This is a genomic window from Ensifer sp. Root127 (assembly GCF_001425225.1).
Taxonomy (GTDB): domain Bacteria; phylum Pseudomonadota; class Alphaproteobacteria; order Rhizobiales; family Rhizobiaceae; genus Ensifer; species Ensifer canadensis.
The window spans coordinates 283,689-333,004 of sequence record NZ_LMDX01000034.1 but is presented as its reverse complement, the minus strand read 5'-3'; the positions used below and the strand labels follow the sequence as shown (position 1 = coordinate 333,004).

Here is a 49,316-nt window from a genome sequence, read left to right as displayed (position 1 = left end):
CGCTATACCGCGCCATCGCCGCATGAGCGCGGCATACATCGATACCTTGCGCTAAGGCGCAGGGCAGATAACCGATGACCCCGCGCCCAAAAGACCAAATCGGGCGGATGGGCGGAAATCCATCGAGTTTTTCAACGAAATCGGCCGACTGCGGACGTAATGATTGCAAAGCGCCAGAAAGAAAGCCAGTCCGGCAAAGACGACGACAGGCAGATACTGCGGCCGCTTCGCGAATAGGTTGGTGCCATCAGCCGGCTGCGGGCGGGAACTCTCTCCCCACATAAGCCGTATCCCGCATGCCGGACACAGAGAGTGCTTGGCCGTTTCTGGTCACTTCGGCCAAGTCCGACGAGTGGTGCAGCGCTTCCTCAACAAGCCCATGGCAGCAAGTGGTCGGACTGCACCACAATCGTCACTCGATGGCTCACGCCACCTGAGCAGCCGTCGCTTGCCCTTGCGCGACAGAGACAGCCTCCGTTACCGCCAGTTCCGCCATCGCCAGCGCTGCCTCGCGGGTTTTGGCGGCGGCGATGAAGCGGCCGTTGTGGCAGAAGGTGGCGCCCGCAACGCCGCAGGCGGCCTCGAGGTCGGCGTTGGTGAGGCCGGCCCAGGCGGCCGGCAGGTCGGCGCGCAGCTCGAAGCCCTCGTCGGCGCGGCGGATGCCGGTCAGGCACCAGTCCTTGTCGCGCGGGTGGACGACAAACAGCAGGTGATCGGCGCCTGCCTTGACGATGGCGGGACGGAACGGCATGCCCATCGGCAGCTCCAGCACACGGGCCTCGCCGGTATCGACGATCGCCTGGTGCACGACGGCTTCCGCACGCAGTTTTGCGGCGCTACGGCCGATGCTGGCCTCGACGAAACTGCGGGCGATGGCGAGGGCTGAATGGAAGGCGCGATCATCGGCGCCGGGATCGGTCTCGTCGAAAACCGGTTTCAGGGTTTCGAGCAGCGCCGGCAGCGTCAGTCCGGCGAGCGGCCCGGCAACGGAGGGGCTGAGCGCGCCATTGTCCACCAGATCGATTGGCAGCACGAAGCTCTTGTCGAAGGAGGCGTGCACCGCCTCGACATGCGCTTCCGGGACACCGGAGGCGGCGAGATAATCGCGGCCATAATGCTTCCAGATCAGGCCGAACGAGCTGTAGGGCTGGCCATCATCGCGCAGCGGTGCGCCGCGCTGGTGATGGTCGAAGATCCTGGTTTCAGCGTCATAGGCGCCGCCGACGTCGTAGATGATGCGGTCGGTGCCGGGTGTGATCCACTCCGGCGCCCGGCTGCGCACGATCTTCGCCTCAGGGAACAGCCGGGTCAGGATGACGCTCGACATGAGCTCATCGGCATGGAAGCCACCGGAATGGGTGACGAGGAATTCTGGGCTCATGCCGGGATACGCCTTGTGGTTTTCTGAAGAAAGTTCGCCCGAGGGGCGTTTGCGATGGCACCAGATAGCCTTTGCCAGACGCCATCTCAACCCTCTGATCGCTTATTCCGGGGTTCGCGCCCTCATCCGGCACGGCCTTGCGTTTCAGACGGAGGTGCTTTCGGTTCCGGCCCGGAACACCAAGCGGCGGCCCGATCCGGAGGATTTCGCCGCACGCGGATAGGCCGCCGTCAACCCACAACGGATCTGCCGCCGGGGCGCAGCCCCGCGCCGTTGCCCCGCTATGCGGGACGATGGATGGGAACCACGCGGCGCGGACAGAAGACCTGTGCCTCTTATCGCTCGCCGGCCACTTTCCGTTTCACCCCCTGCCCGAGATCGAGCGACCAGGTCTGGCCCACCAGGTCCTTGCCGAAGGAATGGTGCGGCGCCTCCTCGGTGAGCGTGAAGCCGGCGCGCTCGTAGATGCGCCGGGCCGAGGTCAGCACGCTGTTGGTCCACAGCACCAGCGTGTGATAGCCGACAGTGCGGGCGCGCTCGATGCAGGCGGCAACCAGCGCCGCCCCGACGCCGCGTCCGCGCGCATCCGGCTCGACATAGAGCAGCCGCAGCTTGGCCACATCAGGCTTGTCGCCGGCCACGAGGAAGATCGAGCCGACGACGCGGCCGTCGATTTCGGCGATCCAGGCGGCCTCGCGGGCCGGGTCGAAGGATTTTACGAAATCCGCGAGGATGCCCGCAGCCAGCGCCTCATACTCCTGGTTCCAGCCATATTCCTGAACATACAGCACGGTCTGGCGATGGATGATCCAGCCGAGATCGCCCGGCTTCAGATCGCGCAGCATTAAGTCCCCGCCTGCCTTGTCCTCAAGGATCTCGCTGATGGTGCTGGTGGCCGCGATCAACCGCTTGCGCTCGGTCGATGGCAATGTATCCAGCAGCTTGCCGATCGCCTCGCGGGTGTTCTGCTCCAGGGCGGTGAACGCCTTGCGCCCGGCAGGGGTGAGCGAAATCGGCTGGCGGCGGCCACCCTCCGGATGGTCCGACTTCTCGACCAGCCCGCGATCGGAGAACCGCTTTAGCGTGCGGCTGAGCTGGGCACGGTCGACTTGAAGCGTCCGCATCAGCTCGGCCGCCGTCGTCTCTTGCCGATGGGCAAGCTCGTAGAGGATACGCGCTTCGGTGAGCGTGAACGGGCTCTGGTCGAGATGGGCGTTCAACAGGCCCAGACGGTTGGTGTAGAGACGGTTGAAGGCGCGCAGCGCCGCCACATCAGGGTGATCGTTGGTGAGTGCCATGGGAAATGATCCAGCATGAGTTGACTCAATCAACAACGGTTTGTTGATTGAGTCAACATAAAATGGCAATCGGTCGAGGCGTATTAGTTCCTGGCCCCGAGCGCCAGCCGGCAGGCAAGGCCAGCAAAGACGGTGGCGAGCAGATATTGCGGCAGCTTCTTGAAGCGGGTGGGCGACGTGAACCGGCTGCGGATCCGGCCGCCAAGCAGGATCACCGCGCCATTGACGAGAAAGCCGATGCCGTTCAGCACCGTCGCCAGCACCAGCGTCTGCACGATCATCGCGCCGTTTTCGGGCCGAATGAACTGCGGAAACAGCGCCAGCACGAACAGCGCCATCTTCGGGTTGAGCAGGTTGGTGAGCAACCCCTCGCCAAAAATCCGCCGGAGTGACAGCCGCTTCAGCGACGCGGACGGCGAAAAGTCGATCGCCTGCGAGCGCAGGGTCTTGAAGGCGAGATAGAGCAGATAGGCGCAGCCGACCCAGCGCACGATCTCATAGGCGATCGGCACGGTGGCGATCAGCTGCGACAGTCCGAGGGCGGCGGCAAGCGCATGGCAATAGGTGCCGAGCGCGATTCCGGCATAGGTGAGGAACCCCGCCCCCTGCCCCTGGCTGACGCTGCGTGAAGCGATCAGCGGCATATCGGGACCGGGCGTGGCGGTTAGCACCAGCGACGCGGCGGCAAAAAGTGCAAGTGTGGAAAAATCCGGCATGACATCTTCCTTTGAGGTGGCCGGAATTTCGGTTTAGCCGGATTCGTGGGAATGGCAAGGCCGGCGTGAAAGCCGCCTTACGGCCTGTGGGGATGCGGGGTCGGCAAAAGCGGGTGCATCATGCGGTTGCGAGCTCAAGTGCCAGCATTGTGGAATATCGGGCGCAAGGCTGATGATCGCCGTTCGCCCATCACTTGGACGCTTGCTTGCCGCGCGAAGAACCAATGCGGATTTCGGCATTCGACAACAAGACAGATCCAAGTTGTATTCGACATGATTTGACCGTAGGAGACGTTGTCATATTGTAATCAGGGGTTGAAACTTAATGACCATTTCATTCAAGCGATTGCTCGCAGCCACGCTGATCGGCTTTACCCTCATGCCGGGTCTGGCCCACGCGGAATCCTTGGCCCAGCTCGAAAAGCAGGGCTATAAGGTCAGCAAACTCACCAAGAACAAGGCCGGCCTGCATGGCTGGGTCGCATCGAACGGCGACAAGCGCTTCTTCTGCCGCATGAATGTCAGCATAGCCGTTGTCAGCAAGAAAGAGCTGGTCAGCATCACCTCGGCCGGTAACCTGGTCAAGCTGAACCGCGCCACCTTCGAAGCGACATTGGGTGGGCCTGATCCGTCCCTGCCCCTCTGGAGCGACCTTCAGGCCGGCCGCGTCAAGGCGCCTCACGTCAAGGGCTGCACGCCCCTTCGCTGACCGACACGGGGCAGGCCTGCTCCCTGCTCTGGGCGCGGGTCTGCTGCAGGATTGCCCGGCAGTACCCTCCGCAGACAGTGACGACGCAAAGCCAGCCACCGGCGATGTTCCTTTCACCGCAAAAGTCATGCCCGCACCAGTTTTTTTGAGCGGGCACACCCGTCGCCTCAGGCACTATATCATAAGGTTTCCAAACGATTTTTCATTGCGGCAGACGCTTGCCTGCCAAAGGGCCCAGCGGCTCTGTCCACTCAAAAATGCCGGGACCAGCTTGCCTTGGCGATCGCCCTGACTATATTAGCGAGGCCTGAACGCCTCTCATTATTCGAGTCGCACGATATTTTCGGGCCCCCTTCACCCGACGAAACTCCTTGTCGGTGGACGAACGAAGGAGACACTTCATGTCCTTTAAGAAAAATCTGAATAAGGCTTCCGACGCCACTGTTTCGCGTGTCAGCATCGGAGCCGCTGTAAAGCGTTCGCGTGAATCCCACGGCTACACCGTCGATGATATGTCGGTAACCACAGGCCTGACGGAAACGGAAATCTCCAAGGTCGAACTTGGTGCCGATACCGATCCCGTCAAGCTGCAGCGCATCGCTGCCGCCCTGCAAGTCTCGCCTACCACCTTCACCGCCACACACTAACGGCGGTGCCGGGCACATAGTGTCCGGGCCGGGCACATGCCCACCCCGAAATGCGACCTACGATAGACCATTCTCTTGCAGCAAGGCTCAACCGCCGCTGCTTCAAGCCGAGAGTCTGGACTGAAATCTGGCCCAGCGGCCATTGGCTCAAAAAGGGAAAGCCGGGGTTTTCGCCCCGGCTTCCTTCGTTTTTGGAAAGCTCTTCCGCAAAGACGTTCATTGCCGCAACGGACCCACCGTCATGCTCACCGCAATGTTTTGCCTCCCGTGACGTCGATCAGTGCTCTCCTCACCGTCCCGGTGAACGGACAAGGCGATTGGATCCCTGGGAGAAAAACGTGGAAACCGGATAAGGCAATGCGAGTGGCGGCATCTCGTCCGGCCCGAAATATCGAAGCGATCTTGTCTCGCTGTCTGTCCACTCCCCGCAGTCGTCAACGATCCGGCACCCGAACAGTGTGACGATGTATTCGACGTGATCGCCATTCGGATAGGTGTAGCGAAATTCCCGCCCACCGAAGACGCCGAGAATGGTTGCAGGCACAACCGTAAGGCCGGTCTCCTCCACCACCTCGCGAATGACGGCCTCCTGCGGCGTTTCGCCGGGCTCGATAGCGCCGGCAGGCAGGCTCCACCCCTCGCCCGAAGATTTCTCCTGCAGCAGCAGATTGCCCGCGTGGTCATGGATGACGGCGGCGACGGAGGGAAGCAGGAGCAAGCGGTTTCCGATCAAACCGCGCAGTTCCGCCAGATACGATCTCATCGGGCTCATCGGGGCGCTTTCCATGAGGTAGCGGGCCAATGTCGAACACCGGGACGAATTAGGCAAGTGCCTCCATGAGGCGTGGTCGCGCCCGACGTCGATCCTGGCATCCGTTTCCTCGACAGCACGCCGCGCAATGGTCGAGCCCGCCTGCGGCGGCGCGGCGACGATCGCTTGCTGCAGCAACGAAAAAAGCCGGAGCATGCGCCCCGGCCTTTCCTATGCATTTGATCGCTAAAACTTAGTTCTTCGCCTTGTCGACCAGCTTGTTCTTGCCGATCCACGGCATCATGCCGCGCAGCTTGGCGCCGACTTCTTCGATCTGGTGGTTGTCGTTGACCCGGCGGATGCCCTTGAAGCGGGCCGCACCCGACTTGTATTCCTGCATCCATTCCGAGGTGAACTTGCCGGTCTGGATGTCGGTGAGAACGCGCTTCATCTCGGCCTTGGTTTCTGCCGTGATGATCCGCGGGCCGGTGACGTATTCGCCCCACTCTGCCGTGTTCGAGATCGAGTAGTTCATGTTGGCGATGCCGCCTTCATAGATCAGGTCGACGATCAGCTTGACTTCGTGCAGGCACTCGAAATAGGCCATTTCCGGCGCGTAGCCGCCTTCGACCAGCGTTTCGAAGCCGGCGCGGATGAGCTCGACGAGACCGCCGCACAGAACTGCCTGTTCGCCGAAGAGGTCGGTTTCGCACTCTTCCTTGAAGTTGGTTTCGATGATGCCCGAACGGCCGCCGCCGACGCCGCAGGCGTAGGAGAGCGCGAGGTCAAGGGCGTTGCCCGAAGCGTCCTGGTGAACGGCAACGAGGCAGGGAACGCCGCCGCCCTTCTGGTATTCGCCGCGAACCGTGTGGCCCGGGCCCTTCGGTGCGATCATGACGACGTCGAGCGTCGCCTTCGGCTCGATCAGGCCGAAGTGAACGTTGAGGCCGTGTGCGAATGCGATGGCAGCACCGTCACGGATGTTGCCGGCGATGTCAGCCGTGTAGATTTCGGCCTGCAGTTCGTCCGGCGTTGCCATCATGATCAGGTCGGCCCACTTGGCAGCTTCGGCGACCGAAAGAACCTGGAGGCCATCGGCCTCGACCTTGGCAGCCGTTGGCGAACCCGGCTTCAGCGCGACGCGGATTTCCTTGGCGCCGGAATCCTTCAGGTTCAGCGCGTGGGCGCGGCCCTGGCTGCCGTAGCCGACGATGGCGACCTTCTTGGACTTGATGAGGTTGATGTCGGCATCACGATCGTAATAGACGCGCATTTGAATGGTCCTTCCCGTTGCTATCAGTTGTATTTCCGCTGCACGATGCCTGAACCGGGATCGATCCAGGCGCCATGCAGCAATTCCGTTTCTGCAGCGGCCTTTGCGCGTCTTCAACACGCGGCGCTGCAATTCAGTTCTGCAGCGGCCTTTGCGTGTCTTCGACACGCGCCGCTGCAATTTCAGTTCCGCAGCGACCTTTGCGTGTCTTCGACACGCGGCGCTGCAGGCGGAGATCTCCCCCGCCGTTAAACCTTCCGGCCGTAGAGCGTGAGAAAGGCGCTGACCGCCTGCTCCGCCTTGCGGCCGAAACTCTTTTTCATCTCGCCGGCCTCTTCGCCGAGCAGCATCTTCAGGTGCCAGTCGGAAACGACCAGCCCGTAAAGCGCGCCATAGGCTTCGTCGGCATCGTCAAACGCGAGCAGCCCCGCCTTGCGGCCGGCCTCCAGCAGAGCGGCAGCACGCCGCCCGATCTGCCGGCGTCCGCGCTCCTGCAGCATGTGGCCGAGCTTGGAGCCTTCGCGGCTCGCCTGGCCGATCGCCAGCCGGTTCAGCGCCAGCGACACGTCGCCGGCAAGAACCTCGAGCAGATCCTTGGCGAAGACAACCAGATGCCGGCTCAGGCTTTCGGCGTCGAGCGCGCTCGCGGCGACATCCAGCGTGCGCACCTTGCTCGCCTGGAAACCGATCATCGCCGATAACAGCCCGTCGCGATCGCCGAACCACTTGTAGAGGCTTTCCTTCGAACAGTTGGCAGCCCGCGCGACACCGGCGGTCGTCAGCGCCTTCTCGCCGCCGTCAACAAGCAGACGCAACGCCTCTTCGAGGACGACACCCTGACGCTCGGTCAGGCCGCTCCCGGCATTCGCCTCTTTTGTCGCAGCAACGCTTTGCACCTGGCTCCACCCATTTGAGTACCGTACGGTACGGTTCGCAGTGTTCTAATCAAGCGCGACGGAAGCGTCAAGGCGATTTTGTCGAGTGGGCGAAATTTCGACAGCGGCAGCGGATGTGGATCCTCATGGGCTGAGGATGCAAAACTGGAAGAGCTCGACGCCCCGCGGGATAGAAGGATGTCGTCGTGATCTTGTGCTTAACCAACGCTCCGAGTTTCAGGGACACCCGCTATTTCCGGCACGACAGCGACGCAATCTCTGCATGCCGCTGCGCGCTTGCCGGCGTTGGTGCGATGGCAACCATGCGCCACCAGCAGACATTCAGGTCCTCGCTTATCTTCGACTGGCTCGGGCCGTTGAACGAACCCGCTGCGCGGGAGGGCGTCTGCGGTTGAGGTAGAGGGCACAGGCTGAAGGTTGCGCCTGGATTGAACGTCGTCCGGCAAGGGCGGAGCATGACGAGCTTCTTCAACAAGGGAGCCTGACCATGCAGTACCCCCATCTCGACACGCCCGTCAGCCCGCTGCGCCAGCGGTTGATCGACGACATGAACATGCGACGTTTCTCACGCGAAACGCAGCGCAACTATCTCCGCGACATCGGTCGCCTGGCAACCTTCCTCGGGCGTTCACCAGACACGGCGACCGCCGACGACCTGCGCCGGTTCCAAATCGAGCAGCAGGAGGATGGCGTTCCCGTTCCGACGATGAACAGCATCGTGTCGGCGCTACGGTTCTTCTTCACCCAGACCGTCGACCGCCCGGACCTGGCGCGCAGGCTCGTCCGGCTGGCGCATCCTCGGAACCTGCCTGTGGTGCTGAGCCGCGACGAGGTTGCCCGGTTACTCAATGCCACCACCTGCCTCAAGCACCAGGCAGCATTGTCGGTCGCCTATGGCGCCGGCCTACGTGTTGCGGAGGTCTCCATGCTGAAGGTCGCCGACGTCGACAGCGAGCGGATGCTGCTGCGCGTCGAACGTGGCAAAGGCGGGCGCTATCGCAATGCCATGCTTTCGGAGGGCCTGCTCACCCTGCTGCGCCAGTGGTGGAAGGTGGGGCGGCAGCAGGGTGTGATGCATCGCGACGGCTGGTTATTCCCTGGCCAACACGCAATGAAGCCGATCAGCACGCGGCAGCTCTATCGCATCGTCGTTGAGGCGGCCCAGGCCGCCGACATCGCCAAGCGGGTCGGGCCGCATACGCTGCGCCACAGCTTCGCCACCCACCTGCTGGAGGACGGCACGGACATTCGGATCATCCAGGTCCTGCTCGGGCACGCAAAACTCAACAACACCGCCCTCTACGCCAAGGTGGCGACCAGGACGGTCCGCACAGTTACGAGTCCGCTCGACAAACTCGGCCTGTTCAAGCCGGAAGAAGCCTTCCCCGACGGTTGAGCCTTGCGTGCCTCGATCGAGGTCGCCGACATCTTCCGTGTTGCCGGGGCAGCGTACCGGCGCGCGCATGCAGGACATCTGAGCCTGCCGCAACTGAAGGTGATGTCGGCGATCGAGAACTGCCGCACTGCGGCCCTCGGCGGTCACGTCGAGGCCTGCGAGGACTGCGGCCAGTGGCGGATCGCCTACAACTCCTGCCGCAATCGGCATTGCCCAAAGTGCCAGGGCGCAGCGGCACGGACATGGCTTGCCGAACGCGAGGCTGATCTGCTTCCAGTCGGCTACTTCCACGTCGTGTTCACCCTGCCGGCCGAGGTCGCCGACATAGCGTTCCAGAACAAGGCGCTTGTCTATGACCTGCTGTTCAAGGCGGCGTCGGAGGCGATGCTGACCATCGCGGCCGATCGCAAGCACCTCGGCGCGCGCATCGGCATCACCGCCGTGCTCCACACCTGGGGATCGGCGATGACGCACCATCCGCATGTGCACATGATCGTTCCGGGCGGCGGCATCACGCCAGACGGAAGCCGATGGATATTATCGCGCCCGGCCTTCCTGCTTCCGGTACGCGTACTCAGCAAACTGTTTCGACGACTGTTCCTCACCCGGCTGGTCGCTCTGCACGACGCCGGGCGGCTCAGATTTTTTGGCGCACTTGCTCATCTCGCCGAGCGGCAGGCATTCTTGCGGCATCTATCTCCGGTCCGAAAGAAACGCTGGGTGGTCTATGCGAAGGCGCCGTTCGCGGGTCCTGAGGCCGTCCTTGCCTATCTGTCGCGCTATACCCACCGGGTGGCAATCTCGAACCGCCGCCTGATCACCTTCGACGAAACTGGCGTCACCTTCCGCTACAAGGACTACCGCCGCGGCTGCGCGGACCGGCAGCAGATCATGACGCTCGCGGTCGATGAGTTCATCCGCCGCTTCCTGCTCCATGTCTTGCCGCGTGGCTTCCATCGTATCCGGCACTACGGCCTGCTCGCCGGCTCAGCCCGCAAGACCAGCCTCGCGCTCGCACGCGAACTCCTGCACGTCGCCGCACCAGCCGACAACGGCACACCAGGCGAACCGGATGACTTCCGCCCGCCATGCCCCTGCTGCGGCGGACGAATGATCGTCATCGAGGTGTTTGAACGCTGGAGGCAGCCGCGCGGGCCGCCGGATGCGCCGGCGACGAACCGGGAGACAGCTTCATGACCCGGCATGGCATGGTCAAGACTTCAGTCGCAGGCGCCCCGCCTCCGGCAACCGACCCGCACGCGTCCGTGGTGATCATCGCCGCCGACAGGGTCGCGGCGAGCCTCGGCCAGGCCCGGAAAGCAACGCGGGCGCGCAAAGAAGCGACCTGCCCGCCATCTATCATCCCACTCCCTGACTGCGATCCTGGTACCGCGCACATGAGCCGCAGACTGAAATCTCCATAGCCTTCGACTGGGGTCCGCGGGTTCCTTCCTCGGGGACTTTCGTACGCCTCGCGGCGCCCGAAACTCTTCACGGAAGTGGACGCACTGCTTCCAGCGGTAATCGATGGCAGACATTCCCGCGCAGAAGCGAAGTCCTTGGCTGATCCCTGGAGACCATTGCCTTCGCCCAGTCGGAACGTCGCCAAGGGGCGAGACGTGACACTGGTGGTGGCGGCGCAAAACAGCGGCTGACAATCTGTCGGCCTCTGATCCCGGCCCTGACCGTCAGGAACTTCTTGACCATGCCGAAGGCGGTCACGAATGCCCCGCGATATGGTCGACAAGGCGAGGCGCTTCCTCGGCGATCGCCAGGATGATGCCTGACTTGCGTGTGGAGGCGAAGTCCAGCCCTGCGAAATAGAGGCCCGGCAGGGCGGCCACGCCATCCTCATGAACAGGCTGTCCCGCGCTGTCGAGCACACCGGGAAGCCTCATCCAGCTGAAATCGCCCTTGAACCCGGTGCACCACACCACGCTCGCTATGCCGGAGCGGGAGAGATCGAGCGAACCGATCGGCGGGTTCTGTCGACGCAGCGCGACCGTCTCCGCCGGGTCGGGCTCGGCAGGGGGCGCATCGATCCCGGCGCGGCTGATATAGTCGTCGACATGGCGTTTGACAGTGTCGGAGGCTTCATCCGCAAAGCGGACATTCGCTTCGAGATCGTCGGCAAACGAGAGGTTGCCGCCATCCTCGATGCCGGTGAGACGCCCAAGAAGCGCGACACCTTGGGCGCTCAGCGCCTGAAGGCTTATCGTATGCACCGAGCCGAGCACACCGCGCGGCGGGATGCGTCCCGCAAGTCGAATGACCTCCTCTCGCCGCACGTCGAGAAACCCGCTTTCGAGCAGCCAGACCATGATGTCGCGACCCCGGTAGCGCCGCGGGAGCCGCCCGACACGACTGGTCGCAAGGAAGACCTTTCGGCCCGCTTCCGCCAATTCCTCGGCGATCTGAGCACCCGATTGGCCGCTTCCGACCACCAGTACCGATCCATCTGGCAAATCAGCAGTGCTGCGGTAGCCGGAAGCGTCGATCTGATGGAGAGCCGGCGACAACGCGGGCGCCCAGACCGGGCGCACCGGGCAATTCAAGCAGCCGCTTGCGACGATAACGTTGTGCGCCCAAAGCGTGCCGTGTGAAGTGGTGAGCCGATAGGCGCCATTCTCGTGCGCGAGTTCGCTTACCGCGGTATCCGGTTCGATCGGCAGCGTGTTGCGCCGGGCGAAATCCTCAAGCAGAGCGACGAACTGCTCGCCCGTCATGGCACCATCCGGATCCGGACCGTCATAGCAGTCGCCCGGCATGACGGTCTGCACATTGGGAGTATTCATCCGAAAGCAGTCCCATCGCTGTGTGCGCCAGGTCTCTCCGATGCGGCCCCGCTCCAAGACACTGTGGCGCAGGCCCCGTCGTGCCAGCCAATAGCTGACACCCAGGCCGGCCCAGCCGGCCCCGATGACGACAGCATCGAGAACATCGCCGTCATCAGTCATCTGCTGCGGTGATCCCATAATCGCCCCCGGCAATCCCGCCATCCCCGCGCAGCATTAAGCCCTGTCGACGGCAACGAGTCCAGCACCGCCGATTTCCGCGCGGCTGGCCGTTCGCATTCCGGTTCGCGGCCCTCTCGCCAGACCGCAAGGCGATCCCGCCTGATGCGAAGCAGATCGCTTCGTCGCTGGTGCGGTGACTGTGAAAGAGCTCCCGTCGATCTCCGGTGCGTGACAGGACTCCCCTTACGCGAACCGGGCCGCTGTTCTCGCGCGCGCCCTTGCCGCGACTTCCTCGCGATCGCGAGGGGGTTGAGAAGTCTCCAGCGAATCCAGCAGCTCGCGGGCGCATGCCGCGACTGAATTGACCGCGCGCTCGAACGCAGCCTCATTGCGTTTCGATGGTTTGTTCGTGCCGCTCACCTTGCGCACGAACTGTAGCGCGGCGTCACGAATCTCCTCGTTCGTCGCAGGCGGATCAAAATTGAACAAGGGTTTGATATTCCGGCACATGACTTGCTCCCGGGCGTGTCACTGACAGGAGGGTGGCGAAGCATACGAAAATAGTCGCGTGAGCGCCAATTGCAACGGACGGGCCAAGCCGGGCCGCGTGGGAACGCTGCGCACTGCATGCCCGGAAAACGAGCGTGATCTTGGCTGACGGTTGCAATCGCGCCATGAGCCGGATCAGTTGAAAAGGGTTGAAACGCTTTGCTCCCTGGCGGTGCGAGCGAGGGCTTCGCCGATCAGCGGCGCAATTGTGACGCGTCGGATATTGGCGGTCTGGCGGTGAGCTTCGGTTTCCTGAATGGAATCGGTCACGACCAATTCCTTGAGGTTGCTGGCGCCAATGCGTTCACAGGCGCCTTCGGAAAGCACACCATGGGTGATGTAGGCAGAAACCTCCTTGGCACCAGCCTCCAGCAGGGCTTCCGCCGCATTGATCAGCGTGCCGCCGCTATCTGCGATGTCGTCGATCAGAAGACAACTTTGCCCGGACACATCGCCAATGATGCCCATCACTTCCGAGACACCGGCGCGGGGTCGCCGTTTATCGACAATGGCAAGATCGGCACCAATGCGCTTGGCGATGGCGCGAGCCCGCGCCACGCCGCCCACGTCGGGCGAAACGATCGTCAAGTTCTTGGTGTCGTAGTGCTTTTCAATATCGCGGGTCATCACCGGCGCTGAATAAAGATTATCGGTCGGTATATCGAAAAAGCCCTGAATCTGGTCGGTATGGAGATCGACGGTGATGACGCGGTTAACACCTGCACCGGCAATCATATTGGCGACCAGCTTGGCCGAGATCGGAGTGCGGCCGGTGGCGCGGCGATCCTGGCGAGCATAGCCGAAATACGGGATCACGGCCGTGATCCGGCGGGCAGACGAGCGGCGCAGTGCATCGGTCAGGATCAGCAACTCCATCAGATTGCCGTCGGCGGGGGCGCTCGTTGACTGGAGAATGTACACGTCCTCGCCGCGCACATTCTCATGGATTTGAACGTAGATTTCCTGGTCGGCGAAACGCTTGACCGTACAGTCTATGAGGGGAAGTTCCAGGTGGCTGGCAATAGCCTGGGCCAGGGCGCGGTTCGAGTTACCGGTCACCAGCTTCATCAGCGCGATCCTGTTTCAAGGGGCCTTCGAGAGGAAAAGACCTTCCAGTTTCGCGGGGCACCTTCAGAGCCTTCCCCCAGACTCGCAACACGGCACCTCGCATTGCTTGCGCAATAGGGCGAAAACGTCGGGAGAAATCAAGATTTATCTGCCGCAGAGGCCTGTGCTTCGAGACTGATTTTTGCGGCAGCCCAATGACCGGTTTGGGCTCCACAAGCGGTCGTCAGCATCTCGGTCGATTACCTATCTGCTCAAGCTCAAGGACGTTTCCCTCCGGATCGCGCGCATAAGCAATAAGAAATGGCTTATCCGGCGTCCCAAAGTCCGTGATTTCGCCGATCTGCGCCCCGCCGGCTTGGATGATTTCCGCGAGCACCACGCTGATATCTTCCATCTGGAATGACAGGTGCCCGAAACCGGGCTCATTCACCCTTGGCTGGTCTCGATCATGAGTGACCTTGTGCTCATGTATCTCCAAGAATGGGCGTTCGAGTTCGGGGAATGTCAGCCAGATCGTACATATCTCAGAGTTCGAAATACCATTGCCGCGCGACACTTTTTCCCCGGACACCATCTTGGGTTCACGAAGGGATTCGCATTTCATGACATTCATGTAGAACGCTGCGAGCGCTTCCGCATTTCGGGCTACCAAGTTGATGTGGGCAAGTTTCATGACGGTCGATATCCTCGGCTATGAGGCAACCATATTCATTGGTCGGGAACAACGAAAGAAGTCTCCTTCAGGCCGTCAACGGTCATTGGAGGCATTTGCCAGGCAGGACCGCATTCATGCGCCTGGGGCTCGGCGTTTGTACCCCTGATCCGCCTGCCGGCATCTTCTACAACGAGTGTGGCGAGCTTGTCGCCAGATCCTCGCAACCTGAGCGCAGAGGACAGCCGCGTCCCCTCTTCCCGCCTGAGGCCAGCGCAAATCTCGCAAGGCTTTTGAAGCGCGCCCGCGCCTCAGGCGCCGGTGCGCCGGTGGGCTGGAATGACGCCGCCAAGGATGCCGCGCACCAGGATGCGTACCGCCTGCGCCCGGCCAGCATCATCCGCTGAACGCTCCAGAAGCTGAACCAGCGATAGCCCCTCCAAACCGGCGAGCAAGGCTTGCGCGTGGACGCGCGCCCCGCCCTCGCTCACGCCATCGCCACCCAACCGCTGCAAAACTGCCGCGAGCGCCTCGGTCCCCCGCGCCAGCCGGGCGGAGAAGATCGCTGCAATCCGCTCGCTGCGGTGGCTGGCGCCGACGATCTCGAGCCAGGCCGCCGCCTCGCCGGCGTTCCAATCCCGCATCTGACGGTCTCGGGGCTGAAGGGGTAACACCAGGGGCATCCTGGTTGCGGGGAGCACTCCGCCTCCCCGCAGCCAAAACATTACAATAATATAATGATCTCAATGCTTCCCGCTCCGGCCGTTTGTGCCTATTTGCTGCTAGGATGAATCGCGCCTGGAACGATGGCGCTGGCAAGGCCAGGTATGGGGCCGGGTATGGGCATGAACAAGACAGGCAAGACGGCACGCACCGAGACCACCGCACGCGAGGAAGCGACGCCCAACGTCACCTTCATTCCCGGTGCCACCCCCATCCGGCGCAAGCGACGCACGCGCACCTGGCTGTGGATCCCCGTCGTCCTCGCCGTCCTCGGCGCCGGCTATTATGGCTGGACGCGCTATGCGACCAATCCGACCGGGGCTGCCATGGTCACCCAGGCCGTTATGCGCGGCGACATCGAAAACAGCGTCACCGCCGTCGGCACACTTGATGCGGTCAAATCGGTCGATGCCGGCGCCCAGGTCTCCGGCCAGTTGAAGGCCCTGCATTTCGATATCGGCGACAAGGTCGAGCAGAACCAGCTCGTTGCCGAAATCGACCCCGCCACCATCGAAAACCGGATCGAGATCGACCAGGCCGAGCTTGCCAATCTCCAGGCGCAGCTCGTGTCGAAGAAGGCCCAGCTCGTGTTGAAACAGGCCAATATCGATCGCCAGCGCAATCTGGTCGCCGCCAACAGCATCGCCCAGTCGACGCTCGACCAGGCAATCGCCGATCTTGCCGCCGCCGAGGCCGACGTCAACGCCATCGAAGCGCAGATCCGCAAGCAGCAGGCGACCCTTGCCGGCGACAAGGTCGATCTCGGCTACACCAAGATCTTCGCGCCGATGGGCGGCACCATCGTCGCCAACCCGGCCAAGGAAGGCCAGACGCTGAACGCCAACCAGACGACGCCGACCATCGTCACCATTGCCGATCTCTCGACCATGACCGTCAAGGCGCAGGTGTCTGAGGCCGATGTCGGCAAGCTCAAGGTCGGCATGGACGCCTATTTCACCCTGCTCGGCCAGCCGGGAAAACGCTTCGAAGGCAAGCTGCGCCAGATCCAGCCGATGCCGGACACGGCAAACAACGTCGTGCTTTATTACGCCCTGTTCGACGTTCCCAATCCTGATGGCGAGTTGATGATGTCGATGAGCGCCCAGGTGTTCTTCGTTCAGTCATCAGCCAAGGACGTGCTGATCGTGCCGAGTGCTGCGCTGCGCATGACCGGCGAGAAGGATGGCGGCCAAGCGGCCGGCAAGCGTGGCGGCAATGCGAACGCCGCCGGTGGCAAGGCAGGCGCTGCCGGCGGCAGCGCCGAGCTCACCGTGGTCACACCCTCGGGCGCGCCCGAAACCCGCGCCGTCGACGTCGGCATCCGCAACCGCGTCAACGCCGAGATCACGAGCGGCCTCAATGAAGGCGACACCGTCGTCGTCGCCACCGGCACCGATACCCCGGCGGCGAGCACCCGTGGCAGCCAGCGCGGCATGCGCATGCCGCCGATGTTCTGAGACCGGCCATGACCCCGCTCCTCTCGCTCCGGCACGTCAGCAAGACCTATTTCAACGGCGATCTCGCCGTCGAGGTGCTGCATGGCGTCTCGCTCGACATCGAGGCCGGCGAGTTCGTCGCGATCATCGGCCAGTCCGGCTCGGGCAAGTCGACGCTGATGAACATTCTCGGCTGCCTCGACCAGCCGACCGAGGGCGACTATCTCATCGACGGCGAGCGGGTGTCGGGCTTCGACACCGACGAACTGGCGGCGCTCAGGCGGCGCACCTTCGGCTTCGTCTTCCAGAGCTACAATCTCATCCCCACCGCAAGCGCACAGGAAAACGTCGAGGTGCCGGCCGTCTATGCCGGCATGTCGGCACGAGACCGTCACGATCGCGCAGGCGCCCTGCTGCATCAGCTGAAGCTCGGCGAGCGGCTCGACCACCGCCCAAACCAGCTTTCCGGCGGCCAGCAGCAGCGGGTATCGATCGCCCGCGCGCTGATGAACGGCGGCCGCGTGGTGCTGGCGGACGAACCGACCGGCGCGCTCGACAGCCAGAGCGGCTCCGACGTCATGGCGCTCTTGCGCGACATGAACGACAATGGCCATACGGTCATCGTCATCACCCACTCACGCGAGGTCGCCGAACAGGCCGACCGGCTGATCGAGATCCATGACGGCCGCATCGTCGCCGACCGCACCAAGAAGAGCCGCAGCAATCCGGACGCAGCCCATGCGCTCAGCCGGACGGTGAGCGAGGGCTCGGCTGCGATCGCCGACGTCACCGAAGCGGTGAAGATGGCGTTCCGGGCGTTGCGCGCCAATCTCTTCCGCACCATCCTCACTTTGCTCGGCATCGTCATCGGCGTCGGCTCGGTCGTCGCCATGCTGGCGATCGGCACCGGCGCGCAGGATTCCGTGCTCAGCCGCATTTCCTCCATGGGCTCCGACCTCCTGGTGGTCAGGCCGAGCATGGCCAATTTCCGCGGCAGCGCCGGCGGCAGCAATGTCACCCTTGTTCCTGCCGATGCCGACGCCATCCTCGAGGTACCGAATGTCGCCTTCGCCGTGCCCGAGTTGACCAGCACCGTCACGGTCCGGCGCGGCAATGTCGACTACCAGACCAGTGCCAACGGCACGGTGCCGCAGTTCACCACCGCCAAATCCTGGAAGATACAGCAGGGCGAATTCCTCACCCAGGACGACATGGACACCTATGCGCCGGTGGCGGTCCTCGGTCAGACCGTGGTCAAGACGCTGTTTCCTGAAGGAGACAATCCGCTCGGGCAGTATGTGCTCGTCAACAAGATCCCCTTCCAGGTCATCGGCGTGATGGCGGAAATGGGCGCCACCTCCTTCGGCAACGACCAGGACGACGTCGTGCTCGTGCCGCTGACGACGGGCAGCATGCGCCTCTTCGGCCAGCGCAACGTGCGCACCATCACCGTGCAGGTGAAGGACGCGGCCGCCATCGACATCACGCAGCAGACCATCCAGGCGCTTCTCAACCAGCGGCACAAGCGCGAGGACACCCAGATCACCAACATGTCGTCGGTGCGCGAAGCCTTCACCGAAACCTCCAATACGATGAAGCTGTTTCTCGGCTCGGTCGCCGCCATCTCGCTGCTCGTCGGCGGCATCGGCGTGATGAATATCATGCTGGTCTCGGTCAGCGAGCGCACCCGCGAAATCGGCGTGCGCATGGCAACCGGCGCGCGCCAGCGTGACATCCTCCTGCAGTTCATCATCGAGGCGCTGGTCGTCTCGGCGATCGGCGGCACGCTCGGCGTCGTCCTCGGTCTCGGCACCGGAGCGCTCGCCGGCCAGTTCGGCATGCCCGTTTCGTTCACGCTCGGCCCCGTCGCACTCGCCTTCGCCTGCGCCTTTTTGACTGGCCTCGTCTTCGGCTTCCTCCCCGCCCGCAATGCTTCCCGCCTGCAGCCGGCGGTGGCACTCAGTGCCGATTGAGGCAAGCGGAGATTTTTCAACGAAATCCGCCCATTGCCGACACTCTTGTGTCATGCAACAACAACGCGAAATCCCTTATCAGGCGCATTTAGCACTCGGCATGCAACGCAAGAAACCGCTTTATCGCAAGGTGAACACCCGAACGCACGGTGTGCGGCACGGTGACGGCGGCGAGTGGCGAGAGTCACGAGGCACAAAGGCCGTCAAACTGGATCTGTCTCATAACGGCTCGATGCACTCTCACCACCGGCATGGATTGGACTACACACCGCTGTTCCGGTTTCTCCTTTCACGCGTTGGCAACGATTGGAACGAAACCTACAGCGAAGCCGTCGCTCGGATTGATCGCTCTGATCCCATCTTTTGGCTGGTCGCCCGAAGCGAAGATGAACGACAGCCGTATGTGCGCCTCGGCGAGAGCTCATACTACAGCGGCCTATATGTTGATGAGAACAAGCACCTGGCATTGGTGGACCCGACGCTCACCGTCGACAATATGAAGCCCACTTGCAGATGCTGTACACACACTTTCAACGGGGAACGCTTCACACAGCCGTATGACGAGAGTTGAAGCGGCATCATGTAGCCACCGAGACTTTGCCAATCTTTGCATTCTGACCGGATCGCTTGACAAACCAAGAGGATTACTTGCTCAACCTCATATTCTACAGCGACCAGCTTTTCCCCGAATGTTCGGCAATCGACCTCCGGCTCGTGGACTTGCTGAAGGCCCGCGGCGGCGGAAACCGCATCGCCTATGTCGCCTCCGGCCCGGAACCGGACCGCAGCTTCTTTCTGGCCGGCCAATCCTATTATGGCAGACACGATCTCGATCTCGCGCTGTTCTACGATCTCGACGAGCCGCATCCCGCCGAAGATATCGCCGGGCTCTTCGCCTCAGACGCCATTCACCTCGCGGGCGGCCACACCGGTGAATTTCTGCAACGGCTGAAACGAAGCGGGATGCTCGGGCCGCTCCGCAATTGGGCGCCCTCCGGCGGCATCCTCATCGGCGTCAGCGCCGGCGCCATTCTCATGGGCCCGACGATCGCCACCGACGCGCTCTTCATCGGCCGCAGACCGGAGGAGATAACGGACGGCAATGCCCTCGACCTCATGCCATTCGAGTTCTTCCCGCATCTTAGTGACGAGGACACCTACCTGCCCGACCTGCTGCGTTACAGCACCGGCACGGCGAGGCCGATCGTAGCATGCAACGATGGCGACGGTGTCGTTGTTGCGGGTGGAAAGATTGAGTGCGTGGGAAATCCGCTGTGGATCTCCGGTGGCGCCGTACGCGCGCCAGGCGAAATCGAGCTTGGCGGCTTTTCGATAGCGTAGCCCTCAGTTCGCGGCACTCGCGCTGGCGCTACGGCATGCCGCGCAAAACTGAACAGCGAAAAAACAAGAGCCGCGAGCGCGGCAAGAAGATCCTGAGATCGCGGCGCGTTTTCGCGCCGACGAGGCCGTCGCAGATGCCTTTCGTCGTCTACATCGCCCCCGCACGCGCGGCTTCGGAATATCGCGCAGTCGCTGCGGTTCCTCGCGACGACGCCGGCGCGCTTTCGGTGCGCCTTCCCTGCCACGCTTCGGCAGGTGTGACGCCGATGTCGTCCAGACGCTCCGCGTCCAGTTCGCGCAGATTTTGCAACTGCCAGAGCCGCGAGCGCGGCGAAGCGGCGAGAAAGAGGCCAAGTTCCCTGAGCATGTCGAACACCCATGTTTTGCTGCTGATCATGCTCGCATTGTGCAAGGCATCGATCTATAAATGAAGCTTGGATGTTCTATGCAATGCATAAGGATTTCTTTGGTATGGCAACCCTCAACCTGGACTACCTCAAAACCTTCGCGCTGGTCGCCGAACTCGGCAGCTTCTCCGCCGCCGCGGAGCGCCTGGGGCTGACGCAGCCGGCCATCAGCCTGCAGGTGCGCGCGCTGGAAAAGCAGCTCGGCGTGCGCCTCGTCGAGCGCGTCGGCCGCACTGCAAGGCCAAGTGCCGCCGGCGCCGAACTGCTTGCGCATGTTGGCCGCATCGAGGCCGCGACAAACGAGGCTGTCGACGCGGTGGCACGCCACTCCAAGGGCGTTCTCGGCCGCGTGCGGCTCGGCACCGGCGCCACCCCTTGCGCCTTCATGCTGCCGCCGCTTCTCGCCGATCTCAATTGCCGCTTTCCCGATCTCGACATCACCGTGGCGACGGGCAACAGCGCCGACATTGTCAGGGCTGTCGACGACAATCTGCTCGACATCGGGCTGGTCAGCCTCCCCGTCTCCGGCCGCATGTTCGAAGTCACCCCGCTTTTCGACGAGCGCTTCGTCGCCATCGCTCCGGCGGAGACCTCGCTCCCCGACACCGTGACGGCGGAGACATTGGCGCAACGACCGTTGATCCTTTACGAGCCGGGCGCCAACACCCGCCGGCTCACCGATGAATGGCTGGCGGCAGACGGCGGCACCGCCGTCAAACCGGTGATGGCGCTTGGCAGCGTCGCCGCGATCAAGGAGATGGTCGCCGTCGGCCTCGGCGCGGCGCTCGTTCCGGAGATCGCCTTGCGCGCGCATGATCGCGAACGGCTGGTCGTGCGACCGCTGTCGCCGCCACTCTCGCGCCGCTTCGCCCTCGTGCTGCGCCGCGACAAACGGCTTGATCGAGCCCTGCGCGAAACGCTGGCTGCCTTGAAGACGCTGGCGGCGCTGGAGCCGGAGCCCCTGATATAGGCTGCAAGGTTGCGGCCACGAGACCGGCGCATTGTTCCAGCCTTTCAAATCATGCAAGCGCGTCCAGTTGCCGCAAGAGCTTGAAGCCTACGTAGTCGCTGCACCGGAACTGCCGACGGTAGTAGCAGTCCCAATAGCTCATCACCCGGTCACAGGTGAGCTTATAAAACGCCGGATTTGCCTTGATAAATGTTGAGACAACGTCCCGCTCCAAGTCGGGCAGAGCCGCGTAGATGTCATGGATGATCTCGACGACGTATTCGCCGATCAACGCGATGACGAAAGGAATGGACCAGGGCTTATTGATGTGAAGGATTTCTTGCAGAGCGGCCTGACGTCCGAAGCCATCGGAACTGCGCGTCAGCATGCACAGTGCAATTTGGCGCCGTTGCAGGTTCAGCCCTACAAACTCCGGCTTTGTCGAGGGAAGAACCCGACCAGGTATGTGCAGGATCTCGCCGAGAACGTTGACCGAAAACGGTTCGGAAACGTAGTCGGAATTCAGTTTGAGTGCTGAAACAGCAATCGCGGACTGGGAGCGGAGTGCACTCGGGAAGGCTTCTGGAAACGTCTTTTCCACCATCAATCAACTCCAGAAATGCAGCCCCACCAGGGACATGTGGCCGCAACATTATCCGCGAGGCAATATCCCCGCAAAAGCTGACGGCTGCATCAAGAACTGCGTAACACAAGGGGTCAGGATTTTCAGAAACGAGCCCTACAGATGCCGCACCTCTGATGGTGTCGAGCCCCAGTCATCGTGCAGTCCGTCGAAGTAGGTGACGGGTGCAGCCATCAGTTCGTCGATATCGACGCCGTCGAGGCAGGCGACGTTGATGTTGTAATAGGTGTGTCCCGTCATGTTCGGTGCGTCGATCCGCTCGAACGGGCGCACGCCGCAATGGCTGCAGAAGAAATGATGGGCGACCGGGTTGCGACCGCGATAATCCGCTAGCGCCTCTTCGCCGGCGATCAGACGGAAAGCCGACGGCGCCACCTCCACCGACCACAGCCGCATCTTGGTACAGAGCGTGCAGTTGCACTTGCCGGTCCCGGCGCTGAGATCGACATCTGCCTCGATGTAAACTGCGCCGCAATGGCAGCTGCCAGTGTAGGTCTTCAGCATTCCGCCCCTCCCGCCTTGCCTGAAAATCCCAAATCCAAGGTCCTGCGGCGTGTGTGCGTCCCATCTGACGCGACGCTGCCAAGCCGCGCAAACTATGCCACCGGCCGCCGTTGTTGAAAATCGCGGAACTGTGCAGCAGATGCCTTAAAGCCGGTACAATGCGGCCTGGCCCGTGTCAGCGGTGTCATAAGGCAGATGGCGCCAATGGTTCTTCAACCTGGCTCGTGCAAACGCCGGCGCGATGCTACATTGCCGTGCCTTGGAAAATTCCCTCTCGGCCCAGGGCCACCGCGTGCGCAATGGAGGTTTCTCGTGGTCAATCCTGCACCGGCACCCGCTTCGCTGCGCATCCCGACCTTCGACGATGTCCAGACCGCCCGAGCACGCATCGCCGGCGCGGCGCACCGCACGCCTGTGTTGACATCGCGAACTGCCGACGCCCAAGCCGGAGCGACCGTATTTTTCAAGGCGGAGAACCTGCAGCGTGCGGGCGCTTTCAAATTCCGTGGCGCGTACAACGCCATCGCTGCGCTGGACGCACGCTCCCGGCAGAATGGTGTCGTCGCCTTTTCCTCAGGCAATCACGCCCAGGCACTCGCCTATGCCGCGAGACTCCAGGGTGTTTCGGCGACAGTGGTCATGCCGCGCGACGCTCCGGAGATAAAGGTGGCGGCGACCAGGGGCTATGGAGCCGAGATCGTCTTTTACGATCGATATACGGAAGATCGTGCGGAGATAAGCCTGCGCCTTGCCGCCGACCGGGGCGCAGCGCTGATCCCTCCCTATGACCACCCGGATGTCATCGCCGGACAGGGTACCGCAGCACTGGAACTGATCGAGGATGTCGGGGAGATCGATTTGCTCGTCGTTCCGCTGGGCGGCGGCGGTTTGCTTGCCGGCAGCGCGCTCAGCGCCAGGGCGCTTTTGCCCGCCTGCTCCATTGTTGGCGTCGAGCCCGAGGCGGGAAACGACGGCCAGCAATCATTGCGCAAGGGCGAAGTGGTTCAGATCCCGGTGCCGAAGTCGATCGCTGATGGCGCGCTTGTCACCCATGTCGGCAACCACAACTTCGCCATCCTGAAAGACACGGTCGATGACATCGTCACGGTTACTGATGGGCAACTGGTCGAGACGATGCGGTTCTTTGCCGAGCGCATGAAGATCGTCGTGGAACCGACCGGCTGCCTGGCCGCGGCGGGCGTTTTGCAGGGGGCAATCGCCTGTGGCGGAAAGCGGGTGGGTATTCTGTTGAGCGGCGGCAACATCGATCTGAAAACCTTCAGCGCACTTCTAGAGCGCCGTGCGTTCAGATGAACGCACAAAGGACGCTCTAGCACTTTGATCCTAGAGCATCTTATCCGCTTTCAGCGATTCCACTTGAAAGCAGGATGCTCTAGGCGGGCACTGAAGCGCGCACCCGCTTACCCTTCGGTTGCATCAATGCTAATATGCCCTCGATCGGTGAATGGGGATCGCCGCCATGATCGAGGGTCAAGCTTTCTACTATGTCCTGGTTTGGATGCTGGCTTTTGCCGTCTGGTTTTTCTTCTTCCGATGAATGTGAAGGATAGTCGGCCCTACAGCGCCGCGCGTCTTTTAGGATGCGCCAAGGTCGCTGTAGCACTTTGATTGACTGCATGTTTTTGCCCTTTGATCGGATAGGAGTAAAGGAAACATGCAGGTGCTTGAGCAGTCATCTTTGCCGCGGCGAACTTTCCAGGGTGCAGGGCAAACACGAGATCGTGGCAGATGCTACGCTTCGATCCGCTCAACCCTGACATCCGGACCGACCCTTCAAATTTTCGATGACCACCATCATTCAGTTGTCCCCATCGCAAATCGGGTGGGCGCTGCTTCTTGTCGGCGATACTCAGTGCGCCTCAACCAAGAGGAGCAAGTCCATGTCCATGCTGCAAGATAAGATCGCAATCGTCACCGGCGCGTCGTCGGGTATCGGCCGCGCGGTCGCAGAACTCTTCGCCACCGAAGGCGCGAAGGTGGTTTTGAACGCCCGCACCCAAGCACCACTCAATGCCGTGGTGGAGGCTATCCGTGCCGAGGGCGGCGAAGCGATCGCCGTCAGCGGCGATGTCGCTGACGAAGATACCCATGCCCGGCTGATTGAGGCCGCCATCAGCCGGTTCGGCGGCCTCGACATTGCCGTCAACAATGCCGGCGCCGTCGGCGCGGTCAGGCCGCTTGCCGAGATCACGGCCGCAGAATGGCAGGAGGTGCTGGCCGCCAACTTCACCTCCGCCTTCCTCGGCGCCCGCCACCAGATCCCGGCAATGCTCAAGCGCGGCGGCGGATCGCTGGTCTTCACCTCGACCTTCGTCGGCACCAGCGTCGGCATCCCCGGCATGGGCGCCTATGGCGCCTCCAAGGCGGGGTTGATGGGGCTGGTCAAGGGCATCACCGCCGACTATGGCGCGAGCGGCATCCGCGCCAATGCCCTGCTCCCGGGCGGCGTCGACACGCCGGCTGCCGGCAGCCAGGAGCAGAAGGAATGGGCCGCAGGCCTGCATGCGATGAAGCGGATCGCCCAACCGGAGGAAATCGCCCGGGCGGCGCTATTCCTGGCAAGCCCGATGGCAAGCTTCGTTGCCGGCACCGCGCTCTACGCCGATGGCGGCAACGCCGCGGTCAAATGACCATAGCGGCAACGCCGTTGTTGCGCGCCGGAGTAGATCGCCCCGGCGCCTTCGTTTGATGCCGCAGATCGGGGTGCAGTGCCTGCGAAGCTCGTCCAGTTACATCGAAGCTTCAAAGCGGGATTGCCGTCGTCTCCTTGCCGGTGCGGATCACGAAGCTGGTGTAGTATCGCGCGACATTGCTCCCTTCCCCGAACAGTCGCTCGGTGAGCGCGTCGAGTTCGTCCATGTCCTTCAGGCGCAGCATCAGAAGCGCATCGGTCGCGCCGCTGACGCTATAGGCCTGGGTCACCGCCGCCTCGGCGGCGACCATATCGAGAAAACGGCGCACATATTGTTCGCCGTGGCGCTCCAGCTCGACGGTGATGATCGCCTTCACCCCTCGGCCCGCTTTTGCGGGATTGAGAACGGCAACGACGCGGTCGATGATACCAGCGGATCTTAAGCGCCTGATGCGCCGCAGGCAGCTCGACGGCGACAGCCCGACCTCGGTGGCAAGATCAGCGTTGGTTCGCGACGCATCCTCCTGCATCAGCTTGAGCAGCTTTCTGTCGATCCGATCCATTCCATCCCCCAATTTATGCGCGTGCAATTTTATTGCACATATTCGCATATTTTGACCACAACTGCGAATGGCCCCGCGCTAGTCCTTGGACAACCCATTCAAGGAGGCATCGCCATGACCGTTCACATCATCCTCTACCGCAAGACGCTCGCCACTCTCGAAATCTACTGGGACCTGGTGCGCATCATCGTTCCCGTCACGATCGTCACCCATGTCCTGCAGGAACTCGGCGTGATCCGGGCGGTCGCACCGGCCTTCGAACCGCTGATGACGCTCGTCGGGCTGCCGCCCGAGCTCGCCTTCGCCTGGCTCACCGGCCTCTTGGTCGGCATCTGGGGCGCGGTCGTGGTCGTCTTTGCGCTGGTGCCGGTTTCGGAACTGACGACCGCCGACATGACCATCTTTTCGGCGCTGATGCTGGTGGCCCACGCCATCCCGATCGAACAGCGCATCATCCAAAAAGCAGGCCCTGGCTTCCTGGTCACAGGGGCGCTCAGGATCGGCGGCGGCCTCATCTTCGCGGCACTGCTACACCAGGTCTTCGCGGCAACCGGCTGGCTCGCCACGCCGCTCAACCCCACATGGATACCGGTCAACGAAGGCTCCGGCTGGATCGCTTTCGCGCTCAGCACGCTGAAGACGCTCGCCACCATGCTCGTCGTGCTCTTGGCCTTGAGCTGGACGATCGAGATCCTCAAGCTGGTGGGCCTCCTCGGCTGGCTGAACCGGGGCATGGCGCCGCTCTTCCGCCTTGCGGGCATAAAGCCGCAGACGGTGCCGTTTGCCGCCGTCGGCGTACTCTTGGGGATCTCATATGGCGGCGCGCTGCTGATCCGTGAGGCACGCGAGGCGAATGTCGAGCCGCGCCAGGTCTTCCTCGCGTGCGTCTTCATGGGCTTTGGCCACAGCCTGGTGGAGGATACGCTGGTCGTGGTTGCCCTCGGCGCCGATTTCACCAGCGTGTTCTTCGGTCGCCTAGTCTTTGCCATAGCGGCAACGGCGATCGTCGCCCGGGTCATCGTCTCGGCGCCGGACGCCGTGTTCTTCAAGTCGTACTTCCGCAGGAACGGCAGCGAACTTGCCCCGTCGGAGGCGTAGTGGCAGCAGGGCGCGGTCCGGCTACTCGGCCGCGACCTCGGCCGGCGCACCCGCTTGCGCTGCCACCCGCCCGAACATGGCGCGATAGGCGGCGGGCGTCGTCGAAAGCTGCTGGCGAAAGTGATGCCGCAGCGTCTGGGTCGAGCCGAAGCCCGAGCCTTCGGCCACCTGTTCCATGCCAACAGTGCTTTCCTCCAGCAACTGCCGGGCCCGCGCCAGCCGCTCGCCAAGCAGCCAGCGCGCCGGCGTTGTGCCGGTGGCCGCCTCGAAGCGGCGCAGGAAGGTGCGTTCGCTCATGCCCGCTGCTTTCGCCAGCGCCGCGATCGAGAAATCCTCACCGAGCCGCGCGCGCATCCGGTCGATCAAGGGCCCGAGGCGCGCGCTCTCGTGCACTTCCGGCACCGCCCTTTCGATAAATTGCGCCTGCCCGCCATCGCGGTGTGGCGGCACGACGAGGCGCCGCGCCACCCTGTTTGCCGCCTCGCTGCCGAAATCGCGGCGAATGAGATGCAGGCAGAGATCGATGCCGGCGGCACTGCCGGCAGACGTCAGCACCGCGCCGCTATCGACATAGAGCACGTCGGGCACCACCTCGACATCAGGGTAGAGCGCCCTGAGCTTGTCGGTGTAGCGCCAATGGGTCGTTGCCCTGAGGCCAGAGAGCAGACCGGCCGCCGCCAGCACGAAGACGCCGGAGCAGATGGAGAGAACCCGCGCGCCGCGCGCATGTGCCGCCCGCAGGGCCTGGCACAGGGCTTCAGGCACCGGGGTATCGGCACCGCGCCAGCCGGGCACGATGATGGTTCCGGCCTCAGCCAGGAGATCGAGCCCGCCATCGGCCGTCAGCCTGATGCCGCCGGTGGCCCTCAGTTCCCCCGGTTCGATCGCCGCAACGGCGAAGCAATACGACCCCTCGCCCATCTCAGGCCTGGGCAGGCCGAACATCTCCACCGCCACGCCGAACTCGAAGGTGCAGAGACCATCATAGGCGAGAGCGACGACGAGTGGATTGGCTGGTGATGGCGATGTGACAGACGGTTTTGGCATGATCTTGAGCATATATGGCAAACCTGCCATCTGCCAGCCCCTTTCCGACATTGCTACAACCCTCCTCGTCAACCGCCCAAGGCCAGAGCCACAGGAGAGAAAGATGAGCTACGTCACCGAAACCCAGGCCGCAGCACCCGAGATCGCCATTGCCCATTTCGCCCGCCGCCTGAGCGTCGAGACCGATTGCTCCGACGTTGCCGCCGCGCTGAAGAAGGGCGAACAGGATTTCGTGCTGCTGCACGTGGTCGGAACCGAGGCCGCCTATGCCCGCCGCCATGTGCCGGGCGCGATCCACCTGCCCCACCGCGAGATCAGCGCAGAGCGTTTGGCCGAATGGCCGGCCGACACCCTGTTCGTCCCCTATTGCGCTGGGCCGCATTGCAACGGCGCCGACCAGGCGGCGCTGAAGATCGCCCGGCTCGGACGACCGGTGAAGATCATGATCGGCGGCATTACCGGCTGGGAAGACGAAGGCCTGGCCTTCGCTTCAGGCGCCGCCCCCGGCGAACCCCGGCTGCTGCTTGCCGCCTGAGCGCTACTCCTGCGATGCAGATGGCCCGCGGATCAGGCGGGCCATCGCTGGCTCCCCGGGCCGGATTCGATTGTGCGCGTATCCATGCACTCCACCAAACGGCCACCTTGGCGGATCGGCGCAAACACGCCAAGGTAGCCGGCAGGATCACCCCTGCCAGCCCCCTTGAGGAGCCCTATGACGATTGCCATTTCCACGCGCCCATTCGAGCATCGCGATGTCGCCACGGTGCTGGCGCTGATGCGCGGTCTTGCCGTCTTCGAAGGCTATATCGACAAGTTTGCCGTCACTGAGCGGGACCTGATCGACCACGGCCTTTGCGACAGCCCGCGCTTCGGGGTCTTCGTGGCGGAGCTCGACGGTCGCGTCGTCGGCATCGCCGTCCAGTATGTCATTCCCTGGACCTATGACCTGAAGCCAACGGTGGTTTTGAAGGAACTGTTCGTCGAGGAAACCGCGCGCTCTTCAGGCGCGGGCGCTGCCCTCATCGAAGCGCTGAAGCGCTACGCCGCCGAAATCGGCGCGCCGCGCATCAACTGGACCGTGCTTGCCGGCAACGCCCCGGCCAAACGCTTCTACCGGCGTCACGGCGGCGGGCCCGACGAAGTCTGGGAACCGTGGACGATGCCGGTGCCGTCAGGCAACTAACCGACATCGCGGCAGTGAGCGCGTTCGCAAGCGCACGCAGACGCGGGTGACAGCACCTGTGCGGCGCAACGGCCGCTCGTTGTATGGGATGGTCTATCGTTGCAATTCATGCTGCCCCCTCGACCTAGCGCCCGCCCGCACCATATTGCCGCGCAAGCCGGAAAATGGCGTCACGCGGTGTCCTCCCGTTGCGGAAACGACGGCGCTGCGCTTCACGCCGCAACACATTAATCCCGCTGCATAATACCTTGAATCGATTCCGATTTGAGGCATTGTGCGGTGGCAATTGCGCCGCCCAAGCAGTCGAGGAGCCAGGACGGCGTTTCTGGCACGAGCAAAGTAAGCGCAGTTTTTGCCGGCGGAAGAAACGGAGCCGGAAGTCGGAGGATAGAGGCCCAATGAATGCATCGGAACACATCGACCAGTTGATTGCCGGGATTAGCGACTGGCGCGGCAAGACACTCGCCAGCCTGCGCAAAAGCATCCTTGGAGCAGACAAGGAGATAGCAGAGGAATGGAAGTGGATGGGAAGCCCGGTGTGGTCTCGCGATGGCATCATCGCGGTCGGCAACGCCCACAAGGATAAGGTGAAGCTTACCTTCTCTCACGGCGCGAGCCTGCCGGACCCTGAAAATCTGTTCAACAACGGCTTTGGCGGCAAGGTCTGGCGCGCGATCGACGTCTTTGAAGGTGACGAGATCGACGAGCGCGCGCTGCAGAACCTCGTCCGCGCCGCCATCGACTACAACCAGGCCAAGGCGAAGAAGAAGGCGTCTTCGGGCAGCCGGGCAAAGGCGGCCAAAAACACGGACGCATGATGCGGCCGCTTGTCCCTGCCGGCGCCGACACAGGACTGGCGACAAACCGACTGTTCGCTATTTTGCAAGAATGGAAATGGCGTTGCGAAGCGGCACAAGAATTGCGCTCCGGTGCGTTTGGTCATGCCCGCCGGATCGTTGCCAGGGCGCGCCGCATATCCACCTAGAGCATTTCCAGGAAAAGTGCGAAGCGGTTTTCCGTCAGGGAATGCGCAAAAACAAAGAGATAGAGCGTGTCCGTGACTCCGTTTAAACCGGAAACGCTCTAGCCCCTCCCGCGTGCCGACCGACGGAAAAGGTGGCGCGAACACGCGCCGCGCCGTTTTGCCGTCAACAGATGCGGCGGACCGTCAGTGCCCGCCGAGCACCAGTGTCTGCACCGGCAGCATCAGCGCCTGCATACGCAGGATCATCGCATGCACCAGGCCGACCGTGTCGACAACGTGCAGATAGATCCCGCGCAGCGTGCTGGTGCCGGGTGCTTCCAACTCGTCATGGCTGTTGGTGTAAGCGTTGGCGATGCAACTGCTGCCCGGTGGAAGCCCTTCGAGGCCGCCGGGATAGAGCGGCTCAAGGTAAACGGTGATCGTGCCGGGCGCCGCCAGTTGCGAGAGGTCGATCAGTTGATCGCTCGCCCTCAGCTGTCCGCCGGCGATCACGGCCTGCACCTCCGTCACCACCATCGGGATGATGGTGAAGGGTTTGCCGACGCAGGTGGCCTCGGCAATCATGCCGACTTTCAACACCTGCGCCTCGATCTGGCCGAACCCGGCGATCAGCGCCACGCGACCGGCCTCAGACGGTACCATAATGCCCGCCGGGCGCAGCATCGGGTTGACGACTTCGCCGACCCTGAGCGTGAATTGCTGCAGCGTGCCGGAAAAGCCGGCGCGCACGGTGGTCTTGTCGAGCTCCACCTGAGCCTGTTTGAGGGCTGCCTCGGCGCTTGCCTTCTGCGATGGCAGCAGCGACGCGATCTTCGTTTCCAGCGTGCGCTTGTTGGCAGTGGCCGCGTCGACCGCTCCCCTGCGGCCGTCAGCCGCCACCTGCAGCCGCTCGATCTCACGCGGAGCCACGACATTGGGGTTGCGGCGCATCAGCTCCGTCTGGGTCTCGAGCTGGTCCTGTGCCTGAAGAAAGGCGCCTTGCGCCTGCTGGATCAGCCCGTCGGCGGCGGCAAGCTCAGTCTGCGCCACCGTGGTTTCGGCCTCGACCTCGGCAATCTGCCGACGTGCAAGCTCGATCGCCGCTTCCTGTTCGGTACTGTCGAGCTTGAACAGCGGCGCACCAGCCTCCACCATTTGATGGCGCTGGACATAGACCTCGGCCACACGCCCGCCCGTCTCCGGCAGAATGGTAACGGTGCGGAACACCGAGGTGACGTTCTTGGTCGACGGATGGAAATAGAACACCAGGGTGATCAATGTCAGCGTCAGCATCAGACAGGCGGTGATGCCGTACCGAAGTTCGAACCAGACGGAATAGAGCGTGATTTCGTGGCCGAACCTCTTGCCCTGGACATACCGGCGAAAGAGATAGTCGGGAAGGATGGTCAGCATCGAGCAAAGCAGGAACTCGAACATGGCTCATGCCCTCCCATCATTCGAGGTCGGCTCGACCCTGGTTTCGACAGCCGACGCCGCCGGCTCGGGAACAACAGGGTGATCGACACGGACGTGCCCATGGGCGTCCAGCTCCGGCTCCGGTTCGCGGCCCGACATTTTCTCCAGCGAACGCGCGATCGATCTGAGCGGCGACCAGATGTCGGGCAGATCCACCAGAGCCAAGATCAACCCCGCGATCCAGAAGAGATGATTGTGCGTAAACAGCGCGATCAGCGCCAGCACTGCCACGACCTCGAACTTCGCCTTGCTCCCCCCGTGGGCCATCTGCTCGGGCAGGGCATGCAGGCGCAGGTAGAGCGTGCCGATCCCGAAGATTGCGAGCAGCAGGAACACCACGACGAAATTGAACAGAAGGTCAGACTGCCCGGGCGGCGTGACGAACATCGGCAGATGTTCGATCGCTTTTGGATGTATCAAGTCTGCCATCTCCGTCTCCCCCAACGCATGTCAGGTTATAGTCTCGATTTCAGAGAGTTAGCACACAATTTGCGCTTGTAAGCAAAGTCTTTTTTACCGTATCCCCGATCACGGTTGATATCAGCCGGTCGCGTCCGGCGGGCCTTGCCGGCCACCGCCCCTCCATCATTGCGTCAGGAGCCAGCGAGCCCTTGTAGAGGCACACTCACCTGTAGAGGCACACTCACCACCCGCGATGCTCAGGCCCGCCGGCTGTCATGCCGCACCGCTATTGCCCGTCGCGCAAAGTCTCTTTCTGGGTAATCAACCGGGCGCTGTGCTGGCCACTCAAATAGGTCCAGAACCAGCTCCAGGCGACGGCGAAGCGGCTGCGCGTGCCGATCAGGAAATAGATATGGGCGATGCCCCAGATCCACCAGGCAAGCGCACCCTTGAGCTTGAAGCGGCCGAAATCGATGATCGCCGCCCGCCGACCGATCGTCGCCAGGCTGCCCTGATGGCGGTAGCGAAAATCGCCGGGCGGCTTGCCGCCACCAAGGCGTGCGCGGATGACCTTCGCGACATAGGCACCCTGCTGCTTTGCGGCCGGCGCGATCCCCGGCACCGGCTTGCCTCCGTCATAGGTGACGGAGGCCGTATCGCCGATGACGAAGATATCGTCATGACCTGGCGCCTCAAGATCGGCGCCGACGATCGCGCGGCCGGCCCGATCCTCGGCAATGCCGAGCCAACGGGCGGCGGGCGACGCCTGGACGCCGGCGGCCCAGACGAGCGTCCGGCTGGCAACGAAAGTCTCGCCGATCGTCACCCCTTCGGCGGTGCAGTCCGTCACCGGCGTTCCGGTCCGGACCTCCACGCCCAACCTTTCCAGTTCACGCCGGGCATAATCGGACAGGTCCTCGCTGAAGGCAGCCAGAATGCGCGGCCCCGCCTCCACCAGGATCACCCGGGCCTTTCGGGTATCGATGCGGCGAAACTCGCTCGGCAGCGTGCGGTGGGCCATTTCGGCGATGATGCCGGCAAGCTCGACGCCCGTCGGCCCGGCGCCGATCACGGTGAAGGTCAACAGCGCCTCGCGCACGGCCGGGTCTTCCTCGAGTTCCGCCTTTTCGAAAGCGATGAGCACGCGGCGACGGATGGTGGTCGCGTCCTCCAGCGTCTTCAGACCCGGCGCCACCGGCTCCCATTCGTCATGGCCGAAATAGGCATGCGTCGCGCCGGTGGCGATCGCCAGCGTGTCGTAGCCGATCGCCTGCCCGCCCTTGAGCGTCACCGTCTTGGCGGCAGCATCGACGCCGGTAACCTCGCCCAGAAGCGTCGTTACCTCCGGCCGGTCGCGATAGAGATTGCGGATCGGCCAGGCGATCTCCGACGTAGCGATCAGCGTGGTCGCGACCTGGTAGAGCAGCGGCTGGAATAGATGGTGGTTTCGCCGGTCGATCAGCGTGATACGCACCGGCGCGCCGGCAAGCCCGTTGACGAGCTGCAGCCCGCCAAACCCTCCACCGACGACGACGACATGATGCCTGTCCTGCATGGCCATGATCCCGATTTGACTTTTCTCAAATGTGGAGCGGCGCCGCGCCAACACAACCGCCGGCTTCGTATGCCACCCTTGCAAAATCGGTCATGGCGCTGGCACCGGCGTTGCAATAATGTGTTGGGCTACCGTAGACGGGTGCCGGAAGTCGGTGCTGGCAGGATCGTTTCCCCCTCTCCCTGCGAGGCGGCCTTCGGCGCCGTGTGGCTGGCGCAATGCCGCCCTTCAGCTGCTGCTGGTCATTTGCAGAACGCATTCGAGAGCAGTGGCAGCCTCACCTATTGGGCAACGTCGGCCAAGCATGGGTTCAGCACGCGATTTCCGAAAATGGACTCCGGGCATGGGACATGATTGCTTGCAGCTGGCCGCCCTACGCCCGCAGCCGTTTACACAAGCACTGATCGTTTCGCCCCGATCTAGCCCTCAGTCAGAAGGGGTTGATGTAGTTCGTGATCGCGATCTGCCGAAGCAGGACTTTCCGGATCACATGGGCCGCGCTGACATGTTCGGTAAAGATCGCCGCATCCCCCGTGCTTCCTGCGGGCAGACGATTGGCAAACTCGGCGTCATCAAGTTTTACCCTGACAACGAACGGCAGCGTCTCGATGGTCTTCGATGAAACGGCAGTGCCCGACGTCTGCGTCTGTCCGGTCGCCACCGCCTGGAGAATGCTCTCAACCTTGCCGCCGTAGACTTTTCCGGGCTCGTACTTGAACGTCACCTCAACAGGCTGACCGGGCTCGACATAGCGCGCATCGATCTGCGGCACCTCGACGCCGATGATCGTCTCCGAGGTATCGATGAAGGCCATGACCGGTGATAGCGGCAGATTGGCGACACGCGCGCCCGTGCGCAGCGCTAGGTTCGTCACGTAGCCATCGGCAGGAGCACGGACGATGGTTTTTTCGAGGTTCCAGTTGGCTCCCACCAACTGCGCCTCCAATTGATCGACCTCGGCCTGATATTGTTCGACATCGAACGCGCGTCCGGCGGGAGTCGTCTGCAATCTCGTTTTCTCCGCCAGCCGCAACTGGCTCAACTTGAGCTGGGCCTGCAGAGCATTGACCTGCGACTGATAGGGAGCGGGATCGATACGGAACAGCACGTCACCAACCCTTAGCGGCGAATTCGCCTTGACCGGCACCTCGACCACTTCGCCCGCGACGCTGGGCACTATGGCGACGGAATTGCGCACGACGAGTGCGGGTCCTTGCGGTGCGCCCCAGTTCATCGGGATGAACAGGCCGACCAGCAGGATGAGCAGGACCAGTATCGGTGAGACCTTCCAGAACAGATTGAACGGGACAATCCGAAACTTCACCAGGCAGAACAGGATGACCAGATAGACGTTGAGAAGAACAACGATCATTGTCCAAGCTCCACCTTGGAGACACGGGGAACGTCAACATAGGCCCAGATCAGGACGATCGGCCAAAGGGCGAAACCCAACAGCAGCGTCACCCAACCGCCCACCGTCACCGCTTCGGCCCACGGATGGTTCCGCTTTTTGGCGATCATCCCGGGCAGCATGGCCAGGAAGACGATCACCGCGACGGTGCTTAAGACCAGGACGACAAGCACGATCCACGCAAATAGGTCGATAAGGCTCATGGCCAAATCCCTTCGTTGAGGCGTAAACACTATTGAGCCAGGCATGGCCGTGGCCTCTGGCATGAGCGAGCCGACCCGCGCTGCCGGCAAGGACGCTGAACAGATCGGCTCAGGCTAGCCAATGCCGCTCGCGTGGGAAGTACGTAACAGTTAATCCGATGCCGACGTCGGCACGGCCGAGAAGACGGCATGACGGCCTTGGCCCGTGGCGGGCGCCCTCGCGCAACGACGGGTGCAACCGTGTCTCTTTCACCTTTGAACCGCCCGCACGGGCGGCTCCGCATTGTCCCCGACGACGTTGGTCGAGCATCGGCAACGGCTTTGTCGAGTTCGGCCCGATTGCCAGGCATGCGGGAAAAACCGCCATCGAACCACTAGAATTGCACGGTGGGAGTGCGGCAAGCTTTGAGGAAATATACAAATGGAGTCGGTGCGGCGGGGCAGTCGCCTGCCGCCTCGGGGGCAAGGGGAATAGCGCCAGGAAGCGGCTTGGAGCGATTGACGATACTTCGCTGCGGCAGGAATGTCGCAGAGCGTTTGGGGGAAGCATGCGCAGAGCTGATTTCCATGTCCGACAAGCGGCGTCGATGGCATATCTGGGTGCGGCGCTGATTGCCGGCCTCTGCAGTTTTGGGGCAGCCGGCGACGCATTAGCCGCGAACTGCAGTTCCCGCGGCGGCCTGGCCTATCTCGGCAACACGAAAGGGGCCACCCGCTCTGTCTGGCTTTCCGGAACCAGCGCCGGGTCTTTCGGCCTCGAGGCGGCTCAGGGCAATCAGACAGTCGACACCTGGAGCAAGAGCAAGCGCGGCCTCCATCTCTCGCTTTCGCCGGTCGTTTCAAACGGCAACGGTGGCACGCACAAGCTCTATGACACATCGAGCGGAAAACCGTGCCTGCTCGACACCCAGAACCAGGTGCGTAATATCATCTTTCCGAACATCGACTGGCCCGACGGCCGCCCGGATGTTGGCCCACAGCCGGTGTTTCCGGGTTTCAACTTGCCCGATGGCCGACCGGACGTCGGCCCGCAGCCGGTGTTTCCGGGTTTCAACTTGCCCGATGGCCGACCGGACGTCGGCCCACAGCCGGTGTTTCCGGGTTTCAACTTGCCCGATGGCCGACCGGACGTCGGCCCACAGCCGGTGTTTCCGGGTTTCCACTTGCCCGACGGCCGCCCGGATGTCGGCCCCCAGCCGGTGTTCCCGGGTTTCAACTTGCCCGATGGCCGCCCGGACGTCGGCCCGCAGCCGGTGTTTCCGGGGTTCACGCCGCGCACCCCGACCGCCATCAGAGGCGGCCGCGTGGTCGCAGCCCCCACGCCGGACACCTGTATCGACCCGCGGTCGATAAATTCCAACAAGCAACAGCGCGACCTGCCGATCTGCCGGGACCTCGCTGCCGAAGAAGCCGCCGCCCAAAGCGCCGACCGATCACAGGTGCCGTTGACGCCGGGCCGCGATCTGCCAGCGCCCTCGCTCTGGAACTTCTGGTCGGATATCCAGTTCGCAGACATATCCGACGAACGTTATGACCGCGACAGCGACACGCTCGCCCGCTCGTTGACGATGGGTCTCGATCGCCGCATCACCAACGACCTCGTCGTCGGCATGACCGTTTCCCTTGAGAACAGTTCGACCGATGCGTTCGACGGCACATTGGGCATCGACACCGACGGCTTCAGCTTCGGCCCCTATGCGGCCTACCGTCTGTCGAAACACTGGGCGATCGACGGATCGCTGACATACGGGCGCTACAACAACGATATCGACCTGAGCGTGCTGAGTGGCCGACAGGATTCGGAGCGTCTTGCCGGCGAAATCTCGCTCCACGGCCAATATAAGGTCGATGCCTATTTCATCCGCCCCAAGGTCTCCGTCAATTGGTCCCATATCGACAGCGGCGCCTACGACCTCTCGGGCAGCATCCTCAACATACCGGTCAGCGTTTCCCTTCCCGGCGACAGCTTCAATTATGGCGTCCTCGATCTCTCGACCGAGATCAGCCGTTATTTCCGTCTGCCGGACGGGCAGCCGTTTCTCGCCTTCGCCGAACTCGGTGCCGAATACCAATTCGAGCGGCCCAACGACGGCAAGATCCTGACCGGCGACCTGTCGGAAGTGACGCCCTCGCCCTGGGCGTTTTCGCTTCGCTCGGGCTTCCGAATGCTGGTGAACGACAACCTCCAGATCGAAGCGACGGGCGGCTATTTGAGCTTCGGCCAGAAAGATCTCGATGTCTGGGAGGGCAAGCTCCACGTCGCGTGGAGCTTCTGACAGGTCCTAGAGCATTTCCAGCAAACGTGCGAAGCGGTTTTTCGTCAGGAAATGCGGAAAAACAAAGAGATAGAGCGCTTCCGTGATTCCGCCTAACGCTCTGACTATCTCCTGCGAGCCGACAAGCGGCGAATCTGCCCGGCTCCTGGCTACCGAACGTCATGTTTTCTCAGGATGCGTCGCACGCAACAGGTTGTCGCGCAACTTCACCACGGTTTGCTGCACCACCGGAAAATCGTCTCCGAGACCGATCACATCCGTCAATGCTGCGCCGGGCTCCATTTCGACCAGTTTGCGTCCAGCCGCTGTCAGCGTCACGCGGACCTGCCTTTCATCGGCCGGATCGCGCCGGCGCTGCAGATAGCCCTCGGACTCGAGCTTCTTGAGGATCGGCGTCAGCGTGTTCGACTCCAGGAAGAGCTTCTCGCCGAGCGTGCCCACGGTCTGTTCGTCTTCCTCGGAAAGCGCCACCATGGTCACGTATTGAGTATAGGTCAGACCGAGCTTGTCCAGCAGTGGCTTGTAGGCGCGACCGAAGGCGAGGTTTGCCGAGTAGATCGCAAAGCACAGAAAATTCGAAAGCTTCCTGCCGCCGTATTCGGCCTGCGACGCGGAAACGTCGGCACCTTTTGCTGTTGGGGATTTGGGCATGGGTATATCCTGTTCCATTGTCCTCGTTGTCGACCCTTATATAAATCGCATCCGATTAAATCGCAATGGTATTGACATCCGGTTTGGGTTGGCATATTTACATCGCATCCGATTATAGTGGATGCGATAAAACTTAACCAGAAAGGATTTCACCATGACCGAGAAGCTCCTCTTCACCGGCAAGACCCACAACACCGGCGGCCGCAACGGCGGCACGCGCAGCGACGATGGCATGCTTGACCTCAAGCTGGCGCAGCCGCATCCGGCCGCTGAAAACCTCTTCGGTGCTGCCTGGTCCGCGTGCTACATCGGTGCGATCGAGGTCGCCGCCTCCCAGAGAAAGATCAAGCTTACGGCCGGACCCGAGGTCAACACCGAGATCGATCTGAACGTTAATGACGGCTCCTACTTCCTGCGCGCACGTCTCAATGTCAGCCTGCCGGGCCTCGACCGCGACGTCGCCCATGAACTGATCCATGCAGCCCACGAGATCTGCCCCTATTCCAAGGCGACACGCGGCAACATCGATGTCGAGACCAATCTGGTCTGAAGGCCATCCGGTCAGGTCTGGCCGCTCACCCGGCAGACCTGACCTCCCCTTATGCCCACTTGGAGAACACGGATGAGCAACAGCCACACCCAGCCGCCGCAAGCCTATAGTGAGTTCTCTGATGTGGTCGACCCGGCCATCTATGAGCCATTGCCCGACGATTGGCACATCGCCATTACCGATGTCGTCGACTCGACCTCGGCGATCAGGTCCGGGCGCTATGAGGACGTCAACTTTGCCGGCGCCTCCGCGATCGTCGCCTTCGGCAACGCCCGGGGGACGTTCGATTTTCCCTTCGTGTTTCGTGGCGACGGCGCGGCATTCGCCCTGCCGCCGGAGGCGGCCGCAACCGCGGCATCGACCTTGCGTCAGGTCGCGGCCTTTGCGAGCGACAGCCTTGGCCTGACGCTTCGAACCGGGTTGTTGTCCGTGCGCGAAGTCCGCGCCAACGGAAGCGATGTCAGGATCGCCCGCTACGCGGCATCGCAAGACGCCACCTATACCATGTTTGCCGGTGGCGGATTGAAATGGGCGGAACAGCAGATCAAGCGCGGGCGCTACCTGATAAGGCCGGACAGGGATACGACGCAACCGAACCTGACCGGTCTCCGGTGCGAATGGAAGCCGTTTCCCAGCCAGCGCGGTGAAATTCTCTCCTTGCTGGTAGAGCCGACCGAACAGACCGGCGCTCAGGACTTTGCCGCCCTGGCGAGAAGCGTCCTTGCCGTTCTCGAGGCCGGGCAGCGCCAGGCTCATCCGGTGCCGGAGGCGGTCGCGGTACCAAAGGATGAGCGGATGGATGTCGACCCGGCGCGCTGGTCGACGGTCGCGGCCAATTCGGATTTCCGCAAGTGCGATGACGGCTTGCGCCTGACGCTCGATTGCACGCATGAGCAGATCGACCGGGTCGAAGCCATCCTTGTCGCCGCCAGACAACGCGGCGAAGTCAGTTTCGGTCTACACCGCCAGTCTCATGCGCTGATGACCTGCCTGATCCCATCCGGCAGACCTGATTCACACCTACATTTTCTCGACGGAATGGACGGCGGCTATGCCAGGGCCGCGGAAATGCTGGCACCTGCCAAACAAGCTGCGGCGTGATTATTGGCGGGCGGCAAAGGCCATCCACTTTCATATCCACCTCCAGCAAACCGACATCCAGTAGATTCGCTAGGCAGTTGACAGAAACATCGCAAGCCCCGGACGGGGCCGTCCAAGCCCTCCATATCAAGCTTGCGATGGGCTACCGGATGCCGGCGCCCACAGCCGAGCCCTCACCCCGGTTTACCATTTCATTCTGTCGCGACCGCTCGTGAAGCATTCGACACCAGAGCGCGAGGGTCGCCAAGTGAAACAACCGAAAGCTCAGCCGCGACAGAACGACCCAATGAATGCGATTTTTCCGAATTAATCCAAAGTGATTGCAGAGATATCTTTCGGATGGGCGGGTCGAAAACAGCCACATTCGTAGCATCATTGAAATGAACGTTACCAAACGCAGCAGTGTAGTTGAATATTTGACCCACAAGGGAGGACATCATGCCTACCGTTATGGCTTATCACGATGTCAAAGACACCAAACACTGGCTCGCCTCGCCGCTCCGCAAGCAGATCTTCGAACCGATCGGCGTCACAAACATCCGCACATTTGTAGACCCTCAGGCATCCAACCGCGTCGGCTTGGTCATGGATGTTGCCGACATGGCAAAATTGGAGGCCTTCATGCAGACAAAAGCGGCAGCGGATGCGATGACGCATGATGGCGTGCTGCCCGAAACTCTGGTGTTACTCGTCCAATCCCAGTAACCGGGGTGCCGCATCCGACATCATGCCAAGACGGTCTTAAGGCGCTTGCGCCGATGTCTCGGCATCACAAAGGCCCCTCCGGGCAGGACACTCGTCCCAACCCAACCTGACGCAGGAGGATGATATGACGACATTGTTCGTAAGACACGAAGTCTTCGACTACGCGGCCTGGCGCAGGGTATACGATGCGTTTTCGCCGGTGCAGAAGGCAAACGGCGTTTTGGCGGAGGCGGTTTATCAAGCCCCTGACAATCCCAACGATGTTACCGTAACCCATGAGTTTGCCACGCTTGAAGCGGCTCAGGCGTTCGGCAACCTGGACGAATTGAAAACGGCAATGCGCAACGGCGGTGTGCAAGGCACGCCGACAGTGTGGTTTGCCAACAAGGCATGAGATAGCCCGGAGTGGCATCACCCCGCCTGCGCCATCGCCGGCTCGAAGCCGATTTCGTCGATGGTTCCGACCAGCACGATCTCGTCGCCGAGCGACCATTCGGCGGCCCGCGCCGCCATGTGCGCCGGGACCTTTTCCGAGCCGCCCGGCCCCGGTGGCACGTCATAGGTGGCGTGCGCGTCGTGGGCGAGGATCACCTGGAAGCCGAGGTCCATCGCCCGGCGCGCCGTTGCCGCCAAACACATTTCCGACAGCATGCCGCAGATGGCGATGGTTTCGACCCGATGGCTCCTCAGCCGCGCCTCCAGATCGGTGTCGTGAAAACCATCGTCGACGGACTTGCGCACGACCGTTTCACCGGGGCTCGCATCGAAGAACAACTGCCAGCCGTCCGTGCCCGGCTCGTCCGGCGCACCCTTTTCCCCGTCGTTCTGCACGAAGATGATGGGGACTGCCTTTTCGCGCGCGCGCTCAAGCAGCCGGCCGACGGCCCGCTGCAGCGACAGAAGATCCGGCACCGCATCCGCACCCGATATGAAGGCGCGCTGCACGTCGACGACCACAAGCGCCTCGGCCAGTTTGATGCCGTTCTCGCTCATCGTCTCAATCACTCCGCATAATCGACCGGCACCGCGGTGCCGCTCTTCAGGATCTCCATCGAGATAGACGCGGAAACGTCGAAGAGCTCCACCTTGCGCACGATCTGTTTGTAGACCACGTCGTAGTGTTCGACCCGCGGCAACACGACCTTGACGATATAGTCGTAGTTGCCGGTCAGGCGATGCGCCTCGACGATCTCGGGGATGTCGCTGATCGCCCGGCGAAATGTCTCGATCCACTCGTCGGAGTGATGCGCAGTCTTGATCATCGCGAACACGGTGGTCGGCACGCCCATGCGCTCGCGGTTGAGAACGACGATACGCTTGGCGATGTAACCTGCCTCTTCCAGCCGCTGGATGCGGCGCGAACAGGCGGACAGCGAAAGGTTCACCCGGTCGGCAAGTTCGCCGACGGCCATGCTCCCATCCTGCTGCAACAGCGTCAAAAGCTTCCTGTCTCTCTCGTCCAGCACGCTCACCACTCCCATTTCATCGAAACGATACGCTGCATATTTGCACAATCAACAGTCATTGCGCAATTCATTCGCGCTAAACGACCATTCTCGCGCCATCAAAGCGAACCATTGCGGACGAAGGTCCGGCATAGTTTCCCCATCGAAAACAGCTGGCCGCACTTCGGTGCGGATGGCGACAGGATCAGGGAAAGAAACGATGGAAATGCGCAAGATCGGTCTTATCGGCGGCATGAGCTTCGAAAGCTCGGTGGTCTATTACCGCATGGTCAACGAGGCCGTTCGCGAGCGGCTGGGCGCGCTGCATTCGGCCGAGGTGCTGCTGCACTCCGTCGACTTCCAGTCGATCGTCGACCTGCAGAAGGCCGGCCGCTGGGACGACGCCGCCAGGCGGCTTGCCGATGTTGCCCATGGGCTGAAGACGGCCGGTGCCGACTGCGTGCTGATCTGCACCAACACCATGCACCTGATCGCCGACGCCGTGCAGGCGGCCGTCGACATTCCGCTGATCAACATCATCGACGAGACCGGAGCCCGCCTCAAGGCCGCCGGCGTTCGCAAGCCGCTGCTGCTTGCCACCCGCTACACGATGGAGCACGGCTTTTACGCCGAGCGCATGAAGAGCCACGGCATCGAAGTGATGGTGCCCGACGCTGCTGGCCGCACGCTGACGCACAACATCATCTTCGACGAGCTTTGCGCCGGCAAGGTGCTGAGCCCTTCCCGCAAGGCGCTGATCGACCTGATCGACACGGCGGAGGCCGAAGGGGCCGATGCCGTCATCCTTGGCTGCACCGAGATCTGCCTGATCCTCGACCCGAAGAGCCTGCCGCTGCCGGGCTTCGACTCCACCGCGATCCACGCCGACGCCGCCGTCGAATTCGCCCTCGGCGTCGAGGATTTGCGCCGCGCCGCATAAGCCAGGATCGGGCGTTCCCCGATCCGCACCGACCGCAAACGAAAATGGCCTCCAGCCTGCGCTGTGGGCCATTTTCCGTTGATCCATGCGGCATGCTCGGTCCCTTACAGCGCCGCGCGTCTTATTAGACGCGCAAAGGTCGCTGTAGCACTTTGAATGGCTGCATGTTTTGATCCTTAAATCGAATAGGATTTAAGGAAACATGCAGTAGGCGCAATTGCCGCGCCGCGTGCTTGACGTTTGCCGCCGTTCAGGTGCGTCGGATGTTCAAGCCGTTTCCTGCCCGCTGCGTGGCCCGCGAAGGCCGATGCAGTTGCCCCAGGGGTCGCGAACCTGGCACATCCACAACCCGTCTTCGATCGCAAGCGGGCCGCGATAGAGCGGCGCGCCCAGACCGTTGAAATCGGCAAGCGCCCGGTCGAAATCCTCGACCTGCCAATAGACGACCGAACCGGCCGCGCCGCTCGCCACCTTCTCGTCCGCCGGCACGATTTCCAGATGGGTCGAACCGATCTTCAGATACTCGAAATCGAAGGCGTCCAGACGGCGACGTTCTGCGCTTGGGAAGGCGCGCTGATACCAGGAAAGCCCTGCATCCACATCGGCGACATGCACCAGAACCGCAGCCACAAATTCTGTCATCACAACACCTCGCCAACGCAAAGAACCATTTGAGGGTCGGCATTTCCGTCCCTCTACAGCGCCGCGCGTCCATGACGCGCAAAGGACGCCGTAACACCTTATATTTGCTGCATAATTCCTTAAATCGAATCCAACTTGAGGAATTATGCTGAGCGGGCCTTATACAGGGTTTGCACGCGGATGCGCGGTCTCGCGGTACGCTCAGGCGGGCACGGCGACAGCGCTTTCGGCGACCGGCTGCGCGCATATCGCCTGCCAGTCGCACTCCTTGAGGCCCGCGGCTGCAAAGGGGTCGATCAGCGTGCCCGAAACTATCGAGGCGAGCAGCGCCGGCGAAGGCGGAATGCGCGCGATCGTTGCCACCAGCCGGTCGCGCAGCCAGGCAAGCGCTGCGGAGTCCGATTGGTAGAAGGGCGTGAACGCCAGCGACAGCAGCTGGAACAGCGCCATATGGTTGCGCCTCGCCCGGCCATACGCGGCCAGCGCCGCGTCGATATCGTCGGTAAGCGACAAAGTGTGGGCAAGCGTCGCCGCATCGATCAGCGCCATGTTGGCGCCCTGCCCCAGTTGCGGGCTGGTCGAATGCGCGCTGTCGCCGACAAAAGCGACGCGGCCCGACGTCGGCGGGCGCAAGGTGCGGTGGGCATAGCGCGCCAGCGTCAGTTGGTCCCAATCGTCGATCTGGTCGAGCAGCGGCGCGCAATCCGGCCAGTAGTCGCGAATTGCCGCCTTCCATCTGTCCAGACCCGCCGCCTTCACGGCGTCGGCATCGCCGACCTTGACGCTCCAGAAGAAGGCAACATGGTCTCGCGCCTTCGGTCGCGCCCGGCCCGCCGGCAGGATGCCGATCATCACCTTGGCGCGGTCGTAGCGCTGTGTCAGTGCGTTTGGATCATGGGTCAGGCCGTCACTGTCGAGCGTCGCCCAGAAGGCGCCATAGGCAAGCTCGCGCACGCCGGGCGCCGTCGCGGCACCCGCCGCAATGGTCGAGCGGGCACCGGTCGCGTCGATGACGAGATCATAGCGCCCCGCCTCCTGGCCGGCGGCATCCGTCAGCACCGCCTTTTCGCCCGAGGTCTTGGCCGCGGTCAGCGTCATGCCGGTGCGAATGGCAATGCCGGCCGCTGTAACTGCATCATGCAACACGCCGAACAGCGCTGCGCGCTGAACGGCCAGCCCGAAGCGACCGCCCGCAAGCGCGTCATAGCGCACGTCGAGCACCGTGCGGCCGCTCCTGGCATCGGCGCCGTGCAGCCGGTCGATGCGGCTGCCGAGCGCCATGATCGGCTGAAGCAACCCGAGCGCGGCGAGCGCCGTCAGCCCCGTCGGCTGCAGCATCAGCCCGGAGCCGACCGGCGCGACGTCCGCGAAACGTTCCAGGATTTCAACGCGGTGGCCCTGCCGCGCAAGCAAAAGCGCCGAGGCAAGCCCGGCCGGCCCGGCGCCGGCAATACCGATATCGAGTCTCTTCATGCAGTCAGCAATAGCCGCTCAAGGCGCGCCGTCATAGGCCTGGCGCGAGGCGCGGATTGCCACATGGTTGGCAGCCGACCAATCGACAAAATGCTTCAGCAATTCGTGCAACGAGCGCCCGAGATCGGTCAGCGCATATTCCACGCTCGGCGGCTGCGTCGGAAAGACCGTGCGACTGATATAGCCGTCGCGCTGCAGGTCGCGCAGCGTCTGCGTCAGCATGCGCTGGGAGATATCGGGGATCAGCCGCCGAAGTTCCGAGAAGCGCAACGCCCCGTCGGCCAGCGACAGGATCATCAGCGAGTTCCACTTGCCGCCGATGTTGTCCATGACGTCGCGCACCGGGCAATTCTCGACATCCATCGGCACGCCGCAGACCATCGCCACGCGCTTGCCCTTCACATCACCACTGAGCTTGTTCATGGGCCGGTACCCTTTTTGTAACCACGGCAGAAAAAACTGCCTCCTTTACAGCTCTTACCAGATTACTAGATTAGAGCAACTCTCAAAAAGAGACCAACAACCGGCAGACGTGCTTTCCCTCCCGAAGCGTCGGCTGGCATCACAGAGAAAAAGGAAAAGTTCATGTCCGATACATTGCTCGTGACCGGCGCCACCGGCCAGCTCGGCAAGCTCGTGCTCGATGCGCTGCTTGCATCCGGCAAGGTCCAGCCGGCCAACATCATCGCCACCAGCCGCGATACGGCAAAGCTTTCCGACTATGTCGGCAAGGGCGTGCAGGCACGTGTCGCCGACTTCGACGATCCGGCCTCGCTCGACCGGGCCTTTGCCGGCGCCGACCGCATCCTGATCATCTCCACCGATGCGCTCGACCAGCCGGGCAAGCGCCTGCATCAGCATCTGGCAGCCGTCGCGGCCGCGAAGAAGGCCGGCGCCAAGCACATCCTCTACACCTCGATGCCGAACCCGGAGACCTCGGTCATCCCGTTTGCGCCCGATCATCTCGGCACCGAAAACGCCATCAAGGCAACCGGCATCCCCTACACGATCCTGCGCAACGGCTGGTATATGGAAAACCTGTTCATGGCGCTGCCGCATGCGCTGGAAACCGGACAGTGGTACTCGTCCTCGGGCAAGGGCCGCCTCGCCCACCTCGCCCGCGCCGATGCCGCAAAGGCCGCCGCAGCAGCCCTGCTTTCAGCCGGCGATGAAAGCCGCACGTTCACGCTGACCGGCCCGGAGCTGCGCTCGACCGACGAGATCGCCGCTCTCGTCTCCAAGGCTGCCGGCAAGCCGCTCGACGTCGTCCACATTTCCGACGACGCGCTGGCCGGCGGGCTGAAGGGCGCGGGCCTGCCCGACTTCCTCATCCCGATCGTCGTCTCCTTCGACGCCAACACCCGCGAGGGCCATATCGACATGGTGACGAGCGACGTGACGACCCTGACCGGCGCCACCCCCCTGCCGCTCACCGCCTTCCTCGAAGCCAGCAGGGCAAGACTTGCCGGCTGAATGGTAAGCGCCCTCATTCCTGTGCCTGTCACAGGAATCTAGCCAGCCCAAGTCTTTGGGCTGAAAGGTCTTTTGACCCGACAGACGTCGGGTCACTGGATCCCCGCCACAAGGGCGAGGATGAGAAGGACGGGATGTCTCTCGCATCAAACAGGGGATCTCGGTCGTTTGTCATCAGCCGGGCCGGCAAATGCCGGCTTTCGGTCCGCCAACACCCCATTGCTTCCAAGCTTTCCCCACGGCCTGCCCAATCTTCGCAGCCCTCTATCGTTATCGGACGGCCTCCACCGGCCCGACATCTCCCCGCACCGCGATCTCGGCCAGAACGAGAGCGCTGATGCCCGCGAGGAAGAAACCCGCCGACAGGTTCAGCGTCGTGCCGTTGTAAAAGGCGCCCAGACCGATGGCAAACAGGGTCGCGATCAGGCTCGATCCGGAGGCGATCAACGATGCGCCGAGGCCCGCAACCTGGCCAAGCGAGCGCATAGCCATGGCGTTCAGGTTGCCGAACAGCACCCCGACTGCAAAGAACGCCGCAAAGCCGAGCACCATCAGCACGGTCAGTGGCGGCCGTCCGCCCCAAAAAATGGATGCCGCCAGCATCATCAGTCCCGCCGTCGCCAGCCCGACAAAACCATAGCGTGCCATTGTCTCCGCCCCAAAGCGCTGCACAAGTTTTGCGTTGAGGAACGAAGCAAGCCCGATCCCTGTGGCCAGCATCGCAAAATACAATGGGAAGGTTTGTCCGATCCCATAGGCATCGAAGAAGAGATCGGCCGCCGTGCTGAGGTAAAGGAGCTGCGCACCGAAGACGAGCCCGGTCGCCACGATCAGCAGCGTCACGCGCCGATTTGACAGGATACGCCGCCCGTTCGACAGCAGAAGCCTCGGACGAAAGGGAATGCGTTTCCCGGCCGGCAATGTTTCCGGTTGCCGCATGACCAGCCACAACCCGAGAAGGCCTGCCACAGCGAGATAGACCACGAAGACGCTGCGCCAGCCGCCGACCGCGATGATACCCTGCGCCAACGTCGGAGCCAGCATCGGCACGAGAATGAAGAGCGTGAACATGAATGACATGACGCGGGCCATGGCATCGCCCTCGAACTGGTCGCGGATCATCGCCCGCGTGGCGATCTTCGGTCCGGAGACGCCGACCCCCTGAAGAAATCGGCCGAGAATCACCATTTCGAGTGAGCCTGCCACCATGGCGATGACCGTACCGAGCGCATAGACGCCAAGGCCCAGAACAAGCGCTTTCTTTCGTCCCATCGCGTCGGAGAGCGGGCCCAGCAGCAACTCTCCGAACGCCATGCCGAGGATGAAAAGCGATATGATGTGCTGGGTAGAGAGCGGCGGCGCAACGCCGACATCGGCCCCGATCTGACGCAAGCCCGGCAACAGCGCATCGATGCTGATGGAGGTTAGCGAGGTCAGAAGGGCATAGAGAGCGATACGCTCGCGGAAACTGGTGGGAGATGTCATTAGCCGCACACAAAGGAAAAGATAGGCTCGACCTATAGCAGTCAAGCCGCAGGTTTGCGCGCGCCAGTCGCAAGACTCGTTCGAGAAACTTTGCTCCTGAAAGTTCAGCGTCTCGGTTTCACGGCGCTCAGGAGTTCAGGTGGGAGGCATCCGCCAGGCTGATGACTGCCCGATTTCGGAAGAAATCGTCCTGGCGCAGATGCGTGATGCTCCCGGATTTTGCCGGGAAACTCAGGAAGCCCGAGGCATCGATCGGTATCTTCATCCACGCGGCAAGGACCAGCGTGAGTGTAAAGCCATGGGTCACGATGATCTGTGTCTCGCAAGGCCGCTCGACGATCGCGTTCACGCAAGGGTAGACACGGGCTGCCACGTCGCGCCGGGTTTCCGCGCCATCGATGCCGCAATGGTAATCGAGCCGGTTGTCGTCCGGCGCCGGGCTATACCGTGCGTCGAGCCACGCCTGGGGTTTGCCGCCCGCCACACCGTAGCTGATTTCCCTGAGATCGGCGGTCTCCGTCACCGGCCGCTGGAAGCGCTTTGCAATGGCAGCCGCCGTCTGCGATGCGCGGCGAAGATCCGAGCTATGGATCTCCACCTCGTTCCCGCCGATGAGGTCCAGCAGCTGCTCGGCAGTTGCCGCCGCGTCCTCGTGGCCGCGAGTTGTCAGGTCGGTGTCGTACCAGCCTCCCACCTTGTCCTCTTCGTGGTGGATGGATTGAGTGTGGGTGACGACGAAAATGTCTTTCATATCGGCAATCTCATGAATTTCGCCTCGTCGGTCCGGTTTTCGCGACACAGCAACTGCATGGCGCGCCTTAAATCGGAATTGATCGACGGAGAAAATTATGCAGAAATTTTAAAATGTTACAGCGCCGCGCGGCGCTGCAAGAGTGAACATTCCGCCATGCCAGCGCTTGCGGAATACGTCGCGAAACTCGCGACGTCCCCATGGGCTCCGCGCCCGCCTGCCGCTCTGAATGGCGCGCCCGTCAGGGACTGCGTCGCCTGCAAATGGTGGCTTCAAACCGTCTGGCCGCAGGCGCGGCGGAAGCGGCGCACGGTTTCGGCCATGCCATACTCCAGCGCATCTGCCGTCAGGCCATGGCCGATCGACACTTCGGCGAGGTTGGGGATGTGCCTGGCGAGCAGCGGCAGATTGGCGACTGTCAGGTCGTGCCCGGCATTGACCTCGAGCCCGAGGCTGGCGGCGATTTCCGCCGTGCGGCCGAGTTCGGCGGCAATCTTTTCCGCCTTCTCGGGGTCGTCATAGCAACCGCCATAGGGGCCGGTATAAAGCTCGATGCGGTCGGCACCCGTCTCCTTGGCAATGCGTAGCGCCTCGGTGTCCTCGTCGCCATCGGCAAACAGCGAAACGCGAAAGCCCTTTTTCTTCAGCCGACCAACGACGCTGCCGAGCAGGTTGTGGTTCTTGCGGAAGTCCCAGCCATGGTCTGAGGTCGCCTGCGCCGGATCGTCAGGTACCAGCGTCACCTGTTCCGGCTCGTGCGTTTCGACGAGGCGTAGAAACTCCTCGTTCGGGTAGCCTTCCATGTTGAACTCGGTCGCTGAGAATTCGTCGTCGATGAGATCGCGGATCGGCTGCAGATCGGAGAAGCGCACATGGCGCTGGTCGGGGCGCGGATGCACCGTCAGCCCGCTTGCGCCGGCTTCAAGAGCAATGCGGCCGAGCGCAGTGACGGACGGCCAGGGAAGATCGCGCCGGTTGCGCAGCATGGCAACGGCATTCA

General features: G+C 62.6%; 52 protein-coding genes (1 of these 52 only partly in view). 22 read left to right on the top strand and 30 right to left on the bottom strand.

What is annotated here, in order from left to right:
* Nucleotides 1-424 precede the first annotated feature (424 nt).
* From ASD03_RS29070 to ASD03_RS29055, 3 genes are all read right to left on the bottom strand, one after another.
* Nucleotides 425-1,381, bottom strand: a complete 957-nt coding sequence (locus tag ASD03_RS29070) for an MYG1 family protein (RefSeq protein WP_025427581.1) — start codon at nt 1,379-1,381, stop codon at nt 425-427.
* Between the two features lie 335 nt (nt 1,382-1,716).
* On the bottom strand, nt 1,717-2,679 hold the full coding sequence (locus ASD03_RS29060) for a helix-turn-helix domain-containing GNAT family N-acetyltransferase (RefSeq protein WP_025427583.1): 963 nt from the start codon (nt 2,677-2,679) through the stop codon (nt 1,717-1,719).
* Nucleotides 2,680-2,762: 83 nt separating this feature from the next.
* Entirely contained in the window at nt 2,763-3,395 is a 633-nt protein-coding gene (locus ASD03_RS29055) for a LysE family translocator (RefSeq protein ID WP_057217716.1), read from the bottom strand.
* Nucleotides 3,396-3,720: 325 nt separating this feature from the next.
* Here ASD03_RS29055 and ASD03_RS29050 point away from each other — a divergent pair, with 325 nt between their 5' ends.
* Together ASD03_RS29050 and ASD03_RS29045 are read left to right on the top strand one after the other, a co-directional pair.
* Nucleotides 3,721-4,104, top strand: a complete 384-nt coding sequence (locus ASD03_RS29050; protein WP_025427585.1) for a hypothetical protein — start codon at nt 3,721-3,723, stop codon at nt 4,102-4,104.
* Between the two features lie 401 nt (nt 4,105-4,505).
* Nucleotides 4,506-4,751, top strand: coding sequence for a helix-turn-helix domain-containing protein (locus ASD03_RS29045; RefSeq protein ID WP_025427586.1), 246 nt, complete (start codon nt 4,506-4,508; stop codon nt 4,749-4,751).
* A 289-nt stretch (nt 4,752-5,040) separates the two neighbouring features.
* On the opposite strand, the gene ASD03_RS29040 is transcribed toward ASD03_RS29045, so the two are convergent.
* The 3 genes from ASD03_RS29040 to ASD03_RS29030 all read right to left on the bottom strand — a co-directional run bounded on the left by ASD03_RS29040 (nt 5,041) and on the right by ASD03_RS29030 (nt 7,671).
* Entirely contained in the window at nt 5,041-5,523 is a 483-nt protein-coding gene (locus ASD03_RS29040; RefSeq protein WP_244445411.1) for an NUDIX domain-containing protein, read from the bottom strand.
* A 232-nt stretch (nt 5,524-5,755) separates the two neighbouring features.
* Nucleotides 5,756-6,775 (bottom strand): ketol-acid reductoisomerase, encoded by a 1,020-nt coding sequence (gene ilvC / locus ASD03_RS29035; protein ID WP_025427588.1) that lies wholly within the window; start codon nt 6,773-6,775, stop codon nt 5,756-5,758.
* A gap of 248 nt (nt 6,776-7,023) precedes the next feature.
* Nucleotides 7,024-7,671, bottom strand: coding sequence for a TetR/AcrR family transcriptional regulator C-terminal domain-containing protein (locus tag ASD03_RS29030; protein WP_025427589.1), 648 nt, complete (start codon nt 7,669-7,671; stop codon nt 7,024-7,026).
* Nucleotides 7,672-8,158: 487 nt separating this feature from the next.
* Here ASD03_RS29030 and ASD03_RS29020 point away from each other — a divergent pair, with 487 nt between their 5' ends.
* Both ASD03_RS29020 and ASD03_RS29015 read left to right on the top strand, forming a co-directional pair.
* On the top strand, nt 8,159-9,067 hold the full coding sequence (locus tag ASD03_RS29020; RefSeq protein ID WP_057217714.1) for a tyrosine-type recombinase/integrase: 909 nt from the start codon (nt 8,159-8,161) through the stop codon (nt 9,065-9,067).
* A gap of 3 nt (nt 9,068-9,070) precedes the next feature.
* Complete coding sequence (locus ASD03_RS29015) at nt 9,071-10,264, top strand: IS91 family transposase (protein ID WP_057217712.1); 1,194 nt, start codon at nt 9,071-9,073, stop codon at nt 10,262-10,264.
* 521 nt (nt 10,265-10,785) lie between these two features.
* On the opposite strand, the gene ASD03_RS29010 is transcribed toward ASD03_RS29015, so the two are convergent.
* The 5 genes from ASD03_RS29010 to ASD03_RS28990 all read right to left on the bottom strand — a co-directional run bounded on the left by ASD03_RS29010 (nt 10,786) and on the right by ASD03_RS28990 (nt 14,937).
* Nucleotides 10,786-12,024, bottom strand: coding sequence for an NAD(P)/FAD-dependent oxidoreductase (locus tag ASD03_RS29010; protein WP_025427593.1), 1,239 nt, complete (start codon nt 12,022-12,024; stop codon nt 10,786-10,788).
* A 243-nt stretch (nt 12,025-12,267) separates the two neighbouring features.
* Complete coding sequence (locus ASD03_RS29005; protein WP_025427594.1) at nt 12,268-12,534, bottom strand: DUF2277 domain-containing protein; 267 nt, start codon at nt 12,532-12,534, stop codon at nt 12,268-12,270.
* A gap of 174 nt (nt 12,535-12,708) precedes the next feature.
* Complete coding sequence (locus ASD03_RS29000; protein ID WP_025427595.1) at nt 12,709-13,641, bottom strand: ribose-phosphate pyrophosphokinase; 933 nt, start codon at nt 13,639-13,641, stop codon at nt 12,709-12,711.
* A 223-nt stretch (nt 13,642-13,864) separates the two neighbouring features.
* Complete coding sequence (locus ASD03_RS28995; protein WP_057217710.1) at nt 13,865-14,314, bottom strand: VOC family protein; 450 nt, start codon at nt 14,312-14,314, stop codon at nt 13,865-13,867.
* A 290-nt stretch (nt 14,315-14,604) separates the two neighbouring features.
* Nucleotides 14,605-14,937, bottom strand: a complete 333-nt coding sequence (locus tag ASD03_RS28990; protein ID WP_025427597.1) for a TetR family transcriptional regulator C-terminal domain-containing protein — start codon at nt 14,935-14,937, stop codon at nt 14,605-14,607.
* A 201-nt stretch (nt 14,938-15,138) separates the two neighbouring features.
* Between ASD03_RS28990 and ASD03_RS28985 the strand changes: the two genes are divergently transcribed.
* The 4 genes from ASD03_RS28985 to ASD03_RS28970 all read left to right on the top strand — a co-directional run bounded on the left by ASD03_RS28985 (nt 15,139) and on the right by ASD03_RS28970 (nt 19,766).
* Nucleotides 15,139-16,473 carry an efflux RND transporter periplasmic adaptor subunit gene (locus ASD03_RS28985; RefSeq protein WP_025427598.1) on the top strand — a complete coding sequence of 445 codons (1,335 nt, stop codon included), beginning with the start codon at nt 15,139-15,141 and terminating at the stop codon, nt 16,471-16,473.
* Between the two features lie 8 nt (nt 16,474-16,481).
* The gene (locus tag ASD03_RS28980) at nt 16,482-18,425 is read left to right on the top strand and encodes a MacB family efflux pump subunit (RefSeq protein ID WP_025427599.1); all 1,944 of its coding nucleotides are present in this window, start codon (nt 16,482-16,484) and stop codon (nt 18,423-18,425) included.
* 52 nt (nt 18,426-18,477) lie between these two features.
* The gene (locus ASD03_RS28975; RefSeq protein WP_225906317.1) at nt 18,478-18,996 is read left to right on the top strand and encodes a hypothetical protein; all 519 of its coding nucleotides are present in this window, start codon (nt 18,478-18,480) and stop codon (nt 18,994-18,996) included.
* A 77-nt stretch (nt 18,997-19,073) separates the two neighbouring features.
* Nucleotides 19,074-19,766, top strand: coding sequence for a Type 1 glutamine amidotransferase-like domain-containing protein (locus ASD03_RS28970; RefSeq protein ID WP_207207599.1), 693 nt, complete (start codon nt 19,074-19,076; stop codon nt 19,764-19,766).
* Nucleotides 19,767-19,914: 148 nt separating this feature from the next.
* Here ASD03_RS28970 and ASD03_RS39415 read toward each other — a convergent pair whose 3' ends face one another.
* Complete coding sequence (locus ASD03_RS39415; RefSeq protein WP_128090489.1) at nt 19,915-20,163, bottom strand: DUF1127 domain-containing protein; 249 nt, start codon at nt 20,161-20,163, stop codon at nt 19,915-19,917.
* A 74-nt stretch (nt 20,164-20,237) separates the two neighbouring features.
* Between ASD03_RS39415 and ASD03_RS28960 the strand changes: the two genes are divergently transcribed.
* On the top strand, nt 20,238-21,143 hold the full coding sequence (locus ASD03_RS28960; protein WP_025427603.1) for a LysR family transcriptional regulator: 906 nt from the start codon (nt 20,238-20,240) through the stop codon (nt 21,141-21,143).
* Nucleotides 21,144-21,192: 49 nt separating this feature from the next.
* On the opposite strand, the gene ASD03_RS28955 is transcribed toward ASD03_RS28960, so the two are convergent.
* On the bottom strand, nt 21,193-21,726 hold the full coding sequence (locus ASD03_RS28955; RefSeq protein WP_025427604.1) for a hypothetical protein: 534 nt from the start codon (nt 21,724-21,726) through the stop codon (nt 21,193-21,195).
* Between the two features lie 135 nt (nt 21,727-21,861).
* Nucleotides 21,862-22,269 (bottom strand): GFA family protein, encoded by a 408-nt coding sequence (locus ASD03_RS28950; RefSeq protein ID WP_025427605.1) that lies wholly within the window; start codon nt 22,267-22,269, stop codon nt 21,862-21,864.
* Between the two features lie 312 nt (nt 22,270-22,581).
* Here ASD03_RS28950 and ASD03_RS28945 point away from each other — a divergent pair, with 312 nt between their 5' ends.
* Nucleotides 22,582-23,583: a threo-3-hydroxy-L-aspartate ammonia-lyase gene (locus tag ASD03_RS28945; RefSeq protein WP_025427606.1), complete on the top strand. Its 1,002-nt coding sequence runs from the start codon at nt 22,582-22,584 to the stop codon at nt 23,581-23,583.
* A gap of 587 nt (nt 23,584-24,170) precedes the next feature.
* Nucleotides 24,171-24,920, top strand: coding sequence for an SDR family oxidoreductase (locus ASD03_RS28940; protein ID WP_025427607.1), 750 nt, complete (start codon nt 24,171-24,173; stop codon nt 24,918-24,920).
* A 112-nt stretch (nt 24,921-25,032) separates the two neighbouring features.
* On the opposite strand, the gene ASD03_RS28935 is transcribed toward ASD03_RS28940, so the two are convergent.
* Nucleotides 25,033-25,485 carry an Lrp/AsnC family transcriptional regulator gene (locus ASD03_RS28935; RefSeq protein WP_025427608.1) on the bottom strand — a complete coding sequence of 151 codons (453 nt, stop codon included), beginning with the start codon at nt 25,483-25,485 and terminating at the stop codon, nt 25,033-25,035.
* A gap of 114 nt (nt 25,486-25,599) precedes the next feature.
* Between ASD03_RS28935 and ASD03_RS28930 the strand changes: the two genes are divergently transcribed.
* Nucleotides 25,600-26,583: a nucleoside recognition domain-containing protein gene (locus ASD03_RS28930; protein WP_025427609.1), complete on the top strand. Its 984-nt coding sequence runs from the start codon at nt 25,600-25,602 to the stop codon at nt 26,581-26,583.
* A 21-nt stretch (nt 26,584-26,604) separates the two neighbouring features.
* Here the strand turns inward: ASD03_RS28930 and ftrA are convergent, their stop codons facing one another.
* Nucleotides 26,605-27,660: a transcriptional regulator FtrA gene (gene ftrA / locus ASD03_RS28925; protein ID WP_057217726.1), complete on the bottom strand. Its 1,056-nt coding sequence runs from the start codon at nt 27,658-27,660 to the stop codon at nt 26,605-26,607.
* A gap of 73 nt (nt 27,661-27,733) precedes the next feature.
* Between ftrA and ASD03_RS28920 the strand changes: the two genes are divergently transcribed.
* The 3 genes from ASD03_RS28920 to ASD03_RS28910 all read left to right on the top strand — a co-directional run bounded on the left by ASD03_RS28920 (nt 27,734) and on the right by ASD03_RS28910 (nt 29,631).
* Nucleotides 27,734-28,165 carry a rhodanese-like domain-containing protein gene (locus ASD03_RS28920; RefSeq protein WP_025427611.1) on the top strand — a complete coding sequence of 144 codons (432 nt, stop codon included), beginning with the start codon at nt 27,734-27,736 and terminating at the stop codon, nt 28,163-28,165.
* 177 nt (nt 28,166-28,342) lie between these two features.
* Nucleotides 28,343-28,813, top strand: a complete 471-nt coding sequence (locus ASD03_RS28915; RefSeq protein ID WP_025427612.1) for a GNAT family N-acetyltransferase — start codon at nt 28,343-28,345, stop codon at nt 28,811-28,813.
* 398 nt (nt 28,814-29,211) lie between these two features.
* Nucleotides 29,212-29,631: a DUF1801 domain-containing protein gene (locus tag ASD03_RS28910; protein WP_025427613.1), complete on the top strand. Its 420-nt coding sequence runs from the start codon at nt 29,212-29,214 to the stop codon at nt 29,629-29,631.
* A gap of 350 nt (nt 29,632-29,981) precedes the next feature.
* Here the strand turns inward: ASD03_RS28910 and ASD03_RS28905 are convergent, their stop codons facing one another.
* The 5 genes from ASD03_RS28905 to ASD03_RS28885 form a co-directional block, all read right to left on the bottom strand.
* Entirely contained in the window at nt 29,982-31,214 is a 1,233-nt protein-coding gene (locus ASD03_RS28905) for an HlyD family secretion protein (RefSeq protein ID WP_025427614.1), read from the bottom strand.
* A 3-nt stretch (nt 31,215-31,217) separates the two neighbouring features.
* Complete coding sequence (locus ASD03_RS28900) at nt 31,218-31,682, bottom strand: hypothetical protein (RefSeq protein WP_025427615.1); 465 nt, start codon at nt 31,680-31,682, stop codon at nt 31,218-31,220.
* Between the two features lie 259 nt (nt 31,683-31,941).
* Complete coding sequence (locus tag ASD03_RS28895) at nt 31,942-33,210, bottom strand: NAD(P)/FAD-dependent oxidoreductase (RefSeq protein WP_025427616.1); 1,269 nt, start codon at nt 33,208-33,210, stop codon at nt 31,942-31,944.
* Nucleotides 33,211-33,640: 430 nt separating this feature from the next.
* A complete protein-coding gene (locus tag ASD03_RS28890) occupies nt 33,641-34,582 on the bottom strand; it encodes an efflux RND transporter periplasmic adaptor subunit (RefSeq protein WP_025427617.1) in 942 nt (313 codons plus the stop codon).
* Nucleotides 34,579-34,824, bottom strand: a complete 246-nt coding sequence (locus ASD03_RS28885) for a DUF3302 domain-containing protein (RefSeq protein WP_025427618.1) — start codon at nt 34,822-34,824, stop codon at nt 34,579-34,581. Before ASD03_RS28885 ends, ASD03_RS28890 begins: the two co-directional genes overlap by 4 nt.
* 587 nt (nt 34,825-35,411) lie before the next feature.
* Here ASD03_RS28885 and ASD03_RS28880 point away from each other — a divergent pair.
* Complete coding sequence (locus tag ASD03_RS28880; RefSeq protein ID WP_156408091.1) at nt 35,412-37,100, top strand: autotransporter outer membrane beta-barrel domain-containing protein; 1,689 nt, start codon at nt 35,412-35,414, stop codon at nt 37,098-37,100.
* Nucleotides 37,101-37,259: 159 nt separating this feature from the next.
* On the opposite strand, the gene ASD03_RS28875 is transcribed toward ASD03_RS28880, so the two are convergent.
* The gene (locus tag ASD03_RS28875; protein ID WP_025427620.1) at nt 37,260-37,751 is read right to left on the bottom strand and encodes a MarR family transcriptional regulator; all 492 of its coding nucleotides are present in this window, start codon (nt 37,749-37,751) and stop codon (nt 37,260-37,262) included.
* A gap of 154 nt (nt 37,752-37,905) precedes the next feature.
* Here ASD03_RS28875 and ASD03_RS28870 point away from each other — a divergent pair, with 154 nt between their 5' ends.
* From ASD03_RS28870 to ASD03_RS28855, 4 genes are all read left to right on the top strand, one after another.
* The gene (locus ASD03_RS28870) at nt 37,906-38,301 is read left to right on the top strand and encodes an Ohr family peroxiredoxin (protein ID WP_025427621.1); all 396 of its coding nucleotides are present in this window, start codon (nt 37,906-37,908) and stop codon (nt 38,299-38,301) included.
* A 72-nt stretch (nt 38,302-38,373) separates the two neighbouring features.
* Nucleotides 38,374-39,402 carry a DUF3095 family protein gene (locus ASD03_RS28865; RefSeq protein ID WP_025427622.1) on the top strand — a complete coding sequence of 343 codons (1,029 nt, stop codon included), beginning with the start codon at nt 38,374-38,376 and terminating at the stop codon, nt 39,400-39,402.
* A gap of 438 nt (nt 39,403-39,840) precedes the next feature.
* Nucleotides 39,841-40,107 (top strand): hypothetical protein, encoded by a 267-nt coding sequence (locus ASD03_RS28860; protein ID WP_025427623.1) that lies wholly within the window; start codon nt 39,841-39,843, stop codon nt 40,105-40,107.
* A 124-nt stretch (nt 40,108-40,231) separates the two neighbouring features.
* Nucleotides 40,232-40,501, top strand: coding sequence for an antibiotic biosynthesis monooxygenase (locus ASD03_RS28855; RefSeq protein WP_025427624.1), 270 nt, complete (start codon nt 40,232-40,234; stop codon nt 40,499-40,501).
* A 17-nt stretch (nt 40,502-40,518) separates the two neighbouring features.
* Here the strand turns inward: ASD03_RS28855 and ASD03_RS28850 are convergent, their stop codons facing one another.
* On the bottom strand, nt 40,519-41,100 hold the full coding sequence (locus ASD03_RS28850; RefSeq protein ID WP_038577231.1) for an isochorismatase family protein: 582 nt from the start codon (nt 41,098-41,100) through the stop codon (nt 40,519-40,521).
* 8 nt (nt 41,101-41,108) lie between these two features.
* The gene (locus ASD03_RS28845) at nt 41,109-41,573 is read right to left on the bottom strand and encodes an Lrp/AsnC family transcriptional regulator (protein ID WP_025427626.1); all 465 of its coding nucleotides are present in this window, start codon (nt 41,571-41,573) and stop codon (nt 41,109-41,111) included.
* 199 nt (nt 41,574-41,772) lie between these two features.
* On the opposite strand from ASD03_RS28845, the gene ASD03_RS28840 reads away from it, so the two are divergent.
* Nucleotides 41,773-42,492 carry an aspartate/glutamate racemase family protein gene (locus tag ASD03_RS28840; RefSeq protein WP_025427627.1) on the top strand — a complete coding sequence of 240 codons (720 nt, stop codon included), beginning with the start codon at nt 41,773-41,775 and terminating at the stop codon, nt 42,490-42,492.
* A gap of 267 nt (nt 42,493-42,759) precedes the next feature.
* On the opposite strand, the gene ASD03_RS28835 is transcribed toward ASD03_RS28840, so the two are convergent.
* From ASD03_RS28835 to ASD03_RS28825, 3 genes are all read right to left on the bottom strand, one after another.
* Entirely contained in the window at nt 42,760-43,134 is a 375-nt protein-coding gene (locus ASD03_RS28835; RefSeq protein ID WP_025427628.1) for a VOC family protein, read from the bottom strand.
* A 201-nt stretch (nt 43,135-43,335) separates the two neighbouring features.
* Complete coding sequence (locus ASD03_RS28830; RefSeq protein WP_025427629.1) at nt 43,336-44,607, bottom strand: NAD(P)/FAD-dependent oxidoreductase; 1,272 nt, start codon at nt 44,605-44,607, stop codon at nt 43,336-43,338.
* An 18-nt stretch (nt 44,608-44,625) separates the two neighbouring features.
* A complete protein-coding gene (locus ASD03_RS28825) occupies nt 44,626-45,030 on the bottom strand; it encodes a helix-turn-helix domain-containing protein (protein ID WP_025427630.1) in 405 nt (134 codons plus the stop codon).
* A 162-nt stretch (nt 45,031-45,192) separates the two neighbouring features.
* On the opposite strand from ASD03_RS28825, the gene ASD03_RS28820 reads away from it, so the two are divergent.
* Nucleotides 45,193-46,080, top strand: a complete 888-nt coding sequence (locus ASD03_RS28820) for an NmrA family NAD(P)-binding protein (protein WP_025427631.1) — start codon at nt 45,193-45,195, stop codon at nt 46,078-46,080.
* A gap of 270 nt (nt 46,081-46,350) precedes the next feature.
* Here ASD03_RS28820 and ASD03_RS28815 read toward each other — a convergent pair whose 3' ends face one another.
* From ASD03_RS28815 to ASD03_RS28805, 3 genes are all read right to left on the bottom strand, one after another.
* Nucleotides 46,351-47,565 carry a multidrug effflux MFS transporter gene (locus ASD03_RS28815; protein ID WP_025427632.1) on the bottom strand — a complete coding sequence of 405 codons (1,215 nt, stop codon included), beginning with the start codon at nt 47,563-47,565 and terminating at the stop codon, nt 46,351-46,353.
* A 127-nt stretch (nt 47,566-47,692) separates the two neighbouring features.
* Entirely contained in the window at nt 47,693-48,316 is a 624-nt protein-coding gene (locus ASD03_RS28810; RefSeq protein ID WP_025427633.1) for a histidine phosphatase family protein, read from the bottom strand.
* Between the two features lie 272 nt (nt 48,317-48,588).
* Nucleotides 48,589-49,316 carry the 3' portion of a pyridoxine 5'-phosphate synthase gene (locus ASD03_RS28805; RefSeq protein ID WP_025427634.1) on the bottom strand. It continues 25 nt past the right edge of the window, so 728 of the gene's 753 nt are visible here — the last part of the coding sequence; the start codon falls outside the window, past its right edge; it ends in the stop codon at nt 48,589-48,591.

Bases quoted from the DNA above. Each gene is read 5' to 3' on its own strand.
- ASD03_RS29010 (WP_025427593.1), bottom strand. From the start codon at position 12,024: ATGACTGATGACGGCGATGTTCTCGATGCTGTCGTCATCGGGGCCGGC.
- ASD03_RS39415 (WP_128090489.1), bottom strand. From the start codon at position 20,163: ATGATCAGCAGCAAAACATGGGTGTTCGACATGCTCAGGGAACTTGGC.
- ASD03_RS28935 (WP_025427608.1), bottom strand. From the start codon at position 25,485: ATGGATCGGATCGACAGAAAGCTGCTCAAGCTGATGCAGGAGGATGCG.
- ASD03_RS28835 (WP_025427628.1), bottom strand. From the start codon at position 43,134: ATGACAGAATTTGTGGCTGCGGTTCTGGTGCATGTCGCCGATGTGGAT.
- ASD03_RS28810 (WP_025427633.1), bottom strand. From the start codon at position 48,316: ATGAAAGACATTTTCGTCGTCACCCACACTCAATCCATCCACCACGAA.
- ASD03_RS28865 (WP_025427622.1), top strand. From the start codon at position 38,374: ATGAGCAACAGCCACACCCAGCCGCCGCAAGCCTATAGTGAGTTCTCT.
- ASD03_RS28860 (WP_025427623.1), top strand. From the start codon at position 39,841: ATGCCTACCGTTATGGCTTATCACGATGTCAAAGACACCAAACACTGG.
- ilvC (WP_025427588.1), bottom strand. From the start codon at position 6,775: ATGCGCGTCTATTACGATCGTGATGCCGACATCAACCTCATCAAGTCC.
- ASD03_RS28815 (WP_025427632.1), bottom strand. From the start codon at position 47,565: ATGACATCTCCCACCAGTTTCCGCGAGCGTATCGCTCTCTATGCCCTT.
- ASD03_RS28875 (WP_025427620.1), bottom strand. From the start codon at position 37,751: ATGCCCAAATCCCCAACAGCAAAAGGTGCCGACGTTTCCGCGTCGCAG.
- ASD03_RS29055 (WP_057217716.1), bottom strand. From the start codon at position 3,395: ATGCCGGATTTTTCCACACTTGCACTTTTTGCCGCCGCGTCGCTGGTG.
- ASD03_RS28950 (WP_025427605.1), bottom strand. From the start codon at position 22,269: ATGCTGAAGACCTACACTGGCAGCTGCCATTGCGGCGCAGTTTACATC.
- ASD03_RS28850 (WP_038577231.1), bottom strand. From the start codon at position 41,100: ATGAGCGAGAACGGCATCAAACTGGCCGAGGCGCTTGTGGTCGTCGAC.
- ASD03_RS28820 (WP_025427631.1), top strand. From the start codon at position 45,193: ATGTCCGATACATTGCTCGTGACCGGCGCCACCGGCCAGCTCGGCAAG.
- ftrA (WP_057217726.1), bottom strand. From the start codon at position 27,660: ATGGCAGGTTTGCCATATATGCTCAAGATCATGCCAAAACCGTCTGTC.
- ASD03_RS28960 (WP_025427603.1), top strand. From the start codon at position 20,238: ATGGCAACCCTCAACCTGGACTACCTCAAAACCTTCGCGCTGGTCGCC.
- ASD03_RS28870 (WP_025427621.1), top strand. From the start codon at position 37,906: ATGACCGAGAAGCTCCTCTTCACCGGCAAGACCCACAACACCGGCGGC.
- ASD03_RS28995 (WP_057217710.1), bottom strand. From the start codon at position 14,314: ATGAAACTTGCCCACATCAACTTGGTAGCCCGAAATGCGGAAGCGCTC.
- ASD03_RS28885 (WP_025427618.1), bottom strand. From the start codon at position 34,824: ATGAGCCTTATCGACCTATTTGCGTGGATCGTGCTTGTCGTCCTGGTC.
- ASD03_RS28910 (WP_025427613.1), top strand. From the start codon at position 29,212: ATGAATGCATCGGAACACATCGACCAGTTGATTGCCGGGATTAGCGAC.
- ASD03_RS28905 (WP_025427614.1), bottom strand. From the start codon at position 31,214: ATGTTCGAGTTCCTGCTTTGCTCGATGCTGACCATCCTTCCCGACTAT.
- ASD03_RS29070 (WP_025427581.1), bottom strand. From the start codon at position 1,381: ATGAGCCCAGAATTCCTCGTCACCCATTCCGGTGGCTTCCATGCCGAT.
- ASD03_RS29000 (WP_025427595.1), bottom strand. From the start codon at position 13,641: ATGAAGCTGGTGACCGGTAACTCGAACCGCGCCCTGGCCCAGGCTATT.
- ASD03_RS28915 (WP_025427612.1), top strand. From the start codon at position 28,343: ATGACGATTGCCATTTCCACGCGCCCATTCGAGCATCGCGATGTCGCC.
- ASD03_RS29020 (WP_057217714.1), top strand. From the start codon at position 8,159: ATGCAGTACCCCCATCTCGACACGCCCGTCAGCCCGCTGCGCCAGCGG.
- ASD03_RS28840 (WP_025427627.1), top strand. From the start codon at position 41,773: ATGGAAATGCGCAAGATCGGTCTTATCGGCGGCATGAGCTTCGAAAGC.
- ASD03_RS28855 (WP_025427624.1), top strand. From the start codon at position 40,232: ATGACGACATTGTTCGTAAGACACGAAGTCTTCGACTACGCGGCCTGG.
- ASD03_RS29045 (WP_025427586.1), top strand. From the start codon at position 4,506: ATGTCCTTTAAGAAAAATCTGAATAAGGCTTCCGACGCCACTGTTTCG.
- ASD03_RS28955 (WP_025427604.1), bottom strand. From the start codon at position 21,726: ATGGTGGAAAAGACGTTTCCAGAAGCCTTCCCGAGTGCACTCCGCTCC.
- ASD03_RS28920 (WP_025427611.1), top strand. From the start codon at position 27,734: ATGAGCTACGTCACCGAAACCCAGGCCGCAGCACCCGAGATCGCCATT.
- ASD03_RS28830 (WP_025427629.1), bottom strand. From the start codon at position 44,607: ATGAAGAGACTCGATATCGGTATTGCCGGCGCCGGGCCGGCCGGGCTT.
- ASD03_RS28975 (WP_225906317.1), top strand. From the start codon at position 18,478: ATGCAACAACAACGCGAAATCCCTTATCAGGCGCATTTAGCACTCGGC.
- ASD03_RS29005 (WP_025427594.1), bottom strand. From the start codon at position 12,534: ATGTGCCGGAATATCAAACCCTTGTTCAATTTTGATCCGCCTGCGACG.
- ASD03_RS29040 (WP_244445411.1), bottom strand. From the start codon at position 5,523: ATGAGCCCGATGAGATCGTATCTGGCGGAACTGCGCGGTTTGATCGGA.
- ASD03_RS28990 (WP_025427597.1), bottom strand. From the start codon at position 14,937: ATGCGGGATTGGAACGCCGGCGAGGCGGCGGCCTGGCTCGAGATCGTC.
- ASD03_RS29050 (WP_025427585.1), top strand. From the start codon at position 3,721: ATGACCATTTCATTCAAGCGATTGCTCGCAGCCACGCTGATCGGCTTT.
- ASD03_RS28890 (WP_025427617.1), bottom strand. From the start codon at position 34,582: ATGATCGTTGTTCTTCTCAACGTCTATCTGGTCATCCTGTTCTGCCTG.
- ASD03_RS28980 (WP_025427599.1), top strand. From the start codon at position 16,482: ATGACCCCGCTCCTCTCGCTCCGGCACGTCAGCAAGACCTATTTCAAC.
- ASD03_RS28940 (WP_025427607.1), top strand. From the start codon at position 24,171: ATGTCCATGCTGCAAGATAAGATCGCAATCGTCACCGGCGCGTCGTCG.
- ASD03_RS29060 (WP_025427583.1), bottom strand. From the start codon at position 2,679: ATGGCACTCACCAACGATCACCCTGATGTGGCGGCGCTGCGCGCCTTC.
- ASD03_RS28880 (WP_156408091.1), top strand. From the start codon at position 35,412: ATGGCATATCTGGGTGCGGCGCTGATTGCCGGCCTCTGCAGTTTTGGG.
- ASD03_RS28895 (WP_025427616.1), bottom strand. From the start codon at position 33,210: ATGCAGGACAGGCATCATGTCGTCGTCGTCGGTGGAGGGTTTGGCGGG.
- ASD03_RS28900 (WP_025427615.1), bottom strand. From the start codon at position 31,682: ATGGCAGACTTGATACATCCAAAAGCGATCGAACATCTGCCGATGTTC.
- ASD03_RS28825 (WP_025427630.1), bottom strand. From the start codon at position 45,030: ATGAACAAGCTCAGTGGTGATGTGAAGGGCAAGCGCGTGGCGATGGTC.
- ASD03_RS28930 (WP_025427609.1), top strand. From the start codon at position 25,600: ATGACCGTTCACATCATCCTCTACCGCAAGACGCTCGCCACTCTCGAA.
- ASD03_RS28985 (WP_025427598.1), top strand. From the start codon at position 15,139: ATGAACAAGACAGGCAAGACGGCACGCACCGAGACCACCGCACGCGAG.